We start from the raw sequence: 55638 nt of genomic DNA on the forward strand, positions 1-55638 counted from the left end.
GGGGGTGCGTGCAGGTGGTGCGGGGGCGTCGGGGCCGGTCGCGCAGTTCCCCGCGCCCCTGAGGGGCGGGTCGGCGAACCGTCGGGTGGCAGACGAGGGCGCTGACGCCGTGGCGAGGTACGGCTCGGACGACGAGCAGCCCGCCGGTCCCGGTTCTACGCGCGGCGACTCCCCGGCGCCCCGGCCCGCTCAACTTCCCCCGCCTCCGGCCTACTTCACCGGACGCACCGCCGTCCGTGAAGAACTGGGCGGTGCCCTCACCACCGCGCCCGCCCCGGCCGTCGCCGTCGTCAGCGGTATGGCCGGAGTCGGCAAGAGCGCCCTCGCGCTGCATGTCGCCCATCAGCTGCGGGAACGGTTTCCTGACGGCCAGCTCTACGTCAACCTGCACGGCGCCACCCCCGGCGTACCCCCGCTCGCCCCCGCCCAGGCGCTCGCCGCGCTGTTGCGGGACCTTGGCGCCGACCCCCGGCACATCGCCGAACATCCGGACGCGGCCGCCGCGTTGCTGCGCTCGCTGCTCGCGCCGACCCGCACCCTGCTGCTGTTCGACGACGCGGCGAACGCCGCCCAGGTGCGGCCGCTGCTCCCCGGCGGCCCCGGCTGCGCGGTGATCGTCACCAGCCGTTCGCCGCTCACCGCGCTCGACGGCGTCCGCCGGTTTCCGCTCGGACCGCTGACCGGCGAGGACAGCGCGGCCCTGCTGCGCACGGTCAGCGGGCGGGACGAGATCGACGCCGGTCACCCGCTCGTCGGCCTCACCGGCCGGCTGCCGCTCGCCCTGCGGGTGGTCGCCGCCCGGCTGGCCGCCCGCCGCGCCCTCACCCCCGAGGTGCTGGCCGGACAACTCGCCGCCACCGAGGGCAGGTTGCAGCACCTCGAATACGACGACCTGAGCGTCCGGCGCTCCCTCGCCGTCGCCCATGACGCCCTGGCCGCCTCCGACCGGGCACCCGACCGCGACGCCGCCCTCGTCCTGCGCCACATCGGCGCCCTCGACCTGCCCACCTACGGCGCACTCCTGATCGCCCGCCTCACCGGCACCGACGCACGCCGCGCCGAGGCCGCCCTGGACCGGCTGGTCGACGTGGCCCTCCTGGAGGAGACCGCCTACGGCCGCTACACCCCGCACGACCTGGTACGGGACTTCGCACGGGAGCTGGCCGAGGGGACCGGCCGGACCGACCGCACCGAGGCCGCACTCACCGCCCTGCGCTGGTACGCCGCCGTCGCCGAACTCGCCCTCGTCGCCATCCTCGAACCCGGCCTCGAACAGGGCGACCGGCTCCGGCCCACCGCCGCCCAGCCCGCCGAACACCAGCCGTACACCGCTGCCTTGCCCCCCTTCGAGTGTGCCGAGCATGCCTTCGCCTGGGGCGATCTGGAGCTGGAGAACATCGTCGCCCTGGTGGAGCGGTACGCCGACACCGCCGACCCGCGGATCAGCGCCCACCTCTCCACGCTCGTCCGGCTGTTCTTCCCCTATGTCCTGCGCAGCGGCCGGGTCGACGAGATGGAGGTGCTCGGCACGGCCGGTCTGGCCGCCGCCCGGCGCCTGGGCGACGAGCCCGCCGAGGCCTACGCCCTGGGCGACCTCGCCGGGCTGCACTTCCTGACCGGCCGCCAGCGGGAGGCCCTCGCCCTGACCGACCAGGCCCTCGCCGTCTGGCGGCGGCTGGACGTGGCGTCCTGGATCCGGCGCTGCCTGAACAACCGGGGGCTGCTGCTCGAGGGGCTCGGACGGTACGACGAGTCGGGCGAGGCGCTGCGGCAGAGCCTGGAGTACTCCCGGCAGCTGAACGACCCCTACGGCGAGGCCGTCACCCACAGCCACCTCGGCAACCTCTACGAGCACACCGACCCCCGTGCCGCCATCGAGCAGCACCGGCGTTCACTGGCGATCGGGGACGCCATCGGCGCCGTCATCGTGCAGCACTCCGCGCACTGCAACATCGGCTACGCCCATCTCGCCCTCGGCGAACCGGCGGCCGCCGCCACGCACTTCGAGGAGAGCCTGCGCATCCTCGGCCGCCACGGCGACTGGCACGGCGAGTCCCAGACCCGGCTCGGTCTGGTCCGTGCCCTGCGCGAGCTCGGCCGCACCGACCGCGCCCACCACGAGTGCGCCGAACTCCTGCACCGCGCCGACGCCCGCGCCGACCGCTACACCGGCGGTCTCGCCCGCCACCAGCTCGGTCTGCTCCTGCGCGAGCAGGGGCGCACGAGCGAGGCGTACGACGTCTGGCGCGCTGCCCTGGCCGCCCTGGACGGCACCGACGAGCCCGCCGTCCTGGTGGAGCTGCGCGAGCTGCTGGCGGCCGGTGACTGATCACTTCGCGTCGGCATAACACTCCACCACCGCCGTCGTGAAGAGGAAGCGGACCGGCGTCTCCCCGAACGTCAGCCGTCCCGCCAGGTCGGCCGCCTCCCGGATCGCCGCCACGACCGCCCCGGTCTCCTCCTCGGGACAGTGCACGATCACCTCGTCGTGCTGGAAGAAGACCAGCTCGGCCGCCAGGTCCGCACAGGTCCGGCGCAGCGCCGCGAGCATCAGCAGAGCCCAGTCGGCGGCGCTGCCCTGGACGACGAAGTTGCGGGCGAAGCGGCCTCTGGCACGGGAGTTGGTGGATGCGTAGCCCGGTACCCAGCCGTCGGGCGCAGGTTCCTCCGCTTCCTGCTGGGGCATGCCCGCCTCCTCCGTGCCGTCGCCCGCACCGGCCGCCGGCGGACAGGTCCGGCCCAGCCAGGTCCGCACCAGCCGGCCCTCCTCGCCGGCCCGCGCCGCGTCGTCGACGTAGGCCACCGCCCGGGGGAAACGTCGTCTGAGCGCGGCCAGGTTCTTCAGACCGTCGCCGGAGGTCTGGCCGTAGACCGCGCCCAGGACGGCGAGCTTGGCCTGTCCGCGGTCGCCGGAGAAGGCGCGGTCGGAGACGGACTGGTAGAGGTCGGTCTCCCGCCCCGCGACCTCCATCAGCCCGGGGTCGCGAGAGATCGCCGCGAGCACCCGCGGCTCCATCTGGTCGGCATCGGCGACCACCAGCCGCCAGCCGGAGTCGGCGACCGCGGCCCGCCGGATCACCTTGGGGATCTGCAGCGCGCCCCCGCCGTTGGTCACCCAGCGTCCGGTGACCGTGCCGCCCGCATGGAACTCGGGCCGGAACCGGCCGTCGCGCACCCAGTCCTGGAGCCAGGTCCAGCCGTGCGCCACCCAGATCCGGTACAGCTTCTTGTATTCGAGGAGCGGTTCCACCGCCGGGTGGTCGATGCCGGAGAGCTCCCAGCGGCGGGTGGACTTCACCTTGATCCCGGCCTGGGCGAAGGCCTTGATCACATCGGCGGGCAGATCCGGGCGCACCCGCCTGCCGAACGCGGCCGACACCTCGTCCGCCAGCTCGGCCAGCCGGCGGGGCTCACCGCCGCCCGCGTACCGCTCGCCGAGCAGTTCGCGCAGCACCTCGCGGTGGACCTCGGCGCTCCAGGGCAGGCCCGCGCGGTTCATCTCGGCGGCGATCAGCATCCCCGCCGACTCCGCTGCCGTCAGCAGCCGCATCCGGTCCGGGTGTTCGGCCCGGTCGTGGCGGCGCTGCTGCTCGGCGTAGACCGCGAGGAGTTCGTCGAGCGTCAGGCGGGCGGTGCCCTGCGGCTCGAACAGCGGGGACTGCGCGCCCGGTTCGGCCGAGCGCTGTGGTGGATCGGGCGGTACGGGGCCGCCGCGGAGGCGGGCCAGGGCGGCGGCGGCCGAGTGCGGCTCACCGGACCGTCCCTCGTGGCCCAGCAGGAGGGTTTCGGCGTCCTCGATGTCGTAGCACCGCTCTACTCGCACCCCCGTGGCGAGCAGACGCGGGTAGACCTCGGCGGTCGACCGCCACACCCAGCGCGTGACCTCCGGGCGGCCCCTGACCGCCCCGGCGAGATCGGACTCCCGCCGCACCGGCCCGGCGGGCAGCCCGTCCGGACCGAGGGGGGCGACGTCCACGCCACCGTCCTCGGCCGGAGCGAGAGCCCACCGGTCGGTCATGCTGCGAGTGTGGCACCCGGCACTGACAATGGTCCTGACCTGGGGATTCAGCGTCTCGGCGGACCTTTCAGCGGACCTTTCAGCCCGCCCCGCCCTCCTTCGCCTCGTCCTCCTCCGGCCCGCCCGCCGTCGCCGCCGCTGCGCCCGCGGCCTCCGCCGCCGCGTTCTTCTGTTCCAGCAGCAGTCCCAGCACCTTGGCGATGTACGCCTCGGTGGCCGGCTTGGTGATGCCGAGGCCGCTGAGGACGCCCTCGCCGTTCTCGTGTTCCAGGAGGGCCAGCAGCAGGTGCTCGGTCCCGATGTAGTTGTGGCCGAGGCGCAGGGCCTCGCGGAAGGTGAGTTCGAGGGCCTTCTTGGCCTCCGGGCCGTAGGGGACGAGGTCGGGGACGTTATCGGCGGCCGGCGGGAGCGCGGCCGTCGCCGCCTGGCGCACGGTGTCCAGCAGGACCCCCTGCGCGGTGATCGCCTTCGCCGCGATGCCGTCCGGCTCGGAGAGAAGGCCGAGGACCAGGTGCTCGGGGCGGCCCTCGGGGTTGCGCGCCGCGATCGCCTCGTTGTGGGCCGCCATGACCACGTTCTTCGCGCGCGGGGTGTAGCGGCTGAAGCCCTGGCTGGGGTCGAGGTCGGCCGACTCCTTGGGCACGAAGCGTTTCTGGGCCGCCTGCCGGGTCACGCCCATGCTCTTGCCGATCTCGGTCCAGGAAGCGCCCGAGCGCCGGGCCTGGTCGACGAAGTGGCCGATCAGATGGTCGGCCACGTCGCCCAGGTGATCGGCGGCGATCACCGCGTCCTGGAGCTGGTCGAGGGGTTCGGGGTGAACCGTCTTGATCGCCGCGATGAGGTCGTCGAGGCGTACGGATGCCGTGATGTTCGGGTTGGTCGCCATGTGTCAACCGTAAGTTGACACCCTGAGGTTGTCAACCTTCGGTTGACAGTTCTGATTCATGGTGACGGCCGCGCTGTGCACCGCCACGCGCGCGTGGCGGCGGATTCCGGGGCCCGGGGTGGCGGACTGTCGGACAGTTGTCCACAGGGTGTGGACGACCGCCCGGTGTTGTCGGTGGCGCGTGGCACGATCGACATGTGACCAGCAGCCAGCCCACCACCGTCGACCGAGCCTTCCAGAGCGCCCTGTACGACGGCACCGACTCCGGCCTCGACACGGGCGCGTCCCTCCTCGCGGCCGATACCGGCGCGGACGCGGAACTCACGCGCCGGGGCCGGGAGTTCGTCGCGGCTGCCTGGCGGCGCGGCTGGCAGCCCGCCGACGTCGTACGACTGGTGCGGCGCGAGTTGGACGACCCGCACGTCCGGCTGGCCGCCGGGTTGATCCGGGCGCAGGCGCCGGACGACCGGCGGCGCGGCCCCCGCTGGCAGGCGCAGCTGGACGCGCTGCCGGACGGCCACGCACGCGTGGGCGACCGTTTCTCGCACGCCACCGCCGTCCTGGAGCTGTACCGGCTGCTGCTGCGGCTGCCCGCCCTGGAGCCCCTCGACGAGTCCGGGCCCCGCGCGGACACGCACCGGCCGGAGTCCCGCATGCTCACCCGGATCCGGGCGCTGCTCGCCAAGGCCGAGGCGACCGGCTTCCCGGAGGAGGCGGAGGCGCTCAGCGCCAAGGCGCAGGAGCTGATGGCCCGGCACAGCGTCGACGAGGCGCTGCTCGCGGCGGGGGCGCCCGCGCCGGATGCACCCGGAGCCTGCCGGATCGGGGTCGAGCCGCCGTACGAGCAGGCCAAGGCGGTGCTGCTGGACGCGGTCGCCACGGCCAACCACTGCCGGTCGGTGTGGAACGAGCCGCTGGCCTTCTCCACGGTCGTCGGCTTCGAGGCGGACCTGGAGGCGGTCGAGCTGCTCTACACCTCACTGCTGGTGCAGGCCACGCACGCGATGACGCAGGCGGAGGCGGCGCAGCGGGCGGGCGGCCGGAAGCGGACGAAGACCTTCCGGCAGTCCTTCCTGGCGGCGTACGCCCACCGGGTCGGTGACCGGCTGGCGGCCGCCGCGCGGGCGGCCGTCACCGAGGCCGAGGCACCCCAGGACCTGCTGCCGGTCCTGGCCACCAGGGAGATGGCCGTGACCGACCGCATGGAGCGGATGTTCCCGGAGACCACCACGACCCGCCTGCGCGGGGTGACCGACGAGGCGGGCTGGACGGAGGGCACGAGAGCGGCGGACCGGGCCCAGGTCCACTCACGCTCCCAACTGCCCTAGACCCGACGCGCGGTGCGGCCCGGCCCGACGCACGACCCGGCCCAACGCGCGACCCGGCCCGACCCGGTCCGACCCGCTCCGACCGCCCCGACCCGGTCCGACCGGCCGGCCCGACCCGGCCAGACCGACCCGCTCCGGCCGCCCGGAATCAGTCCCCCGCCTGCTGGAACGCCCCCACCGTCGCGTTCGGCTTGTCCGCGGAGGTCTTGCCCGCCACCGGCCCGTACTTCCAGGGGAAGCTCTCCGTCGCGTCGCTCCCCGGCAGGGACACCGTCACCGACGTGGCCGCGAGGCTCGCCTTGTCGCCGTCCTTGCCGCGCACATAGCTGATCGAGAACGTCGCGGAGTCGCCCTTGGCGAGCTTGAGCTTCTCGGACTTCGCGCCCGACAGGGTGGCCAGCGTCGCCGAGGTGCCGCCTGCCTTGAGCGTGACGCCGGCGAAGCCGTCCAGCGTGCACGGCGCGCTCTGGTTGGTGATGCTCACCGGCACCTCGCCGGTGTCCCCCGCGGCCGGCGCGACGCTCGCGGAGCCGACCTGGACGGAGACCTTGCCCACCTCGCAGGCCGTGCTGTTCTTGCCGCTGGTGCCGGCGTTGCCGTCGTCGCAGGCGGTCAGGGCGAGGGCGGCGGCGAGGGCTGTGACGGTGAGCGGAATGGCGCGCATGAGCAGATCCCCATCGAGGTCGTGGCGGTGTCCCAGCATCATCACGCCCCCGCCGGGGTGCTGCGCGCCCGCCCCCGCCCTCGACCGCTTCGCGCCGTCCTTTCACCGGTCGGCGCGGGCCGGTGAAAGTACGCCTCAGCCGCCGAATACGCCCCGATTGCCCCTATTACCCTACTGTCCGAGGCTTGCCGTCGGCAGCCCGGACGGGAGCTTGCCGCCCTCCGCCTTGGTGTAGGTCTCCTCGCCGGATTTTCCGGACCAGGTGACCTTCATGCCGCTCTTGCTGACCGAGTCGACCATTCCGGTGACGCGGTCCTTGCTGCCGCCCGTGCAGGTGAGGTGGATCATCCGCATCCCGGCCTCCTCGCCGGCGGTTCCGCTGCACACGGACCCGCCGGTCTCGAAGAGCCCGGCCTGCTTGCCGGTGATCACCAGGGCGACGATCTTGCCGCCGCTCGTGGTGATCCAACTGCCCTGCAGTGCGTCGGACGAGGCCGTGGCGTCGTCCGATCCGGATGTGGCGGTCGCGGCCGCGGACGTGCCCGACGAGGTGGCCGAGGAGTCGCCGGAGCCGCCGGAACTGCCCGAGTCGCCGCCGCTGCTGCACGCGGCCAGCGCAAGCGCGCCCACCAGCGCCGCCGCGGTGGCGGCCACGGTCCGCGCGGTCGGCCGCGCGGGAGACCGTACGGCCGGTGCGGCCGCCGCAGCCGATGCGCCACGCGCCGCGGCCGAGGCCCCGGCGGCAGCCGTCTCCGTGTGCGCCGCAGCAGCAGTCGCAGCGGAAGCCGCAGCCGTCTCCGTGTGCGTCGTAGCCGTACTCGCCATAGCCGTGGTCACCGCAACGCTCCCAAGCTCTAGGGGGGTCGGCCGCCCGTTCGCCCGAACGACAGCGGCAAGCTACCAGCAGTCACCAGGAGGACTTGCGGACGCCAGGTAGGTATCCGCTGTGAGCCTGCTCCCGCAGATTCACGCGGGACAGACCGAAAGCACGGAAGTAGCCGCGCGGGCGGCCGTCCACCTGGTCGCGGTTGCGTACACGCGTGGCGCTCGCGTCGCGCGGCTGCCCGCGCAGCTCACGCTGGGCGGCGAGCCGCTCGGCCGCGGTGCCGCCCGGCCGCCGGAGGATCTCCTTCAGCTCGGCCCGGCGGGCGGCGTGGCGGGCGACGATCTCCTGCCGCCGCTCGTTCTTCGCGATCTTGCTCTTCTTCGCCATATCGGTGCCTCGCCCCCGTCAGACCTTCACGCCCCGCGCGCGGATGCGTGCCACGGCCGCCGTCACGCCGATCGTGTCGACCGTCTTCACGGCACGGGCGCTCAGCCGGAGCCGTACGTGCCGGTTCTCGCCCGGCAGCCAGTAGCGCCTGGTCTGGATGTTGGGGTCGAAGCGGCGGGAGGTCCGCCGGTGGGAGTGTGAGATCCGGTTGCCGAAGCCGGGCCGGGCGCCGGTCAGCATGCAGTGCGCGGACATGGTGACGTACCTCTCAGTCCTGTGGATTAGTGTTAATGGGATTCATTTTCAGTAATGTAGCAGCCATGGCACGCAACGAACTCCGTCCGGTCATCAGGCTCCGGTCCACCGCAGGGACCGGCTACACCTACGTGACCCGCAAGAACCGCCGGAACGACCCGGACCGTATGACCCTGCGCAAGTTCGACCCGGCCGCCGGCCGGCACGTCGATTTCCGAGAGGAGCGCTGAACCGCCGTCATGCGCAAGGGAATCCACCCCGCCTACGGCCCGGTCGTGTTCCGTGACCGCGCCGCGAACCACGCCTTCCTCACCAGCTCGACGATGACGAGCGAGAAGACGATCGAGTGGGAGGACGGCCGGACCTACCCGGTGGTCGACGTCGAGATCTCGAACGTCAGCCACCCCTTCTACACCGGCACCGCCCGCGTCCTGGACACCGCCGGGCGCGTGGAGCGCTTCGAGCGGCGGTACGGAAGGCGGCAGGGCTGATGCTCCCCGCCTCCCCGCTCCCCGTCGTGATCGTCGGCGGGCTGCATGCCGACGCCCGCAGGCAGGCGGTCGCCCGGCTGCTCGCCGACGTCCCCGGCGCGGTCGTCGTCCACCACGACCTCTCGACAGCCGCCGAGGGCATGGTCGTACGCACCGTCCGGGACGCCACCGGCCCGCTGTCCATGGGAGAGACGCCCCTGGTCGACGACTGCGCCTGCTGTGCCCTGCGCGAGGACCTGGTGCCCGAGCTGCGCCGGCTCGCCGCCGACGGCGTCAACCGGCTCGCGGTCGTCGAGCTGTGGGACTCCGTCGAGCCCAAGGCGATGGCCGAGGCGATCGTCGCGGGCGGGCTCACGGTCACCGGTGTGATCACCGCCGTCGACCCGGCGCTGCTGCTGCCGTACCTCGGCAACGGCGACGACCTCGCCGACATCGGCCTGGCCGCGGCCGCCACCGACCGGCGCACGGTCGCCGACACCTTCGCCCGGCAGCTGGAGTACGCCCCCGTCCTCGCCGTCGTCGACTCCCCGGAGGCCGACGACGAGGACCGCGAGCTGCTCGCGCAGCTCCACCCCACAGCCCGGCGCGTCCCCCTCCCGGGCGGCCCCCCGACAGCCCGCCGAGTCCTCCTGCCGGGCGGCCACCCGGGGGACTCGGCGGGCCCCGGGCCGGACACCCCGCTGGCCCGGGCCGCTCTCGCCGGCTTCGACGTGGAGGCGGCCGCCGCCGCCCAGCACCCGGCCTGCGCCCTGCTGCCCGCCGAGGCCGACGGCTACGGTGTCACCACCCTGGTCTGGCACCGCAGGCGCCCCTTCCATCCCGAGCGGCTGTACGCGGCCCTGGAGGACCTGACCTGTGCGGCGGCCCGCAGCCGGGGCCGGTTCTGGCTCGCCGAGAAGCCCGACGTGCTGTTGCACTGGGACGCGGCGGGCGGCGCCCTCTGCGTGGAGAGCGCGGGGCCCTGGCTCGCCACCCTCCCGGACGCGGCCTGGGAGCTGGTTCCGCCGGTGCGCCGGGCCGCCGCCGCGCTGGACTGGCACCCGGAGCACGGCGACTGCTGCCAGCACCTCGTCTTCACGTCCCCCGGTCTCGACCGCGACGGGCTCGAACGGCTGCTGGAGTCCTGCCTGCTGACCGACGCCGAGTACGCCGGCGGGCGCGCCGCCTGGAAACGGCTGCCGCCCGCCTTCGACACCCTCCTGGAGGTCTGACCCCGCCACGCCCCGCACGACCGACCGTCAGCCGGCGAAGAACCGGCCCAACCCGCTGAACCGGGCGGGCGTGACCTACTATCCGTGTGGACCGGTTCCTTCCGTATCCGCCCGCGAAGGTCTGGCGCGCCCTCACGGAGCCCGATCCGCTCGTGCAGCGGCAGATGCAGGAGGCCGTGAACGTCCGTCTCGAGGTCGGTCACCGGTACCGGGCGGCCTCGGTCCCGCGCCCCGGCGCCGCCGTCCCGCGCCCCGGCGCCGCCGTCCCGGGCGTCGTCGACGTGCGGGTTCTCGCCCGCGACCCGGAGTGGATGCCGTCCGTCCAGTGGTCCGATCCCGATCCGGCCGGTCTCGCTCACTGGACCATCACATGGACGTTGGAACACCAGGGCCGCGGTACGCGTCTCTTCCTAGTACATGAGGGGTTCGATCCGGACGACCCGGCGCAGATGGTGGCGCGCAAGATCATGGACGGGGCCGGCGGTCGCATGTCCGTGCAGCTCCGGGGCAGACGCTGGAGCAGCTTGGGTAAAGCGGGCGTCAAAGCTGTAACCGGAGGAACACCCCGCGTGCACGTGCATCTGCTCATGCATCTGCACGTGAACGGGGTTATGATCCGGGTCAGTTGACCACAGCATCAATGGCCACATCAGCCAGTTAGTGCACCACCGGGGAGCGACCTGTGAACCTCGACGTTGACGGCGTGTACGGGGGGTTTGACGTGTACAACGGCATGGCTGCGACGCAGCTGGACGGAGTGGCCTGGCAGAAGAGCAGGCACAGCAACTCGCAGGGTTCCTGCGTCGAGTTCGCGCGGTTGCCGGGCGGTGACGTGGCGGTCCGCAACTCGCGGTTCCCGGACGGGCCCGCGCTCGTCTACACCCGCGCGGAGATCGAGGCGATGCTCCTCGGCGTCAAGGACGGCGAGTTCGATCACCTGATAGTGAGCTGAGGCCGGGCGCGCCAGGAGAAACCCGGCGCATTCGCCATAGAACGCACGGTAACGCGCGTAGAAACCCGGCGTCCTAAGACGCCGGGTTTCCTATTCGGCGGGCTGCAGCCGGAACAGGGCCCACACGACCTTGCCGCTGAGGGTGCCCGCCAGCGGGTGCCAGCCCCAGCTGTCGCTGAAGGAGTCGACCAGGAACAGCCCGCGGCCGGACTCCGCCGAGAAGTCGTCGGAGTCTCCGGGGGCAGGAGTGTCGTGGCTCGGGTCGCGCACCGCGCACACCAGCCGCTCGGTCCACCGCATCAGGTGCAGCCGCACGGCAGGCGCCTGATGCGCGACGGGATGCTCGGACTCACCGGGCATCGCGTGCCGCAGGGCGTTGGTGACGAGCTCCGACACGACGAGGCAGACGTCGTCGAAGCGCTCGCCGACGTCCCACTGGTCGAGCGTTCTCCGGGTGAACAGCCGGGCCTCGCGCACCGCTTCGTAGCGGGCCGGCAGGGCGCAGGAGGCGGCGTTGGACACGGCCGCGGGATCAAGCGGCGGAAGGCCCTGCCGTAATGGCTTGAGCATGGTCGATCCATTCGTCCCCATGCGAGGCACTCCCGGGAATTCGCGGTCGTTGCGATGCAGCGGTGGCGCGGGACCATGGTTTCGGATGCGCACAGCAGATGCAAGGGCAGATGCACGTGCACGCGACCGAATTGGACCCTCCCGTACCGCTTGTTGGCCATTTTTTCCGCCAACTTGCAGCCGATGGCTCACTACCTGCTTGCAACTTCCTGTGCTTAAACTTTGGCCGCTTTCCGTTTCCGTAACCGGGCGAGTACTGCTCGGAGTGTTTTAGTGGCAGACTGCGGGCCCTGAAGACGGTTGGGGAGGCTGGCGAACGTGAGCGCGGGAGAGCCCGGATCGGTGGTGCGGCGAATGCTGCTCGGCTCGCAACTCAGGCGGCTGCGTGAGGCCCGGGGCATCACCCGCGAGGCCGCGGGGTACTCGATCCGTGCCTCCGAATCGAAGATCAGCCGTATGGAGCTGGGCCGGGTGAGCTTCAAGACGAGGGACGTGGAAGACCTGCTGACGCTGTACGGCATCACCGACGAGGCCGAGCGCGAACAGCTCGTCTCCCTCGCCCGGGAGGCCAACGTGGCGGGCTGGTGGCACAGTTACTCGGACGTCCTGCCGAGCTGGTTCCCCACCTATGTCGGCCTGGAGGGCGCGGCCCATCTGATCCGCGCGTACGAGGTGCAGTTCGTGCACGGCCTCCTCCAGACCGAGGAGTACGCGCGCGCCGTGGTGCGGCGCGGCATGAAGGGGGCCAGTGAGGAGGATGTCGAGCGCCGGGTCACCCTGCGCATGGAGCGGCAGAAGTACCTGGTGGCCGAAAACGCCCCCGACTTCCATATCGTCCTCGACGAGGCCGCCCTGCGCCGGCCGTACGGCAGCCGCGAGGTGATGCGGGGGCAGCTCCAGCATCTCGTCGAGATCTCCGAGCGGTCCAACGTACGGCTGCAGATCATGCCGTTCAGCTTCGGCGGCCACTCCGGCGAGGGCGGCTCCTTCACGATCCTGGGCTTCCCGGAGTCCGACCTGTCCGACGTGGTCTACCTGGAGCAGCTCACCAGCGCCCTCTACCTCGACAAGCGCGAGGACGTCGCCCAGTACGAGCAGGCGCTCAAGGAACTCCAGCAGGACAGCCCCGGACCGGACGAGAGCCGGGACCTGCTGCGCGGGCTGCTCCAGCTGTCGTAGATATATCGACGCACCGGGGGATTACCCTCGACCCCGCCGGGAGATCGCGAACTGGTGTCCCAACTCCCCTGTCACGCAAGTACGATGACGCGTGATCAGACCGTGATGTGGATGTGGATCGGGTGTCTGCATCGACTGCCGACGCAGCAGGGGATCGAGGGATCACATGTCGTCCTATTTCACCGACCTGGCCCAGCAGTACATTGACGGTGAGTGGCGTCCGGGGACCGGTTCCTGGGACATCATCGACTTCAACCCGTACGACGGGGAGAAGCTCGCGTCGATCACCATAGCCGCGGTCGAGGAGATAGATCAGGCCTACCAGGCCGCCGCGCGCGCCCAGAAGCAGTGGGCCGCCACCAATCCCTACGCCCGCCGTGCCGTCTTCGAGAAGGCGCTGCGCCTCATCGAGGAGCGCGAGGCGGAGATCACCGAGGCGATCATCGCCGAACTGGGCGGCACCCGTCTGAAGGCCGCCTTCGAGCTGCACCTCGCCAAGGAGTTCCTGCGCGAGTCGATCCAGTGGGCGCTGCGCCCCGAGGGCAGGATCTTGCCCTCCCCGGTGGACGGCAAGGAGAACCGCGTCTACCGCGTGCCGGTCGGTGTCGTGGGCGTGATCAGCCCCTTCAACTTCCCCTTCCTGCTGTCGATCAAGTCGGTCGCCCCGGCGCTCGCGCTCGGCAACGCCGTGGTCCTCAAGCCGCACCAGAACACCCCGATCGTCGGCGGCACCCTGGTCGCGAAGCTCTTCGAGGACGCGGGCCTGCCGGGCGGCCTGCTCAACGTCGTCGTCACCGACATCGCGGAGATCGGCGACGCCTTCATCGAGCACCCGATCCCCAAGGTCATCTCCTTCACCGGCTCCGACAAGGTCGGCCGGCACGTGGCCACCGTCTGCGCCTCGCTCTTCAAGCGCTCGGTGCTCGAACTGGGCGGCAACAGCGCGATCGTGGTCCTCGACGACGCCGACGTCGACTACGCGGTCGACGCGGCGGTCTTCAGCCGGTACGTCCACCAGGGCCAGGTCTGCATGGCCGCCAACCGCGTGCTCGTCGACCGCTCGATCGCCGACGAGTTCACCGAGAAGTTCGTCGCCAAGGTGAAGACGCTCAAGGCCGGCGACCCGAGCGACCCGGCGACCGTCATCGGCCCGCTGATCAACTCCCAGCAGGCGGAGTCGATCTCGGCCACGGTCGAGCAGGCCATCGCCGAGGGCGCCACCGCCCTGGTGCACGGCACGACCACCGACAACCTGGTCGAGCCCTCGGTCCTCACCGACGTCCCGGCCGACTCCGACCTGCTCCGGCAGGAGGTCTTCGGCCCGGTCGCCTTCCTCATCCCGTTCGACGGCGAGGAGGAGGCCGTACGCCTCGTCAACGACACCCCGTACGGCCTCAGCGGCGCGGTCCACACCGGTGACATCGAGCGGGGCGTGTCCTTCGCCAAGCGGATCGACACCGGCATGTTCCACGTCAACGACGGCACCGTCCACGACGAGCCGGTCGTCCCCTTCGGCGGCGAGAAGCACTCCGGCCTCGGCCGCCTCAACGGCGAGACCACCGTGGACTCCTTCACCACCCTGAAGTGGATCTCGGTCCAGCACGGCCGGAGCGGCTTCCCGTTCTAGCCCCTTCCGACGAGTTCGGCCGCGACGGGCCCTTTAGGACGCGATCTGTCCTAAAGGGCCCGTAGCTTCGTCGGTGTCAGGGCAACACAATCCGAGGAAAGGCTGCCGGTCATGGTCACTCACGTTTCCGCCGAAGCACAGGGCGACGAGCGCGGAGCACTGCTCTCCTTCATCGAGGAGCAGCGCGGCGGCATCCGCCGGGCGCTGCTCGGTCTGACCGACGAGCAGGCGGCGAGCAGGCCGAGCGCCAGCGAGCTGACCCTGGCGGGCCTGCTCAAGCATGTCGCCGAGGTCGAGCAGAGCTGGATCGCCCGCGCCAAGCAGGAGCCGCCGGCGATCGAGCGTGACCAGTCGAACTGGCACGAGACCTTTCAGCTGGTCGGCGACGAGACGGTGGCCTCGCAGCTCGCCTACTGGGAGGAGGTCGCCGCCGGGACGGAGAAGTTCATCCGCTCCGTCCCCAGCCTCGACGACACCTTCCCGCTCCCGCCGCAGCCCTGGTTCCCGCCGGAGGGCCGGGTCTCCATGCGCTGGGTCTGCCTCCACCTGATCCGCGAACTGGCCCGGCACGCGGGCCACGCCGACATCGTCCGCGAGTCCCTGGACGGGAAGACGGCGTTCGAACTCGTGGCCCTGGAGCAGGCCTCCTAGCCGTTCCTGGCCGCTCCTGGCCGCTTCTAGTGGTGGAAGCTGGTGGCCGCCTCCTTGTCCCTGGTCAACGGATGCGGCTGTCGGCGCAGTTCGGGCAGCAGCCGGGTCAGGTCCTCAAGGAACAGCTCGGCCAGGTCCTTGGAGAAGCCGTTGCGGCACACCACCCGCAGCACGGACAGGTCCTCTCGGTTCGCCGGGAAGGTGTACGCCGGCACCAGCCAGCCGCTCTCGCGCAGCCGCCGGGAGACGTCGAAGACGTCGTACGACGTCACGTGGTCGGCGGTGGTGAAGGCGAACACGGGCAGCTCGTCGCCCCGGGTGAGGAGCCGGAAGTCGCCGAGCGCCTCGACACGTGCGGCGAGCGCCGTCGCCACGTCCCGCGAGGCCTGCTGCACCGCGCGGTAGCCGTCCCGGCCCAGGCGCAGGAACGTGTAGTACTGCGCGACCACCTGGGCGCCGGGGCGGGAGAAGTTGAGGGCGAAGGTGGGCATGTCGCCGCCCAGGTAGTTGACCCGGAAGACCAGCTCCTCGGGCAGCGCCTCCTTGTCCCGCCACAGCGCCCAGCCGACGCCCGGGTAGACCAGGCCGTACTTGTGCCCCGAGGTGTTGATCGACGCCACCCGCGGGAGTCGGAAGTCCCAGACCAGGTCCTCGTCCAGGAAGGGCGCGATCATCGCGCCGGACGCGCCGTCGACATGGACCGGGACGTCCAAGCCGGTGCGCTCCTGGAGGGCGTCCAGGGCGGCACAGAGGTCGGCGACCGGCTCGTAGGACCCGTCGAAGGTGGAGCCGAGGATGGCGACCACCCCGATGGTGTTCTCGTCGCACAGCTCGGCGGCGGCCTGCGGGTCCAGGTGGTAGCGGTCGCCCTCCATGGGCACGAACCGGGGTTCCACCTCCCAGAAGTTGCAGAACTTCTCCCAGCAGACCTGGACGTTGATGCCCATGATCAGGTTCGGCCGGGCGGTGCCCGGATAGCGGTCGGCGTTGCGCTGCGCCCAGCGGCGCTTCATCGCCAGCCCGGCCAGCATGCAGGCCTCGCTGGAGCCCGTCGTCGAACATCCGATGGTGCCGGCCGGATCCGGCGCGTTCCACAGGGCGGCGAGCATCGCCACACAGCGCTGCTCCAGCTCGGCGGTGCGCGGGTACTCGTCCTTGTCGATCATGTTCTTGTCGTCGCACTCCGCCATCAGGATCCCGGCCTGCGGTTCCATCCAGGTGGTGACGAACGTGGCCAGATTCAGCCGGGCGTTGCCGTCCAGCATCAGCTCGTCGTGTACCAGCTGGTAGGCGGTCGAGGGTGGCAGCGGGCCGTCCGGCAGCCGGTGCGTGGGCGGGGCCTCGGCCATGCCGGCGACCGGGTTCGCCTCACCGAAGAACGGGTTGACGGACATGGAGCGCTCGCGGTGCTTCCCGGATCCTTTGTGGAGCGGCATGACAGGTGCCTCCTAGAACAGTTTCACAAGGTTCGGCGTCAGAAAGTTCAGCGCAGGGCCGTGCCGTCCGCCCGCAGTTGCATCTTCGGCCGTCCGGTCACCAGCATCCAGGCGGGCAGCGACGCGATGCACAGCAGGGCGAGGATCGTCGGCGAGGCCACGAGTACGGCGGCCGTGAACAGGCTCACCCAGCCCTGTCTGGTGATCGCCAACAGCATGCCCAGTACACCTGCCGCCACGCCCACCGAGGGCTGGACGGCGGGCACCAGGGCGTGGGCGCACAGCCCGAGGGCCGCGCCGATGAAAACCGACGGAAAGATCCGGCCACCGCGGAAACCGCAGGCGGCGGCCACCAGCAGCGCGGCCAGTTTGACGACCGTCATCACCGCGAACTGCCCGGCCGACCAGCCCCCCGGGTCCTTCGCCAGCTCCGCGACCTCGTCCAGCCCCTTGAAGAGCGTCAGATGGCCGCCCAGCGCGCCCAGGAGGCCCAGAACCACACCGCCGGCCGGCAGGGCCACCATGGGGTGCCCGAGGCGCCGGAAGGCCCCGTGGACGTACGGGAAGGCATAGACGGCGAGCATGCCGAGCAGCGCGGCCACGGGGGCGATCACCAGAGCCGTCAGCAGATCGGTCCAGCGCAGCCGGCCGACCGCGGGCAGCCCGAGGTCCAGGGCCGGACGGGCCACCAGAGCCGTCGTCAGCGCTCCCGCGCCCGCCGCCATCAGCGGCCCGAAGAGGTTGTCCCACAGCGCCCCTTTCAGCGGCTTCCCGGCCAGGGCCTCGGAGATCACCAGGGCCGCCGCCACCGGCGTGCCGAACAGCGCGCCGAGGGTCGCCGCGTCGGCCAGCGCGGGCCACAGCGAGCCCGGCATCCGGGGCATCGCGAGGCGCCCCAGCCACAGCGCCAGCCCCACGTTCACGGCGATGATCGGGTTCTCGGGCCCGAGACTCGGCCCGCCCGCCAGCATCAGCACGGTCGCCAGCAGCAGTCCCGGCAGGACGACGGGCGGCATCGCCACTGCCTCCAGGCCCAGGGTGGCCGGATCGGGCCCGGCGTGCCCGGGCACCTTCCACACCACCAGCCCGACCGCGACACCGGTCGCGGTCAGCATCACCAGCATCCACAGCACCGAGTACCGCCCGATGCCGAGCGCGTCCGGCAGGTTGTTCCAGAGCACGTGCTGCAGCCGCTCCGCCAGCGAGCTCACCACCAGGTACAGCAGGCTGCTGCCGACCCCGACGGCCAGGGCGGGCAGGATCAGCGGCAGCAGGGCACGCGCGGGGGCCGGGGGCGGGGTGGGGAGCGCCTGCCGCGCGGTGTCCTGGGCCACGGGCCCACCATAAGCGGGCAAAACCGACACAACATCCCGAAGGAAACGGACGCCGGGAGGCCCCGAACCGAGCGGACTTGCACCTCACGTGACGTGAGGACCCAAGGTGGAGCACGGAAAGGAGCGGAAGTGAGCTACTCCGTAGGACAGGTCGCCCGATTCGCCGGCGTCACCGTGCGCACCCTGCACCACTACGACGAGATCGGCCTGCTGGTCCCGGGCGAGCGCAGCCCCGCCGGACACCGGCGGTACGGCGACGCCGACCTCGACCGGCTGCAGCGGATCCTGTTCTACCGGGAGCTCGGCTTCCCGCTCGACGAGGTCGCGGCGCTGCTCGACGACCCGGACGCGGACCCGCGCGCGCAGCTGCGCCGCCAGCACGAACTGCTGACCGCCCGGATCGAGAAGCTGCGCAGCATGGCCGCGGCCGTGGAGCACGCCATGGAGGCACGCAGGATGGGCATCAACCTCACGCCCGAGGAACGCTTCGAGGTCTTCGGCGACAAGGACCCCGAGCAGCACGCCGAGGAGGCCGAGCAGCGCTGGGGTGGCACCGACGCCTACGCCGAGTCGCAGCGCCGGGCCGCCCACTACACCAAGGCCGACTGGCAGCGCATGAAGGCCGAGGTAGACGACTGGGGCGAGCGTTACGCCGCCCTGGTGAACGAGGCCGAGCCGCCGGCCGGCGCGCGGGCCATGGACATGGCCGAGGAACACCGGCGGCACATCTCGGCCTGGTTCTACGACTGCCCGTACGAGATGCACCGCTGTCTCGCCGCGATGTACGTGTCCGACGAGCGCTTCAAGGCGTTCTACGACTCGATGGCCCCGGGCCTGGCCGAACACCTGAAGGCGGCGATCGAGGCGAACGCGGCGCGGCACACGCCGTGACCCGGCGTCCGTCCAGGTCTGGGCGAGCCGGGCCCGGCCGGGCTATTCGAGCTTGTCGACGACGACGGCCGTGCCGTACGCGCACACCTCGGTCCCCGCGTCCGCCGCCTCGGTCACGTCGAACCGGAAGGCCAGCACGGCGTTGGCGCCACGCGCGCGTGCCTGTTCCACCAGGCGCTCCATCGCCTGCGTACGGGTCTGGACGAGCGTTTTCGTCAGCCCCTTCAGCTCACCGCCGATCATCGACTTCAGACCCGCGCCGATCTGACTGCCCAGGTGCCGGGAGCGCACCGTCAGCCCGAAGACCTCGCCGATGACCTCCCGCACCCGGTACCCGGGAACGTCGTTCGTGGTGACCACCAGCACATCGGGCTGGGGTCCCTGACCGCCGCCGAATTCTTCGATACCCATGTCCACAGCTATTCCCCAGGGCGGGCACAGTGCATCCTGGATCCACTGGTGGAACCTGGGGTGGACACATTGCGTTGATAGCTTTGTGCGGCCGCACAAGGAAACCGCTGTGCCTTCACCCCCCAGGAGCCCGGAACCGTGACGACCGGAACCACGATGACGCTCGCCCTCGGCCCGAGCTGGCTGGATCCGAACAATCTTCTCGACTCGTTCGGCATCTGGGGCCTGCTCCTGGTGGTCTTCGCCGAGTCCGGCCTTCTGATCGGCTTCTTCCTGCCGGGTGACTCCCTCCTGTTCACCTGCGGCCTGCTGATCACCTCGAACCAGCTGGACTTCCCCCTGTGGGGCGCCATCGGCCTGATCTGCGTCGCCGCGATCCTCGGCGACCAGGCGGGCTACATGTTCGGCAAGAAGGTCGGCCCGTCGCTCTTCAACCGGCCGAACTCCCGCCTCTTCAAGCAGGAGAACATCGCCAAGGCGCACGAGTTCTTCGAGAAGCACGGCCCGAAGTCCCTGATCCTGGCCCGCTTCGTGCCGGTGATCCGCACGTTCACGCCGATCATCGCCGGCGTCAGCGGCATGGCCTACCGCTCGTTCCTGGTGTTCAACGTCATCGGCGGTGTCCTCTGGGGCGCCGGTGTCACCCTGCTCGGCTCCTGGCTCGGCAAGATCGACGTCGTCAAGAACAACATCGAGGCGATCCTGCTCCTGATCGTCCTCGTCTCGGTGGTCCCGATCATCATCGAGTTCCTGCGGGCCCGCTCGAAGAGCAGGAAGGCGACGCCGACGGAGCAGCCGCTCCCGCAGCACCCCGCCCCGCCGATGATGGACGACGCGACGACCCAGCTCCGCAGGATCGACCCGACGTACGGCCAGCAGCAGCCGCCCCAGCAGCAGCCTCCGCAGCAGCAGTACGGCCAGCAGCCGCAGCCGCAGTACGGCCAGCCGCAGCCGCAGCCGCAGCCGCAGCCGCAGCCGCAGTACGGTCAGCCGCAGCAGCCGTACCAGCAGCAGCCGTACTACGGCGAGCAGGGCTACAGCCAGAACGGCTACGGCCAGCAGCAGTACCCGCAGAGCGAGGACCACTACCGAGCGCCGTAAGCGGCAACGCCCTGCTTTTTTGGGGGCGCGGGGAACTGCGCGATCAACCCCCACGACCTGCGGTCGCGCACGGACCGATGTGCCCCCCGAGGCGCTCAGACCGCGGCGCTCGAACTGACGCGCTCAGAACCCCCGCGTCCGCTTCGCGGCCCGCCGCTTCCCCGCCGAACCGACCCGCAGCCCCAACCGCGAGATCTCCGACCCCAGATTGACCCCGATGGCGATGGCCATGGCGAGCGACGCCGCCTTGGCCAGGGACACCAACCCCTTGTCGACCTCGTTCTGGGCCATCGACAGCAGCCCGAAGTAGGTCGCCGACCCCGGCAGCAACGGCCCGATCGCCGCGGTCGTGTACGGCAGCGCGGAAGCGAACCGGTACCGCGACAGCAACTGCCCGAACAGCCCCACCAGCCCGGCCGCCGCGGCCGTGGAGGCGACCGGCGAGATCCCCCCGGCGTAGTGCATCGCGCCGTAGACACACCACGCCACCCCGCCGTTGAGGGTCACGGCCAGCACGGTGGATCGTTCCTGCTGGAGCAGCACCGCGAAGGTCAGCGACAGCACCATCGACGCGGCGATCTGCAGCAGCGGCCGCTCGGAGGCGGTCAGCGCCGTGTCGGGGTTGAGCCGGCCGCCCAGTTTCACGCCGAAGTACAGGATCGTCAGCACCCCGATGACGATGCCGACGAAGAAGTACATGACCTCCAGCAGGCGTGCGGAGGCGGTGATGTAGAAGCCGGTGAGCCCGTCCTGGACGCCCGCGACGAGGGCCCGCCCGGGCAGCAGCGCGAACAGTCCACCGGTGACGACGGCGGACGCCGCGACATCGACGTGGGCGAGCGCGAACGCCACCCCGATCGCGGCCGGCGGCATCGCGGCGATCATGAACTGGTAGAACTCCGGCAGCCCCCGCCCCGCGCACAGCCACGCCAGCCGGTCGCCCAGCATCGCGCCGATCGCGGCCGCCACGAACACCAGGTAGTCACCGCCGACGAGCACCGAGGCGGCCCCGGCGAGCAGCCCGCTCGCGCCGGTCAGCGCCCAGCCGGGGTACGGGTGGCGGTTGCGGCGGATCTCCGCGAGCCGCCGGTAGGCCTCCTCCAGGGAGACATGGGTCTCGGGGTCGGTGAGGTCGTCCACGAGCCGGAAGACGGCGGCCAGACGCGTGTAGTCGGTCCCGCGCCGCCGTACCGTCCGGGACGCCGTCACGGGGTCGTCGACCAGCGAGGGCTGGTAGGAGATCGCCAGCAGCGTGAAGGTGACGCCCGGCTCGCAGCGGTCGAGTCCGTACGACCGGCAGACCGCGAACATCGCGGCCTCCACGTCCTCCGCGCCCTCGCCGCCCGCCAGCAGCAACTCCCCGATACGCAGCGTCAGGTCGAGCACGCGCGGAACGGCCGGCCCGCCCTCCTCGGCCTTCTGCACCGGCTCCGGCGCCGGCCGCTCGGCCACCGGCATGCGCAGCATCGTGCGCATCCGGTCCTGCCAGGGCGCGTCCTTGACGAGACTGACCGTGGGGAAGCCGGAGGCGGGCGTGAAGGCGGCCGGGCCGTCCAAGGCGCTGTACGTGCTCGGCATGCTGAACGCCGAGCCCTCCGGCTCGCCGGTCACCGGCTGCGGCGTCGCCAGCCCCTCCGGCACCACGAACTCGGACGTGGTCTCGGGCTCGACGCCGGCCTCGGGGACCGCGATGCCCGCCGGAACGGCGAACTCGGACGTGATCTCCGGGTCGTACCGCGCCTCGTCCGACCGGGGCTTGCGGTCCTCCTCCTCCGTCACCGTCGTAACGCTCCCTGGAACGACAACTTCACGTACGCCTCAGTATGCGCATGACCACGCAGCGGCCACCAAAAACCCGCCCGTGCGGGCCGGTGGACCCGCTGCGGACACGGAAAACGGGCCTCACGCGTGCGTGCGGCCCGTTTCCCGTGCGCGGACTGGATCAGTGACCGCCCTGCTCCTTGAAGCGCTTGTACGACCGCTCGATCTCCACCTCGGCGTCGGTGCGCCCCACCCAGTTGGCGCCCTCGACGGACTTGCCGGGCTCCAGGTCCTTGTAGACCTCGAAGAAGTGCTGGATCTCCAGGCGGTCGAACTCCGACACGTGGTGGATGTCGCGCAGGTGCTCCACGCGCGGGTCGGTGGCCGGGACGCACAGCAGCTTGTCGTCGCCGCCGGCCTCGTCGGTCATCCGGAACATGCCGATCGCGCGGCACTTGATGAGGCAGCCCGGGAACGTCGGCTCCTCCAGGATGACCAGCGCGTCCAGCGGGTCGCCGTCCTCGCCGAGGGTGTTCTCGACGAATCCGTAGTCGGCCGGGTAGGCGGTCGAGGTGAAGAGACGACGGTCCAGGCGGATCCGACCGGTCTCGTGGTCCACCTCGTACTTGTTCCGCGAACCCTTCGGGATCTCGATCGTGACGTCGAACTCCACCGGTGGCTCCTCCATGATCAACACATAGTTCTGGTGGTTAAGTGTCCCTCACGCAGGTGTGTGATCGCGAAAGGGGCTGGTGGTCGTGCCAGAGCTGAGGCCTTGGCGGTCCGCGAAACCGCGTGTGCGGAAGATCGCGGGTGCCGTGCGTCCGCATCTGGCACGCGTGGTGACCGCCACGAAACCGCAGGTCAAGCGGTTGAAGCGGGCAGTGGGGCCGCAGTTGGCACGCATCAGGCGCGCGACCGGACCCGGGCCGGCCGGCCCGGCCCGCCCGCCTCGTCCTCGGACCATCAAGACCTGGCAGTACACCGCGGGCGCCGCCACGGCCGGGCTCGCGCTGGCCGCCGGTGCGGTGACCGCGGCGGGCCCCTGGGACGCCGACGGTCAGCGTACGGCCGAGCGGGACCGGGCCGCCGCCCTGGAACGGACGGGTGGCGCAGATCACGGTTCCGGCACCGCCGCGAGAGAACCCAGCCCCGCGCCCAGCGCCGGATCCGTCCTGACGGGCCTGGGCGGCGCCACGAACACCGTGAAGTCGGCGCCGAGCGGCGAACCCGCCGGAATCACCGGAACGGCCGTCACGGACCTCCTGGGGCCCCTTCTGGACGCCTCGGCGCTCGGCGGCACCCGTACCGCCGTGGTCGTCGACGTGGCCACCGGCGGGCGCCTCTACGGCGCCGGCGCCGACACCGCCCTCACCCCCGCCTCCACCACCAAGATCGCCACCGCCGTCGCCGCCCTCTCCGCGCTCGGCCCCGACCACCGCATCACCACGCGCGTGGCCCTCGAACCCGGCACCAGGGAGGTCGTCCTGGTCGGCGGCGGAGACCCGACCCTGACCGCCCGCAAGAATGCCGAAGGCTGGGCCAGCCTGCGCACGCTCGCCACCGAGACGGCCAGATCGCTGACCGCGCGGGGCATCAAACAGATCACGCTCTCGTACGACACCACGCTCTACAGCGGCCCCGACCTGCACCCCATCGGCGTCAACGACAACCTCGCGCGCGTGAGCCCCCTCATGGCCGACGAGGCCCGCACCGACGGCTCCGTCGAGGGACCGGTGACCCGGGTGAGCGACCCGGCGGCCGCCGCGGCACAGAAGTTCGCCGGCTTCCTGGCGGAGGCCGGCATCAAGACCTCGGCGCCCGGCACCTCCAAGGCGAGCAGCCGGGCCGACACCCTCGCCACCGTCTCCTCGCCGCCGCTGTCCGCGATCGTCGAGCGCATGCTGACCAACAGCGACAACGACATCGCCGAGGCCCTGGCCCGCCAGACCGCGCTCGCGAGCGGCAAGGTGGCCAGCTTCGACGGGGGAGCCGCCGCGATCGACGCCCAACTCACCGAGCTGGGCCTGCCGATGACCGGCGCCTCCTTCCACGACGGCAGCGGCCTGAACCGTGACGACCGGCTGACGGCGAACCTGCTCACCGCCCTGCTCGTCAAGGCCGCCGACGCGGACCGGCCGGGCCTGCGCCCGGTCCTCACCGGACTCCCGGTGGCCGGCTTCACGGGCACCCTGAGCAGCCGTTACGCGGACGGCGCGGCAGGCGTCGTACGCGCGAAGACCGGCACCCTGACCGGCGTCAACACCCTGGCGGGCACGGTCGTCGACAAGGACGGCCGCCTGCTGGCGTTCGCCTTCCTCGCGGCGGACACGACGAGTCCGGTGGAGGCCCAGGAGGCACTGGACCGGACGGCGACGGCGCTGGCGGGCCTGTGAACCGCCGCGCCCGGCCGGTGCGCACGGACCCGCCGCAGCCGGCGCAAGCACCACCAACCCCGCCCACCGCACAAAACAGCCGCACCTCCACCAACCTCCACGGCCTGCCCCAAGTGGGAGCGCTAACGTACGGTTGACGCATGACGAGCATCGGTGGCGCTGCTTCTTCTGGGATGGTCGACTGGAATCTCGCGGTGGCGACCGCGACCCGGCTCGTGCGGCCGGGCCCCGAGGTGAGCCGCGACGAGGCCCGGGCCATCGTCGCGGAGCTGCGGCGGCACGCGAAAGCCTCGGAGGAACACGTCCGGGGCTTCACTCGTATGGGCAACGACGACATCCACGACACCCCCGTCCTGGTGGTGGACCGCCCGGGCTGGGTGAAGGCGAACGTCGCCGGGTTCCGTGAACTCCTCAAGCCGCTGCTGGACAAGATGCAGGAGCGGCGGGCCGGCAGTCCGGGCGGCGCGGTCCTGGGCGCGGTCGGCGGCAAGGTCACCGGCGTGGAACTCGGCATGCTCCTGTCGTTCCTGTCGTCCCGGGTGCTCGGCCAGTACGAGACCTTCGCCCCCGCCTCCCGGGACCTCCCCGCGGACGAGCACGGCGGCGGACGGCTGCTGCTCGTCGCCCCGAACATCGTCCACGTGGAGCGCGAACTCGACGTGAAGCCGCATGACTTCCGCCTGTGGGTGTGCCTGCACGAGGAGACGCACCGCACCCAGTTCTCGGCGGTGCCCTGGCTGCGCGCCCATCTGGAGGGCGAGATCCAGGCGTTCCTGTCGGAGACCGACGTCGACCCGATGACCGTCCTCGAACGCGTCCGGGACGCCGCCCAGTCGCTCGCCGGGAGCCGCCCCGAGGCCGAGGAGGACGACGGTGGACGGTCGTTCGTCGAACTCGTGCAGACCCCGGCCCAGCGCGAGATCCTCGGCCGGCTCACCGCCGTCATGTCCCTCCTGGAGGGCCACGCCGACTTCGTCATGGACGGGGTCGGACCCGCGGTCGTACCGACCGTCGCCGAGATCCGCGAGAAGTTCCAGCAGCGGCGCGCCAAGGGTGCCTCCCGGCTGGACATGACCCTGCGCAAGCTGCTCGGCCTGGACGCCAAACTCCGGCAGTACCGGGACGGCGAGCGGTTCGTGCGGGCCGTCGTCGAACAGGTCGGCATGGACGGCTTCAACCGGGTGTGGACCTCCCCGAACACCCTGCCGACCAAGGCCGAGATCGCCAAACCGGCGGACTGGGTCGCGCGGGTGCATCGCAAGGCCGAGTCGTGAACCGACGCAGGTGTGGTGAATCGGATCCCGCGCACGGCAGGCGAACGCCCCTCCAATCACCCGTCCGAGGGACCGTGAGCGATGGGTAGGCGTGCGATGCTCGGGGAACGGCCCGTTTCTGTCACCATCTACACACTCTGAGTGACCGATCTCGGGTTCACCCCCCGAAAACTTCATGAAGGGAACCGGACATGGGTCCCCATCCTGCGGTCGCGGCGATACGCCTGGCGGTCCGCCGCGTCCTCCACGACATCCTCACCGACACCAGTCGATGCAGCCGTACCACCGGTGAACGCGCCGGTGGGCGCATCGTCGCGCGCCTCACGCGCCCCGTCGGAGACATCCCGGAACAGTCACCGAACGAGCGGCCCCCCTCCCCGCTCGTCCTCGTGGCCTGCTCCGGCGGCGCCGACTCGATGGCGCTCGCCTCCGCCCTCGCCTTCGAGGCACCCAGGCTCGGCGTCCGCGCGGGCGGCATCACCGTCGACCACGGCCTGCAGCCCGGCTCCGACCTGCGGGCTGACGAGGTCGTCCTTCGGATGCGCGAACTCGGCCTGCATCCGGCCGAGTCGATCACCGTGACCGTCGGCCGTGACGGCGGGCCCGAGGCCGCTGCCCGGGACGCCCGCTACGCCGCCCTGGACGCCGCCGCCGAGCGGCACGGCGCCACCGCGGTCCTGCTCGGCCACACCAGAGACGACCAGGCCGAAACCGTCCTGCTCGGCCTCGCCCGCGGCTCGGGCATCCGCTCCCTGTCCGGAATGGCCGCGGTCTCGGGGGCCGACGGCCGTTACCGCCGCCCGTTCCTCCAGCTGGACCGGCAGACCGCCCGCAAGGCCTGCATGGTCCAGTCCCTGCCGGTCTGGGACGACCCGCACAACGCGGACCCGGCCTACACCCGCTCGCGGCTCCGCCACGAGGGCCTGCCCGCCCTGGAGAAAGCCCTGGGCAAGGGCGTCGTCGAGGCCCTCGCCCGTACCGCCCAGCTCTCCCGGGACGACGCGGACGCCCTGGATACCTGGGCCAGCCAGGCCGAGGCCTCCGTACGGGACGCCGCGGGCCTGCTGGAATGCGCCAAGCTCTACGCCCTGCCACCCGCCGTCCGCCGCCGGATCCTGCGCCGCGCGGCCATCGAGGCGGGCGCACCGGCCGGTTCGCTCTTCGCCCGGCACATCGAGGAAGTCGACCGGCTGATCACCGGCTGGCGCGGCCAGGGAGCCATCAATCTCCCCGGCAAGGTCGTGGCCCAGCGCCAGGGTGGCAGACTGGTGATCCGGCAAGGCTGATTCCGTACCCCCCGGGGTCCGGGCTCCGCCGGTGGGACGACCGAAAGTGATGCGGGTGGACGCGAAAGACATGGGTGCCGATCTCCAGCGGGTACTCATCACCAAGGAAGAGATCGACGCGAAGCTGGCAGAGCTGGCCGCGAAGATCGACGCGGAATACGCGGGCAAGGACCTGCTCATCGTCGGCGTCCTCAAGGGCGCCGTGATGGTCATGGCAGACCTCGCCCGGGCGCTGTCCACCCCCGTCACCATGGACTGGATGGCTGTGTCCTCCTACGGCGCGGGCACCCAGTCCTCCGGTGTGGTGCGGATCCTCAAGGACCTCGACACCGACATCAAGGGCCGGCACGTCCTGATCGTCGAGGACATCATCGACTCCGGACTGACCCTGTCCTGGCTGATCAACAACCTCGGCTCCCGCGAGCCCGAGACCCTGAAGATCTGCACCCTGCTGCGCAAGCCGGACGCGGCCAAGGTGGCCATCGACGTCGAGTGGGTCGGTTTCGACATCCCCAACGAGTTCGTCGTCGGCTACGGCCTCGACTACGCCGAGAAGTACCGCAATCTCCCGTTCGTCGGTACGCTCGCGCCTCACGTCTACGGCGGCTGAACCCCGGCTGATACGCCGGAGGGTCCACTTACGTAAGACGATCGGGAACCCCAGCGGGTTTCGCGCCGTTGGAGCATGCAGAGACGGGCTTTGCCAGTCGTCCGAGCCGCTCCGCGCGGCTTCGGACACTCATGCTGGGGTACCGTCAGAAGAACTGTCTTATCAAACTCACTATGGCAGGAGGGACGGAGCGACACCGCTCCGTATGGATGGACGTGAAGCGATACTTCCGTGGGCCGGTCATGTGGATCGTGCTGGCCGTCCTTGCCGTGGTCGTGTTGATGCAGGTCGTCGGCTCGTCCGGCGGCTACAAGACGGTGGACACCGGCCAGGTCGTGGCGGCGATCAACAACAACAAGGTGGAATCGGCGAAGCTGACCACCGGTGACGAGCAGACCATCAAGGTCACGCTCAAGAACGGCGAGAAGGTCGACGGCAGCTCGAAGATCCAGGCGAGCTACATCGGCGACCAGGGCGTGACCATCGCCAACACGCTGCAGACCAAGTACCAGGACAAGCAGATCCCCGACGGTTACACCGTCTCGCCGACCAAGCAGAACGCCTTCGTCGGTGTCCTGCTCTCCCTGCTCCCCTTCGTCCTCATCGTGGTCGTCTTCCTGTTCCTGATGAATCAGATGCAGGGCGGCGGCTCCCGGGTCATGAACTTCGGCAAGTCCAAGGCGAAGCTCATCACCAAGGACACCCCGAAGACGACGTTCGCGGACGTCGCGGGCTGTGACGAGGCCGTCGAGGAGCTCCACGAGATCAAGGAATTCCTCCAGGAGCCGGCCAAGTTCCAGGCGGTCGGCGCCAAGATCCCCAAGGGCGTGCTCCTCTACGGCCGTCCCGGCACCGGCAAGACGCTGCTCGCGCGTGCCGTCGCCGGCGAGGCGGGGGTGCCCTTCTACTCGATCTCCGGTTCCGACTTCGTCGAGATGTTCGTCGGTGTCGGTGCCTCCCGGGTCCGCGACCTCTTCGAGCAGGCCAAGGCGAACGCCCCGGCGATCGTCTTCGTCGACGAGATCGACGCGGTCGGCCGTCATCGCGGCGCCGGCCTCGGCGGCGGTCACGACGAGCGCGAGCAGACCCTGAACCAGCTGCTCGTCGAGATGGACGGCTTCGACGTCAAGGGCGGTGTGATTCTCATCGCCGCGACGAACCGGCCCGACATCCTCGACCCGGCGCTGCTGCGCCCGGGCCGTTTCGACCGCCAGATCGCGGTCGACCCGCCGGACCTGCTGGGCCGTCTGGAGATCCTCAAGGTTCACCAGAAGGGCAAGCCGGTCGCGCCCGACGTCGACCTCGCGGCGGTCGCCCGCCGTACGCCGGGCTTCACCGGCGCGGACCTGTCGAACGTGCTGAACGAGGCGGCGCTGCTCACGGCCCGCAGCGACCGCAAGCTCATCGACAACCAGATGCTCGACGAGGCGATCGACCGTGTGGTCGCGGGCCCGCAGAAGCGGACCCGGATCATGTCGGACAAGGAGAAGAAGATCACCGCGTACCACGAGGGCGGCCACGCCCTGGTCGCGGCGGCTTCCCCGAACTCCGACCCGGTCCACAAGATCACGATCTTGTCCCGTGGCCGTGCCCTCGGCTACACGATGGTGCTGCCGGACGAGGACAAGTACTCGACCACGCGCAACGAGATGCTCGACCAGCTCGCCTACATGATGGGCGGCCGCGCGGCCGAGGAACTGGTCTTCCACGACCCGACCACCGGCGCCGCCAACGACATCGAGAAGGCCACTGCCACCGCCCGCGCGATGGTCACGCAGTACGGCATGACCGAGCGTCTCGGCGCGATCAAGTTCGGCGGCGACAACACCGAGCCCTTCCTCGGCCGTGAGATGTCCCACCAGCGCGACTACTCGGAAGAGGTCGCCGCCCTGGTGGACGAGGAAGTCAAGAAGCTCATCGAGAACGCTCACAACGAGGCCTGGGAGATCCTGGTCGAGAACCGAGACGTCCTCGACCACCTGGTGCTCCAGCTCCTGGAGAAGGAGACCCTGGGCAAGGAGGAGATCGCCGAGATCTTCGCGGCGCTCCACAAGCGGCCCGCGCGGCCCGCGTGGACCGGCTCCTCCCGCCGTACGCCGTCCACCCGCCCGCCGGTGCTCTCCCCGAGGGAGCTCGCACTGACGAACGGGGCGAACGGCGCGACGCCGGCGATCAGCACGGCTAAGTCCACGGCGGCCGAGTCCGCCCCGGCGGTCGAGAAGGCCCCGGAGGACCGACCCGAGAGCTGATTCACACCGGTCTCGCCCGGCTCGGAATGGATGCCGCGCCCCCCAGGATCTAGCCTGGGGGGCGCGGCTTTTCGGTATGCCCGCAGATCAGGCGCGTGACCCACAGGCGTCCCCCTATGGAACGAGGCACCCCAGATGACCGACCCCGTAACCCTGGACGGCGAGGGCACCATCGGCGAATTCGACGAGAAGCGCGCCGAGAACGCCGTACGCGAACTCCTGATCGCGGTAGGCGAGGACCCCGACCGTGAAGGGCTCAGGGAGACTCCGGCGCGGGTGGCACGGGCGTATCGCGAGCTGCTGGCCGGGAACTACCAGGAGCCCGAAGAGGTCCTGACGACGACCTTCGATCTCGGGCACGACGAGATGGTCCTGGTCAAGGACATCGAGATTGTTTCCTTGTGTGAGCACCACATGCTGCCGTTCCACGGCGTCGCACACGTCGGCTACATCCCGGCGGAGACCGGCAAGATCACGGGCTTGTCCAAGCTCGCGCGCCTGGTCGAGGTGTTCGCCCGTCGTCTGCAGGTGCAGGAACGTCTCACCACACAGGTCGCAGACTCCCTGATGCGGATCCTGGAGGCCCGGGGTGTGATCGTCGTGGTGGAGGCGGAGCACATGTGCATGTCGGTCCGTGGGATCCGCAAGCCGGGGGCCAAGACGACGACCTCGGCGGTCCGCGGCCAGCTCCGGGACGCCACGACCCGCGCCGAGGCGATGAGCCTGATACTGGCGCGCTGACCTTCCCCGGGAGGGGCTCAGGCGACGGGCTCGGCCCCGCTGTGGTGGTTGTCGTCGTCCTCCGGGAGCTTGCACACCCGCTCCAGGAAGACCGCCGCCGCTATGACACCGATGCCGGCGACCACCGAGAAGGCCGCGTAGAGGGCCTGGTCGCGGCGGGCGGGGAGATCGAGGAGCTCCAGCAGGAAGACGCCCGTGCCGCCGTACATACCGGCGACCAGGGCCGCGACCAGGGCGCTGGCCTGGCCGAAGACGACCGCGCGGGCGGCCATCAGGGGGTCGACGCCCTTGGCGCCCGGGCGGCGCTCGCGCTGGGCCCGGAGGCGGGCGCGCAGCGAGAGCGCCGTGGCGAGCAGGACCACGGCGATCAGGGCGAGGACGATCGGGGCGGCCACCGGCACGCTGGGCAGGGTCCCCACCGAGTTCCACAGGCGGGCCCCCGCCCAGGACAGCACTCCGGCCACGACGAAGACGCCGGCCAGCACCCTGATCCGCAGCTCTTTCACTGTGTTCCTTCAGCTCCCCCGCAGAGATGTGGTCGTGTCGACCTTAACGACTACTCGGGCAGTCGGAGTTCCAGGTCCGCACGTGCTTCCACACCGTGCCGGGTGACGGCTGCCAGCAAGTCGGCGATGGTGCCGCGGCCGGGCAGCTGTGCCTCGGGGTCGACGTCGTGCCAGGGCGCCAGCACGAAGGCGCGCTCGTGGGCCCGCGGGTGCGGAAGGGTGAGCTGCGGATCGTCGGAGACGACGTCCGCGTACGCGACGATGTCGACGTCCAGGGTGCGCGGGCCCCAGTGCTCGTCCCGCACCCGGTTGAACGCCTCCTCCACCGCGTGCGCCCGCTCCAGCAGCGAGGACGGCGGGAGGGTGGTCTTCAGCACCACGACCGCGTTGTAGTACGTCGGCTGGCTGCCGGGTGCGACGCCCCACGGCTCCGTCTCGTACACCGGCGACACGGCCTTGATGCGGACGCCCGGGGTGTCCTCCAGGGCGTCGATGGCGCCCTGGAGGGTCTCCAGGCGGTTGCCGAGATTGGAGCCGAGGGCGACCACGGCGCGTTTGGGGTTGGAGAGGGTGGTGTCGGCGGCGTCGACCTGTTCGACGACGGAGGCGGGCACCGGCTGGACGGTCGGGTCGCTGGGACCCCGCAGAGAGGATGCGGTCATACTCGGCTCCGGGTGATGGTGACGGTGACGTCGTCGAAGGGGACGGTGATGGGCGCGTCCGGCTTGTGGACCTGGACCTCGACCTCTCTTACCCCCTCGTGCTTCAGGCAGACCTGGGCGATCCGCTCGGCGAGCGTCTCGATCAGGTTCACCGGCTCCCCCTCGACCACGGCGACGACCTCTTCGGCCACCACGCCGTAGTGCACGGTCTTCGTCAGGTCGTCGTCGGCCGCCGCCGGCCGGGTGTCCAGGCCAAGGACGACGTCCACGAGGAAGGTCTGGCCCTCCTCACGCTCCTTGGGGAAGACACCGTGGTGCCCGCGGGCCTTCAGGCCGCGCAGCGCGACACGATCCACGCGAATCACTCCTGCAATCGTCGGTAACGGCGAGGTCGCATCGTGTGCGGGCGATCGACCGGCCTCAGACGAATCTACCTGCGGGCACTGACAGAGCCGGGGCACGGGGCGGCGGCCCGCGCCGGGGTCGCCAGGGTTCATCGCGCGTTTTCCCTGGAGAACCCGGCGGCTCACGGGCCGGTAGCCGTACCTACCGGCGAGTTCGTGATTCCAGCCACTTCTTGCGCCACGTGGACCGTGTGGGTCGCGTGGTGGCTCAGGAGGGCGTGTCGTCGTCCTCGTCCTCGTCGGTCTCGGACAGCACCGGGGAGGCGTGGTGGGACCAGAGCTTCCAGCCGTCCGGGGTGCGCCGGAACACGTTCGTGGCGACGACCAGCTGACCCACCAGCGGGCCGAGCTCCTGGCCGCCCGTGGGGGCCGGGCCGCCGCTGAGGATGTTCTCCGTGCAGGTCACCAGGGCGGTGTCGCCGGTGACGGAGACATGCACATCGGTGAGGAAGAACTGGATGTAGTCGGTGTTCGCCATGATCAGCGCGTACGACCGCAGGACCTCGCCGCGGCCGGTCAGCACCGGCCAGCCCGGGTGCACGCAGGAGACCACGCCGGTGTCCGCCGGATCGTGGTACTCCTCGTCGACGCCCAGGTCGGCGGGGGTGAGCCAGAGGCCGGACACCGCCTCGAAATCGGCGCGCTCCAACGCCTCGTAGAAGGCGGTGTTGGCGGCCTCGACCTGCTCGACGTCGGTGTGGGGGGCGCTCACCGGGCTCCCTCTGCGCGGTGGGGCGGGTTCTGCGAGGCGTGCGCGGGCTGCGCGGCCGGTGAGGCGTGCGCGGGTTGTGAGGCCTGCGCGGGTTGTGAGGCGTGCGCGCTCGGCGTGTCCGGTCCCGTGCGCGCCCCCTCTATGGCGCGTGCGACCCGTACCGCGTCCGCCGTGGCGCGCACCTCGTGCACGCGCACCGCCCACGCGCCGGCGTGCGCCGCGAGCGCGGAGACGGCGGCCGTCGCCGCGTCGCGCTCCCTGGCCGGCGGGGGCGCCCCTTCGGGCCCGGCCAGGACCCGGCCGAGGAACCGTTTGCGGGAGGCGGCGACGAGTACCGGGTGCCCGAGGGCGTGCAGCCGGTCGAGGTGGGCCAGAAGGGTCAGGTCGTGCTCGGAGTCCTTGGAGAAGCCGAGGCCGGGGTCGACGACGATGCGGTCGGGGGAGATGCCGCCGGCCAGGACGGCGTCCACGCGCGCGTGCAGTTCGTCGAGGACTTCGGCGACGACGTCGTCGTACACGCCCCGGACGTTGCCGCCCTCCAGGAAGCCGCGCCAGTGCATGACGACGAAGGGGGCGCCCGACTCGGCGACCACGGGGATCATGTCGGGGTCGGCGAGGCCGCCGCTGACGTCGTTGACGAGGGCCGCACCGGCGGCGAGGGCCTGCTGGGCGACACGGGCGCGCATGGTGTCGACGGAGACGACGACGCCCTCGGCGGCGAGGCCGCGGACGACGGGGATGACACGGCGCAGTTCCTCGTCCTCGTCGACGCGGGTGGCGCCGGGGCGGGTGGACTCACCGCCGACGTCGACGAGGTCGGCGCCCTCGGTGACGAGGTCGAGGCCGTGCTTGACGGCGATCGTCGTGTCGAACCAGCGGCCGCCGTCGGAGAAGGAGTCGGGGGTGACGTTCACGACCCCCATGACCGCGCACCGGTCCCATGCCGGAAGCCCTGCCACCTGGCCACGTCCGCTGTGGTTGCTCATACGTTCAGCGTAGGCCCAGGAAACGGCGGCCCCGCCGTGCGGCCTTCGGGTGGGCCCGAGCGGAGCCCGCGGGCTGGAGGGGGAGGGGCGTCCGCTCGGGCCGGTCATGCGGTCACGCCGCTCGTATGCCCTGTTCGGCGACGCCGTGGGCGCAGGGGCGGGCGGCCGGGGTGTTGCGGCGCAGGAAGCGCGGCAGCGGGAGGGCGAGGTTGACGAAGCCCTCCGCCTGCATGGCGGCCAGGCCGATCCGCGGGAGGTCGCCGGAGGCCCGGTAGACCACGAAGCGCGGCTCCCAGCGCGGCTGGAACTTGGCGTTGAACTTGTACAGCGACTCGATCTGGAACCAGCGCGACAGGAAGACCAGCAGCCCGCGCCAGGCACGCAGCACCGGGCCCGCGCCGATCTTCTCGCCCCGCGCGAGCGCCGAGCGGAACATCGCGAAGTTGAGCGAGACCCGGGTGATACCGAGCTTCGGGGCGGCCTGGAGGGCGGCCACGATGAGCAGTTCGTTCATCCCGGGGTCGGCCGCCCGGTCGCGGCGCATCAGGTCCAGGGAGACGCCGTCGGTGCCCCAGGGCACGAAGTGCAGGATCGCCTTGAGGTCGCCGTAGGGACCGGGTGTCTCGTCGGGCTTGTGCGCGGTGGCGATCAGGCAGTCGCCGTCGGCGGGGTCGCCGATGCGGCCCAGGGCCATCGAGAAGCCGCGCTCGGTGTCGGTGCCGCGCCAGTCCTCCGCCGCCCGGCGGATACGGTCCAGCTCGGCCTCGCCGAGGTCACGGATGCGCCGCACCCGGGTTTCGTAGCCGGCTCGCTCGATGCGCTTGACCATCTGGCGCACGTTGCGCATCGCGCGTCCGGCGAGCGAGAAATCCGCTACGTCCACCACCGCCTCGTCGCCCAGTTCGAGGGCGTCCAGGCCGGTCTCCCGGGTCCACACCTCGCCGCCCGTCTCCGAGCAGCCCATCACGGCGGGGGTCCAGGAGTGGGCCTTGGCCTCGTCCATGAAGCGTTCGATGGCGCCGGGCCAGGCCTCGACGTCGCCGATCGGGTCACCGCTGGCGAGCATCACGCCGGAGACCACGCGGTAGGTGACCGCCGCCTTGCCGCTGGGCGAGAAGACGACCGCCTTGTCGCGGCGGAGCGCGAAGTGGCCGAGGGAGTCGCGGGCGCCGTGTTTCTCCAGGAGGGCGCGCAGGCCGGCCTCGTCCTCCTCGGTGAGGTGCGCGGCGGGGTGTTCGGGGCGGAAGGCGAGGTAGATGGTGGTGACCGCGGTGATCAGGCCGAGGGCGCCGAGCGAGAAGGCGACCGTCCAGGAGGTCGATCCCTCGTAGTCGACGGGGCCTTCGAAGCCGAACAGGCCGTACAGGACGTGCGTGATGCGGTCGGCCAGGCTCGGGTCGCCGATCGTGCGCCTCGGGTGGGCGCTGACGATGACCAGCCCGAGGGCGAGCGAACCGGCGCTCATGAGCACGAAGTTGGCGAGCGCGCGCCACCGGCTGCGCGGGTCCGGCAGTGCCTTGAACTCGTCGCGGTGGAGCACCAGGGGCACGAACAGCGCCAGCGAGATCAGGGCCCCGATGACCGAGTGCCGGTACACGAACTGCGACATCGCGCCGGCCGGCAGGAGCGCGACCGCGGCCCGCCACGCCCGGCGCTTGCGCCGCTTGAGCCCGTGCGCGAGCAGCAGCAACAGCACGCCGACGCTGAGCGAGAGCGCGGCGGCGAACGGCCCCATCGACCCGGGCAGCACCTCGGCCATGGCGTGCATACGGCTGTGCCGGAAGCGCGGGAACACACCCGCGGCGATGTCCAGGACGCCTACGACCGCGCACGCCCTGCCGACCACAGCGGGGACCGCCTCAGGGCGCGGACCACGGACTATGCGCCGCGCCCGGCTTGATCGGCTCGGAACCCCGCCCGACATTTCCCCATCTATCCTGACAGACATCGCATCCCGTAGTTCTGCGAGAGACCTTGGATCCGGGCCCGATTCGGGCATCCGGCGACATTGCGCCCTCTAGGACGGTGTCTCGGGGGGAGAGGTTCACTCCCCACCGGAAAGCCGGGTCAAAGGCCAAGGAAAGACCGGGGCAAGCCTCGCTGAAAGCGGCGGTCGCCACGGGGGAAAGCGCAGGCAGGAAGTACCTCATGGGTCTCACGAGCGATAAAACACTGGCATTGGCGGTCTTGTCCGCCGTACTCCTTTTCGTCGGCACGGTGTGGCTGTGGCCCCGGCTGGCCCGCCGCAACTGGCGGGCCGTCAGCGGTCGCGTCGGCCTATTGCTGGCCACCCAGACGGCGCTCTTCGCGTGTCTCGGGATAGCTGCCAACCAGGCTTTCGGTTTCTACGCCAGCTGGGCCGACCTGTTCGGCAGGGAGACGGACCAGGGTGTCGTCGTCGACCATGCGGCGGGCGGCGGTCCGCTCCAGGTGGTCGCCACCTCCCGCGTGCACGGCGCGGGCGGTGCGCGGCCGGGGACGGCCGGTCAGGTGCAGCAGGTCGACATCGTCGGCCGTACGACCCGGATCGCCACGCCCGCCTACGTGTACCTGCCGCCGGAGTACTTCCAGCCGCAGTACCGCACCCGTACGTTCCCGGCGGCGGTCGTCCTCACCGGCTACCCGGGCACCGCGCGGGCGCTCGTCGACAAGCTGCACTACCCGCGCACGGCACAGCAACTGGCCAAGGACGGGCGGATGCAGCCGATGATCCTGGTGATGCTGCGGCCCACGGTCGCACCGCCCCGGGACACCGAGTGCGTGGACGTCCCGCGGGGCCCGCAGACGGAGACCTTCTTCGCCAAGGACCTGCCCGACGCCGTGACCGCGCACTACAGGGTCGGCAGAGAACCGGGAAGCTGGGGGATCATCGGCGACTCGACCGGCGGCTACTGCGCGCTCAAGCTCGCGATGCACCACCCCGGCGTGTACGCGGCCGGCGCGGGCCTCTCCGCGTACTACAAGGCGCCCGTCGACCCCACGACCGGTGACCTCTTCCAGGGCGACGGAAGACTCCGCGACCGCGCGAACCTCTGGTGGCTCCTCGGGCACGAACCCGCTCCGGACACGTCCCTGCTGGTCACCAGCAGCAAAATCGGAGAAACCAACTACAAGGACACGCTGAAATTCATCGCGCGCGTGCAGGCCACGAACCTGACCCGGATCTCGTCGATCATCCTCGACAGCGGCGGCCACAACTTCAATACCTGGCGCCGCGAGATCCCCGCGACGCTCCAGTGGATCAGCGGCCGATTGAGCGACCGCTGACCCCGGTCTCCTGCGACGCCGTACGAAGACTTCGTTGTCGCTGTGTTTTTACGGCCCGGGGCACCACGATTCGCCTACGCGCGGTAAGTTTCTGGCCATGCCACGTGGACGTCACCGTCATTCCCCGCCTTTGCACAGGCTGTTGCCTCCCTCGGCGATCGCCGGTGTCTCCCTCGTCTGCGCCCTGGGCCCCTGGTTGTTCTCCCAACCGACGGCGCTGCGCACGCTGGCCGCGATAGCCGCGGCGACCGCGGCGGTCGGTGCCGCCGTCATGCGGCGCTGGGACACCGACGCGGGCAAGCAGGTGGCCGACCTGTCACGCGCGCGTGCGAGCGACGAGTGGCGCCACGAGGAGCGGATCGCCGAGCTGGAGACCGACCTCGAGGAGTCGCGGGAGCTGCGCGCCAAGCTGGAGCAGCGGCTGCGCGCGAAGCGGGCGGAACTGGCGGGACTGCGCAACGAGCACGCGTCCCTGCTGCGCCGCTACGCCACGGCCGAGACCGAGCGCGCGAGCGCCCTGGAGGGCCGCCGCCTGCTGGAGATCGAGGCCACCGCGCCGTCGAACGCGCTGCCGGCCGCCGGGACCGCCGAAGAGGCGGAAGGGCCCGTGGCGGGTGTCGAGGACGGCGAGGGCCTGGAGGTCGAGGAGACGACTCCCGCGGTCTTCTCGCCGGAGGGTTCCAAGCTGTTCCTGCGGGCCAAGGTGGCATTGGCCCGCTTCGACGAGGGCGACGCCCCGGAGGCCGAGGCCGACACCGGCACCGAGGACGCGACGGAGACGGCCGCCGCACCCGAGGCGCCCAAGAGCGAGTCCGCACCGGAGGACGAGGAACAGGGGAAGCCCGAGGCGGTCGACGGGCACACGCGCGCGGCCGCCGTCACCACCGCCGAGCCGGCGGACAGCACCCCGGCGCCGGCGAAGCAGGACGTCCCCACCACGACGGCACCGTCCGTCAACTCCGTCAAGCCCACCGGGCACTTCACGGTGCCGACGGCGGTGGCCGTGCTGCCGGCCGCACCCATCCCGCGTCCGCTGGTCACCGGCGGGTTCGACTTCTTCGGCACCCAGAAGGGCTCGTCGGCCGGCGGGCTGGAGTCCATGCACAACGAGGACCTCGCGGACGTCGTCGGCCAGGAGGCGCTCGCGCTCCACAAGGCGGAGTCCGAGGCCGAGTTCAAGCCCGCCGACCCGGAGACCCGGGGCGTCGGCCAGGTCATCGACCTGACCGCGCACGACGAGACCGAGCAGATCAACATCGGGGGCCTGCGCAGCGCCGCCTCCTGAACGCCACCGGCAACCCGCGCCGGTCCTGAGCCGGGGCACCCGCCGGGTGCCCCGGCTCAGGCGTTCCCTGGTCCGTGCTCGGCCCGTGCTCGGCCCGTGCTCGGGCCTCCGTGCCGCCCTCGGGCGCGTGCTCAGGCCATCCAGCGGTCCGGGCGCGCCGACCGGCGCCCCGTCCGGGACCGCTCGGCCTGCTCCCGCAGCAGCGACGCGGCCGCCTCCGCGTCCCGCAGACGCGCCGTCACGGTCTTGTCGGCCCCCGTGTCCACATGAACGTCCGCGAGCCGCCACAGCCGCTCCCAGGGCCCCTGCGTCAGCCGCACGCTCTGGACCTTGGCGTGCGGAACGAGCGCCAGGCGCCGGCGCAGCAGCCCGTGCCGCGCGGCGAACACCGTGTCCGTGACCGCGAGCCCGTACCCGCGCCACCACAACGGCACGCACCAGCGGGCCTGCCCGGGCGGCCGCGGCAGCTCACCGGGCACCGTCACACCGGGCAGCACGCGCGCGACGACCGACTCCGCGACCGCGCGCGGGGCGACCGGCACCAGCACCGAGTTCGCCGACCCTGCCACGTCCAGCTCCACCCGCACCCAGCGCAGCGGCCGCCACAGCAGCGGCTCCACGATCCGCACGGTCTGCACCCGCCCCGGCGGCACCGTCTCGTGCGTCCGGTCGAGCAGCCCGTGATCGATACGCAGCCCGTCCGGGGACTCCCCGACCGTCCAGTCGTACTCCCCGACGAACCTCCCCACACTGGTCGTGGCCGCCGCGCCGAGCAGCGGCAGGGCGGTGGCGAGCACCGTCCACACACTGTGCGTGGCCAGCCACAGCACCGGCGGTACGACGAGGGCGGCGGCCAGGGAGCCCCAGGTGGCGCCCGTCAGCACGAGGGAGAGTGCGAGCTTGCCCGGGGGCACGCGCATCAGCTCGTGCGCCGGCGCCTCACCGACTTCGTGCGCCGTCTCGGGCGCGAATCCGGCGGCGCGCGCCAGCAGTTCCGCGCGGAGCGCACGCGCCTCGCCCTGCCCCAGGAAGGCCAGCTCGTCCTTCTTGTCGGTGCCGACGACATCGATGCGCAGCTTGGCGACGCCCGCCACGCGCGCGAGGAGCGGCTGGGTCACGTCGACGGCCTGGATCCGCTCCAGCCGGATGTGCGCGGTGCGCCGGAACAACAGGCCGGTGCGTATGCGCAGTTCGCTGTCGGTCACCGCGAAATAGGTGAACCACCAGGTCAGGAAGCCGTACAACGCGCCCGCCGTGACCAGGACGGCGAGTCCGGCCAGGAGCATGGTCGTGGTCAGCTTCGTCAGCTGCTCCTGGGCCTGGTTGGGGTCGTGCACCGCCCAGCCGGTGAGCACCGCGACCGGCGCCCACGCCCGCCGGAACGGCGTCACGGGATGCAGCCGCCGCTCGCCCACGGCCTTGCGGGGGCGTATGGCGCCGTCCACGCCGGGCGCGGTCACAGGCCCGCCGATCGGGCCTCGCCCAGCTCGGTGAGCCGGTCGCGCAGCCGTTCCGCCTCGGCCGGGTCGAGGCCGGGGATGGCCGCGTCGGTGGCCGCGGCCGCGGTGTGCAGCTGCACGCTCGCCAGACCGAAGTACCGCTCGACGGGCCCCGAGGTCACCTCGACCAGCTGCATCCGCCCGTACGGCACCACGGTCTCCTCGCGCCACAGCACACCACGGCTGATCAGCAGGTCGTCGGCGCGCTCGGCGTACCGCCAGGAATGCCAGTTGCGGCCGAGCAGCACCCAGCCCCAGACCGCCACGGCCAGCGGCAGCAGCGCGAAGGCCGCCCACACCGGACCCGCGAGCAGACCCGTCAGCAGGCCCACGGCGAGCGTGAGCAGCCCCAGCCACACCACCAGCAGCAGCCGGCGCATCCGCAGCAGGCCGGGCGGCAACCCTGCCCACACCGGTTCGGTCTCCGTCGCCCCGGCGCCGGCCGGGCTCCCCGTCTCCATAAGGTCAGCGTACGTACGAGAGACTGGGTCCATGACTCCTACGACGGAGACCACGGTCGGCATCGGCGGCGCCGCGGAGAGTACCGACATGGTGCTCAACATCGGCCCCCAGCATCCCTCCACGCACGGTGTGCTGCGGCTGAAGCTCGTGCTGGACGGGGAGCGCATCGTCTCCGTCGAGCCGGTGATCGGCTATATGCACCGCGGCGCGGAGAAGCTCTTCGAGGCGCGCGACTACCGGCAGATCATCATGCTCGCCAACCGCCACGACTGGCTGTCGGCCTTCTCCAACGAGCTGGGCGTGGTCCTCGCCGTCGAGCGCATGCTCGGCATGGAGGTGCCCGTCCGCGCGGTGTGGACACGCACCCTGCTCGCCGAGCTGAACCGGGTGCTCAACCACCTGATGTTCCTCGGTTCCTACCCGCTGGAGCTGGGCGGGATCACCCCGGTCTTCCACGCGTTCCGCGAGCGCGAGGAGCTCCAGAACGTCATGGAGGAGGTCTCCGGCGGGCGCATGCACTACATGTTCAACCGCGTCGGCGGCCTCAAGGAGGACCTCCCGGCCGACTGGACCGCACGCGCGCGTGCCGCCGTCTCCGCCGTCCGCTCCCGCATGGACGTCTTCGACGGCCTGGTCCTCGGCAACGAGATCTTCCGCGGGCGCACCCGGGGCGTGGGCATCCTCGCGCCGGAGGCCGTGCACGCGTACGGCGTGAGCGGCCCCATCGCGCGCGCCTCGGGCGTCGACTTCGACCTCCGCCGCGACGAGCCCTACCTGGCCTACGGCGAGCTCCAGGACACCCTCCGGGTGGTCACCCGGACCGAGGGCGACTGCCTGGCCCGCTTCGAGTGCCTCCTGGAACAGACCCACAACGCCCTGGACCTGGCCGACGCCTGCCTGGACCGGGTCACCGAGCTGCCGCCGGGACCGATCAACCAGCGGCTCCCCAAGGTCCTCAAGGCGCCCGAGGGCCACACCTACGCCTGGACCGAGAACCCCCTCGGCATCAACGGCTACTACCTCGTCAGCAAGGGCGAGAAGACCCCGTACCGGCTGAAGCTGCGCTCGGCGTCGTTCAACAACATCCAGGTGCTGATGGAACTGCTGCCGGGGACGCTGGTGGCGGACATGGTCGCGATTCTGGGGTCGATGTTCTTCGTGGTGGGGGACATCGACAAGTAGGACGCGGGGCGCGGGGCGTGCGGCGCGGGGTTGCGCGGCGCGGGGTTGCGCGGCGCGCGGCGTGGGGTTGTGCGCGCCGGGCGTGCGGTGCGAGGCGCGGGGGCGTGCGCGCCTGGCGTGTGTCAGAGCAGTGGGTTCTCGATGCCCACCGGCTGCAGCAGCCAGCCGAAGTCGCCGAGGCCGCCGGGGGCGGTGAGTTCGGCGGCCTCGCCGGCGCTCGCGAGGGCGCGTACGTAGGTGGCGGGGTGCGTGGAGGCGAGCGTGAGCGGGGGGCGTGCGCCTATGAGGCCCAGGGCGCGCAAGGCGACGCGTTGTGTGCAGAAGAGCGCTTCGGGGAGGCCGTACGCCGTGTCGAGCGCGGTGCACGCGTCCAGCGCGACGTGCGCCGTGATGTCGCACGACCCGTCCGGGACGGGCGCCGTCGCGCGCCCCTCGCGGAAGCCGGTGAGGGTGCCGAACGGAGGGCGCGTGTCCACGGTGTGCGCGTAGTCCACGGCCACCGCGAGCCCCTGCCGCACACAGGTGACGGCGTCCGCCCACGCCCGGTCCCGGGGCAGCCCGATCTCCGCGCGCAGCCCCGGCTCGGCGCCCAGCGGCCACCACCGCGCGAGCCACTCCGCGTCCGCGCCCGACACCCGCTCGCCGAGCAGCTCGATGCCGTCGCGCCGGACGTGCACCAGCCGGGGCACACCGGCCGAGTCCACCTCGGCGACGTCGACCGGGACGTTGTCGAGCCATTCGTTGGCGAAGAGCAGGCCGGTGACCGTGCGCGGCAGCTCGGTCAGCCAGGTGATGCGGTCGGGCAGGCCGGGCGGGCGGCCGGCGATCTCGACGGCGCAGGCACGCGTGCGTGCCGCCACGTCGGCGGGCAGCGCGGCGAGCACGCCGGTGACCAGCTCGCCCCGGCCGGCGCCCATGTCGACGAAGTCCAGCGTCTCGGGGCGCCCCAGGGCGTCGTCGACCCGGCACAGCAGCCCGGCCACCGCCTCGGCGAACAGCTGCGACGCGTGGACCGACGTACGGAAGTGCCCGGCCGGTCCCTCCGGGCGGCGGTAGAAGCCGCCAGGGCCGTACAGGGCCGCCTCGGTGGCCGCACGCCAGCCACGGGCGTCGTCTGCCGTCTCTCGCGTCGCCTCATCCGTCACCGGGCCAGACTAGGCGCACAGGTGATCACCTTCTCCACCTTGCGGAGTACGTGTGCGGAACAGGGATCGGCCCTCCGGTTGACCCCTGCACCTATCACGCTTCCCTACTCTGGGTTACGTGCAGCGCCTCTATGACTTCCTCCGCAGGAACCCGACATGGGTCGACAGCTTCTGGGCCGTCGTCCTGCTCGGGGTTTCCTGCGTGAGCGTCGTGAATCTCAGCGAGGCGCGCGACCACCACGGTTCGACCGCCGCCATGCTGGCCGTGTCCGTCGTCATGGCTGTGGTGGTCGCACTGCGCCGCCGTCTTCCGGAGCCGATGCTGGTGCTGGCCGCCGCGACCGGCCTGGCCCAGCTGATCCTGAACGTCGAGACGACCGTCGCCAACTTCGCCATGCTGGTGATCGTCTGCACGGTCGCCGCGGTCGGCGAGCGCTGGGCGTCCCGGTTCGCCCTCTACGCGGGGCTGTGCGCGGCGCCGCTGGCGCAGATCCGCTGGCCGCAGGACAGGACGAGTCTCCTGGGGCACCTGGCGATCGTGGTGTTCCAGACGGTGCCGTTCGTGCTCGCCTGGGTGCTCGGCGACTCCATGCGCACCCGCCGCGCCTACTTCGCGCAGCTGGAGGAGCGCGCCGCCCGGCTGGAGAAGGAGCGCGAGGCGCAGGCCAAGGTCGCGGTCGCGGCCGAGCGCGCCCGGATCGCGCGCGAGCTGCACGACGTGGTCGCGCACAACGTGTCGGTGATGGTGGTCCAGGCCGACGGCGCCGCCTACGTCCTGGACGCCGCCCCCGACCAGGCCAAGAAGGCCCTGGAGACGATCTCCTCCACCGGCCGCCAGGCCCTCGCCGAGATGCGCCGCCTGCTGGGCGTGCTGCGCACCGGCGAGCACAAGGAGGTCGGCGAGTACGTTCCGCAGCCCGACGTCGAGCAGATCGACGAGCTCATCGAGCAGTGCCGCAGCTCCGGCCTGCCCGTCGACTTCAAGGTCGAGGGCACCCCGCGCCCGCTGCCCAGCGGTGTCGAGCTGACGGCGTACCGGATCGTGCAGGAGGCGCTCACCAACACCCGCAAGCACGGCGGGCCCAACACGGGCGCCAGCGTGCGGCTGGTCTACTTCGACGACGGACTCGGCCTGCTGGTCGAGGACGACGGCAAGGGTGCCCCGCACGAGATGTACGAGGAGGGCGGCGTGGACGGGCAGGGGCACGGCCTGATCGGCATGCGCGAGCGGGTCGGCATGGTCGGCGGCACCCTCGACGCCGGCCCTCGTCCTGGCGGAGGATTCCGCATCAGTGCTCTGCTGCCGCTCAAACCGGCGCATTGACACGGACGCACGCCCCCGGTTGACACCTGTCACGCTCCCGGGGAAACCCGCAACAAGCTGATGAACGGAAACGGAAGAGGACCCGATGACGATCCGCGTGATGCTCGTCGACGACCAGGTGCTGCTGCGCACCGGGTTCCGGATGGTGCTTGCGGCACAGCCGGACATGGAGGTCGTCGCGGAGGCGGGCGACGGCGTCGAGGCCCTCCAGGTGCTGAAGTCCACCGACGTGGACGTCGTCCTGATGGACGTGCGCATGCCCAAGCTGGACGGGGTGGAGACCACCCGCCGAATCTGCTCGGAGCCCGACCCGCCCAAGGTGCTCATCCTGACCACCTTCGACCTCGACGAGTACGCCTTCTCGGGTCTGAAGGCGGGCGCCTCCGGTTTCATGCTCAAGGACGTACCGCCGGGGGAGCTGCTGGCCGCCATCCGCTCCGTGCACAGCGGCGACGCCGTCGTCGCGCCCTCCACCACCCGGCGGCTGCTCGACCGCTTCGCGCCGATGCTGCCCTCCGCCAACAAGGAGTCCCAGCACCAGGAGCTGAACCGGCTCACCGACCGCGAGCGCGAGGTCATGGTGCTGGTCGCGCAGGGACTGTCGAACGGCGAGATCGCGAGCCGGCTGGTGCTCTCCGAGGCGACCGTGAAGACCCACGTGGGCCGCATCCTGACCAAGCTCGGGCTGCGCGACCGGGTGCAGGTGGTCGTCCTGGCCTACGAGACCGGGCTGGTCCGCGCGGGCGGCGGGCACGGCTGACCCGCGCGCGTGGCCGGCGTACGGCCCGCGCGGCTAGCGGAGTATGCCTTCCAGGAAGTCGCTGCCGAGGCGGGCGACGACCGTGACGTCCAGCTGATGCAGCACGTAGCGGCCGCGGCGGCGCGTCGTGACCAGGCCTGCCTTCTTGAGCACGCCCAGGTGCCGGGACACCTCGGGTGCCGACAGGCCGTGCACCTGCGCCAGCTCGCTGGTGGTGTACGCGCTGCGCGCCAGGTACCGGCACAGCCGCATCCGGACGGGATGGGACAGCGCCGCCATCCGTAGCGTGAGCGCTTCCACCGACGCCGGTGCGGCGAGCTCCGGCGAGCCGACCGGATAGTGCAGCACCGGTTGCCAGCCGTAGCGGTGCAGGACCATCAGATGCGGCCAGCCCAGGCTCGTGGGCACCAGCAGGAGGCCGTCGGCCTCGGCCACGGCGTGGCCGTCGGTGAGCTTGTCCACGGTGATCCGCGCGCCCGACTCGTCGAGCGTCACGACCGGCGAGACCGCCGCGAGGGCCTCGGCCAGCCCCTTGCGGCGCAGCAGCTCCGTCTTGTACCGGGCGTCGGCCGCCAGCTGGTGGCGCAGCCGCGACCAGGCCTCGTCGAAGAACGCCTCGGCGCAGTCCTCCAGGAACCGGCGCAGCCACGCGCGCACACTCGGCGGATCGTCGAGCAGCCGCTGCGCGAACCGGACCTGCTGCGGACCGCGCGAGGCGGCCACCTCCAGCGCTCTGCGACGCCCGACCGGATCCGACAGGAGGGCCGGTGCCAGCGTGTCGTAGGAGAGCACGCACGTGAACTCCAGCGCCGCGTCCACGAACTGTTCGTCCGTCAGCTTGTCCAGCTGGCCGAGCTCCTCGGCCAGCGTGCCGCCCGGGACGGCGCCGGGAACGGCCGCGTACGGCAGGAACAGGTCCGAGAACGTCGACCGCCACAGAAAGTCCGCCTCGCACATCCGGTCGGCCAGATGCGGCTCCATCCGGGCGGTCACGCCGGTCACCCAGCCCTGGAGGCCGGGATGGTGCCCCGGTTCGGACAGCGCGTGCAGCGCCATGCCGAGCTCGGCCAGGGGTGAGGGCACGACGGTGACCCTCTCCGGCCGCAGTCCCGCGATGTCGATACGCACGCTCATGTCCCCATCGTGCACCCCGCCACCGACAACGCCTCCCTCGATTGACGGGCGCCGTCAATCGACGCGACGGCCGCCCGGCGGGGGCGCAGGCTGGGGAGCCATGAGCATCGTCCAGCAGTACTTCCTCGACACGCACCGCGCTCAGCAGCACGGGGAGCCCGCGCCGCCCGCGCCCGGCGCGCACGACGTGCGCGTGGCGCGCGAGGCGCGCGAGTACCGACGATTCCGCGCCGTCGTCGCGGGGCGGCCGGCTCGGGGGCGGATTCGGGGCGCTCTGGTGCGGTGGGTGCGCCTGCGCACGTGGTGAGGGGCGTGCGCCGGTCGCCCACGGGGGCGCCAGGTGCTGCATGAGAGCGGGTGCCAGGTGCTGCGCGACGGCGGGTGCGGGTCGTGTGCGGTTGGTTGCGCGCGCAGTTCCCCGCGCCCCTGAAGGGGCGTTTCCGGAACGGACGGAGCGTCTCCGGAGCCTCTAAGGCAACCGTTCGACGAAGTCCGCGACCGCCGCCCGCACATCCGCCGCCGTCCACTCCAGGCCCGCCGCCGTCACCGTCACCTCGGTCGTGGCCAGCCCCGGCCCCGTGGACTCCCAGGGGCCGCTGAACAGGTAGGTGCCGGTCTCCTCCGCCTGGCGCACCGCCGCCTCCAGCAGCACGTCGCCGTCGTACGGCAGCCAGACCTGGAACTGGTGGGTGTGCGGCTCCTCGGGGAAGACCCGCGCCCAGGGAAGGCCCGCCTCGGCGAAGCCCTCGCGCAGCGCCGAGGCGACCACGCGCGCGTGCCGTACGAAGTCCGGCAGGCGGGGCAGCTCGCGCTCCAGGCCGGCCAGGGCCGCGAGCGCGGTCGGGAACTGCTGGAAGACCATCCCGCCGTACCGGTGCCGCCAGGTCTTCGCCTCTTCGACCAGGGACTTCGGGCCGGCCAGTGCGGCGCCGCCGAATCCTTCGAGGGACTTGTAGAACGACACGTAGACGCTGTCCGCCAGGTCCGCGATCTCGTGCAGGGGGCGCCCGAAGTGGACGGTCGACTCCCACAGGCGCGCGCCGTCGAAGTGCACCACCGCGTCGCGCTCCCGCGCCGCCTCCACGACCTCCGTGAGTTCCTCCCAGGAAGGCAGCACGTAACCGGCGTCCCTGAGGGGCAGTTCCAGCATCAGCGCCCCGAAGGGCTCCTCGAAGTCGCGTATCTCCTGGGCGGTGGGCAGCCGGGGCTCAGCGGTGACGCGCACCGGGCGCAGGCCGGCGACCTCGCGGAAGGCGTTGCGTTCGTGGACCTCGGGGTGGGCGAGGGCGTGCAGGGCGACCGTGGGGTTGCCGGTGCGGGCCGCCCAGCAGCGCAGGGCCACCTGCTGGGCCATCGTGCCGGTCGGGAAGAACGCGGCGGCCTCGGTGCCCAGCAGGGCCGCGACACGCTTCTCCAGGGCCTCGACGACTCCGTTGCCGTAGAGGTCCCCGGGTTCGTCCAGGTCGTACACCTCGGGTGCGGCTTCCTGGAGCCGCGCGAGCCGTTCGCGGAGCGAAGCACGCGCGCCCACGCGCGCAAGGACGCGTTCGGCCTTCCGGTAGGCGGCCGTGCGCCGCTCCCGCATCCGCTGCTCCGCCGAAGCGGGTTCGTCCGGCTGGTCGTCCTGGAGGGTCGGCGTATCGCTCATGCTCTGGATGATGCCGTCACGCGGCACCGGCGGGCCCCACATTTTCCGCCCGGGAGGAAGTCCGCAGGACCGCCCGGGGCGATGTGACCGGTCACCCACAGCCTGTGGACAGCCAACTTGGGCCGAACCCGATAGCGTTAACATGACGAGAAATCGTCCGGTACCCAGAGCGGACTGGAACGGGAAGGCCACCGTCGCGTGAGTACAGTCCAACAGCCAGACCCCAGTGACCGCCCCGCGCGGCTCACCGTCGGCGTCGTCGGCGCCGGTCGGGTGGGCCCCGCGCTCGCCGCGTCCCTGCAGCTCGCCGGGCACCGTCCGGTGGCCGTCTCCGGGGTCTCCGACGCCTCCCGGCGGCGCGCCGAGACGATGCTGCCCGACATCCCGCTGGTACCCCCCGCCGAGGTCCTCCAGCGTGCCGACCTGGTGCTCCTGACGGTCCCCGACGACGCCCTGCATGCCCTGGTCGCCGGCCTCGCCGAGACCGGCGCGGTACGGCCGGGCCAGCTGCTCGTGCACACCTCCGGGCGATACGGCGCCAAGGTCCTGGACCCGGCCCTGCGCGCGGGCGCGCTGCCGCTGGCCCTGCACCCGGCCATGACGTTCACCGGGACACCGGTGGACGTGCAGCGGCTCGCGGGCTGCTCGTTCGGGGTGACCGCGCCCGAGGAGCTGCGGCTGGCCGCCGAGGCACTCGTCATCGAGATGGGCGGCGAGCCGGAGTGGATCTCCGAGGAGAACCGCCCGCTCTACCACGCGGCCCTCGCCCTCGGCGCCAACCACCTGGTCACCCTGGTCGCCCAGTCCATGGAGCTGCTCCGCACGGCCGGTGTCGAGGCCCCCGACCGGATGCTCGGCCCACTGCTCGGCGCCGCCCTGGACAACGCCCTGCGCTCCGGCGACGCGGCGCTGACCGGGCCGGTCGCGCGCGGGGACGCGGGCACCGTCGCCGCGCACGTCACGGAGCTGCGCCGGCACGCCCCGCAGGCCGTCGACGGCTATCTGGCGATGGCCCGTGCCACGGCCGACCGGGCGCTCGCCCAGGGGCTGCTGAAGCCGGAACTCGCCGAGGACCTCCTCGGCGTCCTCGCCGGCGGCACGGACGGCACCCACGGCACCGAGGGGAACACCCGATGAGCACCGCCCTGCTGAGCACTGCCGACGAACTGCACGCGCGTGTGCGGCACGGCCGCCGCGCCGTCGTGATGACCATGGGCGCCCTGCACGAGGGCCACGCCACGCTGATCCGGAGCGCGCGCGAGATCGCCGGCCCGGACGGCGAGGTCGTCGTCACGGTCTTCGTCAACCCGTTGCAGTTCGGGGCCGGTGAGGACCTCGACCGCTACCCGCGCACCCTGGACGCCGACCTGAAGATCGCCGAACAGGCGGGCGCGGACGCCGTGTTCGCCCCGTCGGCCGAGGAGGTCTACCCGGGCGGGCAGCCCCAGGTGCGGGTCACCGCGGGGCCGATGGGCACGCTCCTGGAGGGCGCGTCGCGGCCCGGGCACTTCGACGGCGTCCTCACCATCGTCGCCAAGCTGCTGCACCTCACCCGCCCCGACGCGGCCCTGTTCGGGCAGAAGGACGCCCAGCAGCTGGCCGTGATCCGGCGCATGGTGCAGGACCTGAACTTCGGCGTCGAGATCGTCGGCGTGCCGACGGTGCGCGAGCCCGACGGGCTCGCACTCTCCAGTCGCAACCGCTTTCTGTCGGCCGATGAGCGGCGCACGGCGCTCACGCTGTCGCGCGCGCTGTTCGCCGGAGGCGACCGGCACGCGGCACAGGAGGCATTGCGTGCGCGGGCGCGCGAGGTGCCGTCCACGCGGGCACGTGCCGAGGCGCTCAGCGCCATAGGGGAGTCCCGCGCGGCCGCCGACGCGCACGCCGTCGCCAAGGCCGTGCCGAACGCCGCCGCGGCCGTCCGCGCGGCCGCCCGGACGGTCCTGGACGAGGCCGTCCACTACGACCCGCCGCTGGCACTGGACTACCTCGCCCTGGTCGACCCCTCCGACTTCACCGAGATCGACGACGACTTCACCGGAGAGGCCGTCCTCGCCGTCGCCGCCCGGGTCGGGACGACCCGGCTGATCGACAACATCCCGCTCACCTTCGCCGCTCCCGGAGCCGCCTCGTGACCAGCACAGGCATACGACTGCACGCGCCCGCCCCCGGGTGGTCCATCGACGCGGACGTGGTGGTCGTCGGATCCGGCGTCGCCGGCCTGACCGCCGCCCTGCGCTGCGAGGCCGCCGGACTGACCACGGTCGTCGTCACCAAGGCGCTCCTCGACGACGGCTCCACCCGCTGGGCCCAGGGCGGCATCGCGGCGGCGCTGGGCGAGGGCGACACCCCCGAACAGCACCTGGACGACACCCTGGTCGCGGGCGCGGGCATGTGCGACGAGGGCGCCGTACGGATCCTCGTCACCGAGGGCCCCGACGCGGTACGGCGGCTGATCTCGACCGGGGCCCACTTCGACACCGACGCGGACGGCGACATCGAGCTCACCCGCGAGGGCGGCCACCACCGGCGCCGGATCGTGCACGCGGGCGGGGACGCGACCGGCGCGGAGGTCTCGCGCGCGCTGGTGGAAGCGGCTCGCGTGCGGGGCGTGCGGATGATCGAGAACGCGCTGGTGCTCGACCTGCTGACCGACGCCGAGGGGCGCACGGCGGGCGTCACCCTGCACGTGATGGGCGAGGGCCAGCACGACGGTGTGGGCGCCGTGCACGCCCCCGCGGTCGTCCTCGCCACCGGCGGCATGGGCCAGGTCTTCTCCGCCACCACCAACCCGTCGGTGTCCACCGGCGACGGCGTGGCGCTCGCGCTGCGCGCCGGCGCGGAGGTCTCCGACCTCGAATTCGTCCAGTTCCACCCGACCGTACTGTTCCTCGGCGCCGACGCGGAGGGCCAGCAGCCACTGGTCTCCGAGGCGGTGCGCGGGGAGGGCGCGCACCTGGTCGACGCGGACGGTGTGCGCTTCATGGTCGGGCAGCACGAGCTGGCCGAGCTCGCGCCCCGGGACATCGTCGCCAAGGGCATCATGCGGCGCATGCAGGAGCAGGACGTCGAGCACATGTTCCTTGACGCCCGGCACTTCGGCGCCGACATGTGGGAGCACCGCTTCCCGACGATCCTGGCCGCCTGCCGGGCGCACGGCATCGACCCGGTCACCTCGCCCATCCCGATAGCGCCGGCCGCGCACTACGCCTCCGGGGGCGTGCGCACCGACGCGCGCGGGCGCACGACCGTGCGCGGGCTCTACGCGTGCGGCGAGGTCGCGTGCACCGGCGTGCACGGCGCGAACCGGCTCGCCTCCAACTCCCTCCTGGAGGGACTGGTCTACGCCGAGCGCATCGCCGCCGACATCGCCGCGCGGCACGCGGAGAACCGCCTCCACGCGCGCGTGCCCGTCCCGGTCCCGCACCCCGACAAGCCCGCGCACCCGCTGCAGGCCCCCGAGGCCCGGTTCGCGATCCAGCGGATCATGACCGAGGGCGCCGGCGTGCTGCGCTCCGAGGAATCCCTGGCCAGGGCCGCCGAGCAGCTCCAGCGCCTGCACACCGAGGCGCGCGACGCCCTCGCCGAGAACGGCAAGACCGCCGAGCCCGGCGTCGACACCTGGGAGGCCACCAACCTCCTGTGCGTCGCGCGCGTGCTCGTCGAGGCGGCCCGGCGCCGCCAGGAGACCCGCGGCTGCCACTGGCGCGAGGACCACGCCGACCGCGACGACACCACGTGGCGCCGCCACATCGTCGTACGGCTGAATCCGGACCGCACGCTGGCCGTGGGCACCACCGACACCGCAGACTTCCCCCCGACCCGGCCGCACCAGCCATCCCAGGAGCAGTGACAGACGTGAGCACCAACGACCTTCCCCTCGCCGACGGCGGCGGCTGCGGCGACGGCTGTGCCTGTGGCGCCGAGGGCGACGAGGAGTACCTGGAGTGCGGGCTCGACCCCGCGCTCGCCGAACTCCTCGCCGCCGCCGGACTCGACCCCGTGGAGGTCGAGGACATCGCCAACGTGGCCATCCAGGAGGACCTGGACAACGGCGTGGACGTGACGACCGTCGCGACGATCCCCGAGGAGGCCGTGGCGACCGCCGACTTCGTCGCGCGCGAGGCGGGCGTCGTCGCGGGACTGCGGGTCGCCGAGGCCGTGGTCTCCGTGGTCTGCACGGACGAGTTCGAGGTCGAGCGGCACGTCGAGGACGGCGACCGGGTCGAGGCCGGACAGCCCCTGCTGTCGATCACCACCCGCACCCGCGACCTGCTCACCGCCGAGCGCAGCGCGCTCAACATCCTGAACCGCCTCTCCGGCATCGCGACCGCCACGCGCGCGTGGGCGGACGAGCTGGAGGGCACGACCACGCGCGTGCGGGACACCCGCAAGACCACCCCGGGGCTGCGCTCCCTGGAGAAGTTCGCGGTGCGCTGCGGCGGCGGCGTCAACCACCGGATGTCGCTCTCCGACGCGGCCCTGGTCAAGGACAACCACGTGGTCGCCGCCGGCGGCGTCGAGCAGGCCTTCAAGGCCGTCCGCGAGGCCTTCCCGGACCTGGCGATCGAGGTCGAGGTCGACACCCTGCACCAGCTGCGCGAGGCCGTCGACGCGGGCGCCGACCTGATCCTGCTGGACAACTTCACGCCGGGGGAGTGCGAGGAGGCCGTGGCGATCGTGCACGGACGCGCGCTCCTGGAGGCCTCCGGGCGGCTCACCCTGGAGAACGCGCGGGCGTACGCCGACACCGGCGTGGACTTCCTGGCCGTCGGTGCCCTCACCCACTCCTCGCCGATCCTGGACATCGGCCTGGATCTGCGCGAGTCGGAGTGATCCCATGCTCCTCACGATCGACGTCGGCAACACGCACACCGTCCTCGGGCTCTTCGACGGCGAGGACATCGTCGAGCACTGGCGCATCTCCACGGACGCGCGCCGTACCGCCGACGAGCTGGCGGTACTCCTCCAGGGACTGATGGGTATGCACCCGCTGCTCGGCGAGGAGCTCGGCGACGGCATCGACGGGATCGCGATCTGCGCGACGGTGCCGTCCGTGCTGCACGAGCTGCGCGAGGTCACCCGGCGGTACTACGGCGACGTGCCGGCGGTGCTGGTGGAGCCCGGGGTGAAGACCGGGGTGCCGATCCTCACCGACAACCCCAAGGAGGTCGGCGCGGACCGGATCATCAACGCGGTCGCCGCCGTCGAACTGTTCGGCGGGCCGGCGATCGTCGTCGACTTCGGTACGGCCACGACCTTCGACGCGGTGTCCGCGCGCGGGGAGTACGTCGGCGGTGTGATCGCCCCCGGTATCGAGATCTCCGTGGAGGCGCTGGGCGTCAAGGGCGCGCAGCTGCGGAAGATCGAGGTGGCCCGGCCCCGGAGCGTGATCGGCAAGAACACGGTGGAGGCCATGCAAGCGGGCATCGTGTACGGGTTCGCCGGGCAGGTCGACGGAGTGGTCGGCCGCATGGCGCGGGAGCTGGCGGATGATCCGGACGACGTGACGGTGATCGCGACGGGCGGACTGGCGCCGATGGTGCTGGGCGAGTCCTCGGTGATCGACGAGCACGAGCCGTGGCTGACGCTGGTGGGGCTGCGGCTGGTGTACGAGCGGAACGTCTCGCGGATGTGAGGTGGCGGGGTGGGAGCATCCCCCGGCGGCCCGGCGGCCCGGCGGCCCGGCGGCCCGGCGACCCGGCGGCCCGGCGACCCGGCGGCCAGGTGGGTGGCCCTGATGCGCCACACCCCGCCCCCTATGTCGAGTTTGTCTGATTTACGCGTATCTTCGGTCCATGCCCACGCCATACGGATCCCGCGGCGGCATGGCGTTCGGTGCGGAGGAGCTGCGTGTGCTCCGCCGTGCTCTCGCCCTCGCCCTTCACCCAGGTCCCGCCTCCGCCGAGGACATCAAGGACTGTCATCGGCTCGCCGAGTCGTTCGACGAGGCGATGCGTGAGGGGGCCCGGCTGCGTGCCTTCCTGGTGGCCGATCTCGTCCGGTACCGGGCGGCCCTGCCGGGAACCGTCGCCGGATATCTCGCCCTCTTGGAGGAGGCGCTGGGGGCCGGACACCGGCCCACCCCGGACGACCTCGCCGCACTGCGGGCGCTGCGCGGGAACCCCGGAGCCGCCGCGCTGCTCCACCGTTGCCAGGAGCTCGCGGAGCGTGATGTGCGGGCCCGGCTCGCGCAGGGAGCCCGCAAGGTGCCCGCACCGGCTGTTCCGGCGTCCAGGGTCCGTCTGACGGCCCTGCCGGGCGGTGCCGCCAAGGAGCCGGAGAAGAAGCCGAAGGAGAAGCCCGTCGAGCGGCCCGCCCCGCAGCCCGCGGCTCCCGAGCCCGTGGTGCCGAAGCGGCCCATTCCGACCCCGGGCGAGGTCTTCCCCCGGCGCCGGCCCACCCCGCCGTCCGCCGGTTCGCAGCAGCGGCTCGCCGCCGGCTGAGCGGCCCGCCGAGCGTCCGGCTGAGCGACCCGCCGAGCGTCCGGCCGGGCGACCCGCCGAGCGTCCGGCCGGGCGTCCGGCCGGGCGGCTGATGTTCCGACCGGGCGGCCGATGGTCCGAGCCGCCGGAAGAGCATCCGACCGGGCGGCGGCACGCCAAGAGACAGCCCCGACCAGCCGGTCGACCCGCAGACCGGCAGACCGAGAGCAGACCGACCGGCGGACCGGCCGTCAGACCGAGCAGTAGACCGCCCGGCCCGCCCAGCGGGCCCGCCGGGCGGCACCCGGCCGAGCCTGCCGGGAAAACGGCAGCTCGCGCGCGTTGCGCGACGCTTCGCCCACCCCGCCCCTTTCGCCCGGTCCTCCGTGGCTACTCTGGACGCATGGACTATGTCTCCGCGCTCCTGCCCCCGGTCGTCATGGCCGTCTTCTTCATCGGTCTGGTCCGGGTGATCGTGAAGACCCAGGGCGGCGCCGCCAAGGCCAAGGAGGACGCCGCCGTGGACGCCGCCTTCGCGCGCGCGGCGCGCGGAGAGAGCACCGCGAAGGCCCCCGCCCCGCGCGGCGACGTCTGATCGCGGACCGCACCAGCCCGGGCGTACGACTCGACGCGCGGCCACAGCCGTGCCTTCCGAGTCGTACGCCCTTTTTGTTCGCCTTTGTTGGCGAAAGTGCACGTCCGGCACGCCATTGGCGGGATCTCCCACTATTGTTCTGAACTGTGCCTCGCCCATTGGGAGAACTCGAAGACGCGGTCATGACGCGGGTGTGGAAGTGGAACCGCCCGGTGACCGTTCGGGAAGTCCTGGAAGACCTCCAGCAGGAACGGTCCATCGCGTACACCACGGTGATGACCGTTTTGGACAATCTCCATCAGAAGGGCTGGGTGAGGCGGGAGGCCGAAGGGCGCGCCTATCGATATGAGGCCGTCTCCACACGGGCCGCCTACGCCGCCGCCCTCATGAACGACGCGTGGTCCCAGAGCGACAACCCGGCCGCGGCTCTCGTCGCCTTCTTCGGGATGATGAGCGACGAACAGCGCCAGGCTCTGCGGGACGCCGTACGGATCGTCCAGGGCCCGGATAGGCCGGAACAGCAGGAAGAACGCGAAGACGGGGAAGCCCCGCAAGAGGAGAACCCCGGCTCCATGGCGGACCGCGGCGGGCGATAGCGTCCGCTCATGTCAGCGATGCGCCCCGAAGTCACCGCAAAAGCCATCACCGTCCGGCGGGCCAGGACCGGCGATGTCCCGGCGGTGCGCCGACTCCTTGACGCGTACGTCCGTGACCGCATCCTCCTCGACAAAGCCACGGTGATGCTTTACGAGGACATCCAGGAGTTCTGGGTCGCCGAACGCGACGACAACGCCGAGGTGGTCGGCTGCGGCGCACTGCACGTGATGTGGGAAGACCTCGCCGAAGTGCGCACTCTCGCGGTGAAGCCGGGCCTCAAGGGCGCCGGCGTCGGTCATCAGTTGCTGGAGAAGTTGCTGGAGACCGCACGTTGGCTTGGTGTTCGCCGAGTTTTCTGCCTGACCTTCGAAGTCGAGTTCTTCGGGAAGCACGGCTTCGTGGAGATCGGCGAGACGCCCGTGGACACCGATGTCTACGCGGAGCTGTTGCGTTCCTATGACGAGGGCGTCGCGGAGTTCCTCGGACTCGAACGAGTGAAACCGAACACCT

At 71.7% G+C, this 55638-nt stretch carries 56 protein-coding genes (2 of these 56 running past the window's edge); 33 read left to right on the plus strand and 23 right to left on the minus strand.

From position 1 onward, the window contains the following. Positions 1 to 2329 carry the 3' portion of a BTAD domain-containing putative transcriptional regulator gene (locus tag ACFWXC_RS29510; RefSeq protein ID WP_384483324.1) on the plus strand. Its footprint begins 869 nt before the window's first position, so the window shows 2329 of its 3198 coding nt (coding positions 870-3198); its start codon lies beyond the left edge, outside the window; it ends in the stop codon at positions 2327 to 2329. On the opposite strand, the gene ACFWXC_RS29515 is transcribed toward ACFWXC_RS29510, so the two are convergent. Beyond that, positions 2330 to 4018, minus strand: coding sequence for a bifunctional 3'-5' exonuclease/DNA polymerase (locus tag ACFWXC_RS29515; protein ID WP_384483325.1), 1689 nt, complete (start codon positions 4016 to 4018; stop codon positions 2330 to 2332). Positions 4019 to 4097: 79 nt separating this feature from the next. Beyond that, positions 4098 to 4904 carry a Clp protease N-terminal domain-containing protein gene (locus tag ACFWXC_RS29520; RefSeq protein ID WP_384483326.1) on the minus strand — a complete coding sequence of 269 codons (807 nt, stop codon included), beginning with the start codon at positions 4902 to 4904 and terminating at the stop codon, positions 4098 to 4100. 197 nt (positions 4905 to 5101) lie between these two features. Here ACFWXC_RS29520 and ACFWXC_RS29525 point away from each other — a divergent pair, with 197 nt between their 5' ends. Continuing rightward, complete coding sequence (locus ACFWXC_RS29525) at positions 5102 to 6232, plus strand: DUF2786 domain-containing protein (RefSeq protein ID WP_384483327.1); 1131 nt, start codon at positions 5102 to 5104, stop codon at positions 6230 to 6232. Between the two features lie 148 nt (positions 6233 to 6380). Here ACFWXC_RS29525 and ACFWXC_RS29530 read toward each other — a convergent pair whose 3' ends face one another. The 4 genes from ACFWXC_RS29530 to rpmB all read right to left on the minus strand — a co-directional run bounded on the left by ACFWXC_RS29530 (position 6381) and on the right by rpmB (position 8364). Beyond that, positions 6381 to 6896 carry a DUF4232 domain-containing protein gene (locus tag ACFWXC_RS29530; RefSeq protein WP_384483328.1) on the minus strand — a complete coding sequence of 172 codons (516 nt, stop codon included), beginning with the start codon at positions 6894 to 6896 and terminating at the stop codon, positions 6381 to 6383. A gap of 171 nt (positions 6897 to 7067) precedes the next feature. Continuing rightward, positions 7068 to 7550 (minus strand): hypothetical protein, encoded by a 483-nt coding sequence (locus ACFWXC_RS29535; RefSeq protein WP_384483329.1) that lies wholly within the window; start codon positions 7548 to 7550, stop codon positions 7068 to 7070. Positions 7551 to 7803: 253 nt separating this feature from the next. Then, positions 7804 to 8109 (minus strand): 30S ribosomal protein S14, encoded by a 306-nt coding sequence (gene rpsN / locus ACFWXC_RS29540; protein WP_384483330.1) that lies wholly within the window; start codon positions 8107 to 8109, stop codon positions 7804 to 7806. Between the two features lie 18 nt (positions 8110 to 8127). Then, entirely contained in the window at positions 8128 to 8364 is a 237-nt protein-coding gene (rpmB, locus tag ACFWXC_RS29545) for a 50S ribosomal protein L28 (RefSeq protein WP_384483331.1), read from the minus strand. 65 nt (positions 8365 to 8429) lie between these two features. Between rpmB and rpmG the strand changes: the two genes are divergently transcribed. From rpmG to ACFWXC_RS29570, 5 genes are all read left to right on the plus strand, one after another. After that, positions 8430 to 8594, plus strand: a complete 165-nt coding sequence (gene rpmG, locus ACFWXC_RS29550) for a 50S ribosomal protein L33 (RefSeq protein WP_351712082.1) — start codon at positions 8430 to 8432, stop codon at positions 8592 to 8594. A gap of 9 nt (positions 8595 to 8603) precedes the next feature. Continuing rightward, positions 8604 to 8855, plus strand: a complete 252-nt coding sequence (locus ACFWXC_RS29555; protein ID WP_351747185.1) for a type B 50S ribosomal protein L31 — start codon at positions 8604 to 8606, stop codon at positions 8853 to 8855. Continuing rightward, the gene (locus ACFWXC_RS29560; RefSeq protein WP_384483332.1) at positions 8855 to 10066 is read left to right on the plus strand and encodes a CobW family GTP-binding protein; all 1212 of its coding nucleotides are present in this window, start codon (positions 8855 to 8857) and stop codon (positions 10064 to 10066) included. Before ACFWXC_RS29555 ends, ACFWXC_RS29560 begins: the two co-directional genes overlap by 1 nt. Before the next feature lie 86 nt (positions 10067 to 10152). Further along, positions 10153 to 10695: an SRPBCC domain-containing protein gene (locus tag ACFWXC_RS29565; RefSeq protein ID WP_384483333.1), complete on the plus strand. Its 543-nt coding sequence runs from the start codon at positions 10153 to 10155 to the stop codon at positions 10693 to 10695. Positions 10696 to 10799: 104 nt separating this feature from the next. Then, the gene (locus ACFWXC_RS29570; protein WP_052270045.1) at positions 10800 to 11018 is read left to right on the plus strand and encodes a DUF397 domain-containing protein; all 219 of its coding nucleotides are present in this window, start codon (positions 10800 to 10802) and stop codon (positions 11016 to 11018) included. A gap of 90 nt (positions 11019 to 11108) precedes the next feature. Here the strand turns inward: ACFWXC_RS29570 and ACFWXC_RS29575 are convergent, their stop codons facing one another. Then, positions 11109 to 11609 carry an ATP-binding protein gene (locus tag ACFWXC_RS29575; protein ID WP_384483334.1) on the minus strand — a complete coding sequence of 167 codons (501 nt, stop codon included), beginning with the start codon at positions 11607 to 11609 and terminating at the stop codon, positions 11109 to 11111. 333 nt (positions 11610 to 11942) lie between these two features. Between ACFWXC_RS29575 and ACFWXC_RS29580 the strand changes: the two genes are divergently transcribed. The 3 genes from ACFWXC_RS29580 (at position 11943) to ACFWXC_RS29590 (ending at position 15045) form a co-directional block, all read left to right on the plus strand. Further along, entirely contained in the window at positions 11943 to 12767 is an 825-nt protein-coding gene (locus ACFWXC_RS29580) for a helix-turn-helix domain-containing protein (RefSeq protein ID WP_384483397.1), read from the plus strand. 166 nt (positions 12768 to 12933) lie between these two features. Then, positions 12934 to 14394: an aldehyde dehydrogenase family protein gene (locus ACFWXC_RS29585; RefSeq protein ID WP_384483335.1), complete on the plus strand. Its 1461-nt coding sequence runs from the start codon at positions 12934 to 12936 to the stop codon at positions 14392 to 14394. 111 nt (positions 14395 to 14505) lie between these two features. Next, the gene (locus ACFWXC_RS29590) at positions 14506 to 15045 is read left to right on the plus strand and encodes a DinB family protein (RefSeq protein ID WP_384483336.1); all 540 of its coding nucleotides are present in this window, start codon (positions 14506 to 14508) and stop codon (positions 15043 to 15045) included. Positions 15046 to 15071: 26 nt separating this feature from the next. Here the strand turns inward: ACFWXC_RS29590 and ACFWXC_RS29595 are convergent, their stop codons facing one another. After that, the gene (locus ACFWXC_RS29595; protein WP_384483337.1) at positions 15072 to 16481 is read right to left on the minus strand and encodes a glutamate decarboxylase; all 1410 of its coding nucleotides are present in this window, start codon (positions 16479 to 16481) and stop codon (positions 15072 to 15074) included. A 47-nt stretch (positions 16482 to 16528) separates the two neighbouring features. Further along, positions 16529 to 17815, minus strand: a complete 1287-nt coding sequence (locus ACFWXC_RS29600) for an ion channel protein (RefSeq protein WP_384483338.1) — start codon at positions 17813 to 17815, stop codon at positions 16529 to 16531. A 129-nt stretch (positions 17816 to 17944) separates the two neighbouring features. Between ACFWXC_RS29600 and ACFWXC_RS29605 the strand changes: the two genes are divergently transcribed. Next, positions 17945 to 18706, plus strand: coding sequence for a MerR family transcriptional regulator (locus ACFWXC_RS29605; RefSeq protein WP_384483339.1), 762 nt, complete (start codon positions 17945 to 17947; stop codon positions 18704 to 18706). A gap of 42 nt (positions 18707 to 18748) precedes the next feature. On the opposite strand, the gene ACFWXC_RS29610 is transcribed toward ACFWXC_RS29605, so the two are convergent. Continuing rightward, complete coding sequence (locus ACFWXC_RS29610) at positions 18749 to 19117, minus strand: YbjQ family protein (protein WP_384483340.1); 369 nt, start codon at positions 19115 to 19117, stop codon at positions 18749 to 18751. A 156-nt stretch (positions 19118 to 19273) separates the two neighbouring features. Between ACFWXC_RS29610 and ACFWXC_RS29615 the strand changes: the two genes are divergently transcribed. After that, on the plus strand, positions 19274 to 20218 hold the full coding sequence (locus tag ACFWXC_RS29615; RefSeq protein ID WP_384483398.1) for a DedA family protein: 945 nt from the start codon (positions 19274 to 19276) through the stop codon (positions 20216 to 20218). A 123-nt stretch (positions 20219 to 20341) separates the two neighbouring features. Here ACFWXC_RS29615 and ACFWXC_RS29620 read toward each other — a convergent pair whose 3' ends face one another. Both ACFWXC_RS29620 and ACFWXC_RS29625 read right to left on the minus strand, forming a co-directional pair. After that, positions 20342 to 21997, minus strand: a complete 1656-nt coding sequence (locus ACFWXC_RS29620; protein WP_384483341.1) for a threonine/serine exporter ThrE family protein — start codon at positions 21995 to 21997, stop codon at positions 20342 to 20344. A gap of 163 nt (positions 21998 to 22160) precedes the next feature. Further along, complete coding sequence (locus ACFWXC_RS29625) at positions 22161 to 22652, minus strand: inorganic diphosphatase (protein WP_351712108.1); 492 nt, start codon at positions 22650 to 22652, stop codon at positions 22161 to 22163. 124 nt (positions 22653 to 22776) lie between these two features. On the opposite strand from ACFWXC_RS29625, the gene dacB reads away from it, so the two are divergent. The 6 genes from dacB (at position 22777) to folE (ending at position 30535) form a co-directional block, all read left to right on the plus strand. Further along, positions 22777 to 24375, plus strand: coding sequence for a D-alanyl-D-alanine carboxypeptidase/D-alanyl-D-alanine-endopeptidase (gene dacB / locus ACFWXC_RS29630; protein WP_384483342.1), 1599 nt, complete (start codon positions 22777 to 22779; stop codon positions 24373 to 24375). A gap of 140 nt (positions 24376 to 24515) precedes the next feature. Next, positions 24516 to 25649, plus strand: a complete 1134-nt coding sequence (locus ACFWXC_RS29635) for a zinc-dependent metalloprotease (RefSeq protein ID WP_384483343.1) — start codon at positions 24516 to 24518, stop codon at positions 25647 to 25649. Positions 25650 to 25840: 191 nt separating this feature from the next. After that, positions 25841 to 26935 (plus strand): tRNA lysidine(34) synthetase TilS, encoded by a 1095-nt coding sequence (gene tilS / locus ACFWXC_RS29640; protein WP_384483344.1) that lies wholly within the window; start codon positions 25841 to 25843, stop codon positions 26933 to 26935. 49 nt (positions 26936 to 26984) lie between these two features. Continuing rightward, on the plus strand, positions 26985 to 27545 hold the full coding sequence (gene hpt / locus ACFWXC_RS29645) for a hypoxanthine phosphoribosyltransferase (RefSeq protein ID WP_351747268.1): 561 nt from the start codon (positions 26985 to 26987) through the stop codon (positions 27543 to 27545). A 209-nt stretch (positions 27546 to 27754) separates the two neighbouring features. Further along, a complete protein-coding gene (gene ftsH, locus ACFWXC_RS29650) occupies positions 27755 to 29794 on the plus strand; it encodes an ATP-dependent zinc metalloprotease FtsH (RefSeq protein WP_384483345.1) in 2040 nt (679 codons plus the stop codon). Positions 29795 to 29929: 135 nt separating this feature from the next. Next, positions 29930 to 30535 carry a GTP cyclohydrolase I FolE gene (gene folE, locus ACFWXC_RS29655; RefSeq protein ID WP_384483346.1) on the plus strand — a complete coding sequence of 202 codons (606 nt, stop codon included), beginning with the start codon at positions 29930 to 29932 and terminating at the stop codon, positions 30533 to 30535. A gap of 17 nt (positions 30536 to 30552) precedes the next feature. Here the strand turns inward: folE and ACFWXC_RS29660 are convergent, their stop codons facing one another. From ACFWXC_RS29660 to ACFWXC_RS29685, 6 genes are all read right to left on the minus strand, one after another. Next, positions 30553 to 31041, minus strand: a complete 489-nt coding sequence (locus ACFWXC_RS29660; protein ID WP_384483347.1) for a DUF3180 domain-containing protein — start codon at positions 31039 to 31041, stop codon at positions 30553 to 30555. 50 nt (positions 31042 to 31091) lie between these two features. Continuing rightward, the gene (gene folK / locus ACFWXC_RS29665; protein WP_384483348.1) at positions 31092 to 31703 is read right to left on the minus strand and encodes a 2-amino-4-hydroxy-6-hydroxymethyldihydropteridine diphosphokinase; all 612 of its coding nucleotides are present in this window, start codon (positions 31701 to 31703) and stop codon (positions 31092 to 31094) included. Next, positions 31700 to 32059, minus strand: coding sequence for a dihydroneopterin aldolase (gene folB / locus ACFWXC_RS29670; RefSeq protein WP_351748877.1), 360 nt, complete (start codon positions 32057 to 32059; stop codon positions 31700 to 31702). The genes folK and folB overlap by 4 nt, the downstream gene beginning before the upstream one ends. A gap of 256 nt (positions 32060 to 32315) precedes the next feature. Beyond that, positions 32316 to 32819 (minus strand): nuclear transport factor 2 family protein, encoded by a 504-nt coding sequence (locus ACFWXC_RS29675; RefSeq protein WP_382533895.1) that lies wholly within the window; start codon positions 32817 to 32819, stop codon positions 32316 to 32318. After that, positions 32816 to 33805, minus strand: coding sequence for a dihydropteroate synthase (gene folP / locus ACFWXC_RS29680; RefSeq protein ID WP_384483349.1), 990 nt, complete (start codon positions 33803 to 33805; stop codon positions 32816 to 32818). The genes ACFWXC_RS29675 and folP overlap by 4 nt, the downstream gene beginning before the upstream one ends. A 112-nt stretch (positions 33806 to 33917) precedes the next feature. Next, complete coding sequence (locus tag ACFWXC_RS29685; RefSeq protein WP_384483350.1) at positions 33918 to 35729, minus strand: phosphatidylglycerol lysyltransferase domain-containing protein; 1812 nt, start codon at positions 35727 to 35729, stop codon at positions 33918 to 33920. Positions 35730 to 35953: 224 nt separating this feature from the next. Between ACFWXC_RS29685 and ACFWXC_RS29690 the strand changes: the two genes are divergently transcribed. Further along, complete coding sequence (locus ACFWXC_RS29690) at positions 35954 to 37072, plus strand: alpha/beta hydrolase (protein ID WP_384483351.1); 1119 nt, start codon at positions 35954 to 35956, stop codon at positions 37070 to 37072. Between the two features lie 97 nt (positions 37073 to 37169). Further along, positions 37170 to 38357, plus strand: coding sequence for a hypothetical protein (locus ACFWXC_RS29695; RefSeq protein ID WP_384483352.1), 1188 nt, complete (start codon positions 37170 to 37172; stop codon positions 38355 to 38357). 131 nt (positions 38358 to 38488) lie between these two features. Here ACFWXC_RS29695 and ACFWXC_RS29700 read toward each other — a convergent pair whose 3' ends face one another. Continuing rightward, positions 38489 to 39817 carry a PH domain-containing protein gene (locus tag ACFWXC_RS29700; protein ID WP_384483353.1) on the minus strand — a complete coding sequence of 443 codons (1329 nt, stop codon included), beginning with the start codon at positions 39815 to 39817 and terminating at the stop codon, positions 38489 to 38491. Next, the gene (locus tag ACFWXC_RS29705; protein ID WP_384483354.1) at positions 39814 to 40317 is read right to left on the minus strand and encodes a PH domain-containing protein; all 504 of its coding nucleotides are present in this window, start codon (positions 40315 to 40317) and stop codon (positions 39814 to 39816) included. Before ACFWXC_RS29705 ends, ACFWXC_RS29700 begins: the two co-directional genes overlap by 4 nt. Before the next feature lie 31 nt (positions 40318 to 40348). Between ACFWXC_RS29705 and ACFWXC_RS29710 the strand changes: the two genes are divergently transcribed. Beyond that, complete coding sequence (locus ACFWXC_RS29710) at positions 40349 to 41500, plus strand: NADH-quinone oxidoreductase subunit D (RefSeq protein WP_384483355.1); 1152 nt, start codon at positions 40349 to 40351, stop codon at positions 41498 to 41500. Between the two features lie 122 nt (positions 41501 to 41622). Here the strand turns inward: ACFWXC_RS29710 and ACFWXC_RS29715 are convergent, their stop codons facing one another. Continuing rightward, positions 41623 to 42645 (minus strand): SAM-dependent methyltransferase, encoded by a 1023-nt coding sequence (locus ACFWXC_RS29715; RefSeq protein WP_384483356.1) that lies wholly within the window; start codon positions 42643 to 42645, stop codon positions 41623 to 41625. A 118-nt stretch (positions 42646 to 42763) separates the two neighbouring features. Between ACFWXC_RS29715 and ACFWXC_RS29720 the strand changes: the two genes are divergently transcribed. Further along, positions 42764 to 43969 carry a sensor histidine kinase gene (locus tag ACFWXC_RS29720; RefSeq protein WP_384483357.1) on the plus strand — a complete coding sequence of 402 codons (1206 nt, stop codon included), beginning with the start codon at positions 42764 to 42766 and terminating at the stop codon, positions 43967 to 43969. A gap of 85 nt (positions 43970 to 44054) precedes the next feature. Beyond that, positions 44055 to 44729 carry a response regulator gene (locus tag ACFWXC_RS29725; RefSeq protein WP_384483358.1) on the plus strand — a complete coding sequence of 225 codons (675 nt, stop codon included), beginning with the start codon at positions 44055 to 44057 and terminating at the stop codon, positions 44727 to 44729. Between the two features lie 33 nt (positions 44730 to 44762). On the opposite strand, the gene ACFWXC_RS29730 is transcribed toward ACFWXC_RS29725, so the two are convergent. Next, positions 44763 to 45863 carry a DUF5937 family protein gene (locus ACFWXC_RS29730; protein ID WP_384483359.1) on the minus strand — a complete coding sequence of 367 codons (1101 nt, stop codon included), beginning with the start codon at positions 45861 to 45863 and terminating at the stop codon, positions 44763 to 44765. Positions 45864 to 45963: 100 nt separating this feature from the next. On the opposite strand from ACFWXC_RS29730, the gene ACFWXC_RS29735 reads away from it, so the two are divergent. Further along, entirely contained in the window at positions 45964 to 46170 is a 207-nt protein-coding gene (locus ACFWXC_RS29735) for a hypothetical protein (RefSeq protein WP_384483360.1), read from the plus strand. A 162-nt stretch (positions 46171 to 46332) separates the two neighbouring features. Here the strand turns inward: ACFWXC_RS29735 and ACFWXC_RS29740 are convergent, their stop codons facing one another. Further along, positions 46333 to 47511: a threonine aldolase family protein gene (locus ACFWXC_RS29740; protein ID WP_384483361.1), complete on the minus strand. Its 1179-nt coding sequence runs from the start codon at positions 47509 to 47511 to the stop codon at positions 46333 to 46335. 198 nt (positions 47512 to 47709) lie between these two features. On the opposite strand from ACFWXC_RS29740, the gene ACFWXC_RS29745 reads away from it, so the two are divergent. The 9 genes from ACFWXC_RS29745 to ACFWXC_RS29785 all read left to right on the plus strand — a co-directional run. Then, on the plus strand, positions 47710 to 48648 hold the full coding sequence (locus ACFWXC_RS29745) for a Rossmann-like and DUF2520 domain-containing protein (protein WP_384483362.1): 939 nt from the start codon (positions 47710 to 47712) through the stop codon (positions 48646 to 48648). After that, positions 48645 to 49646 (plus strand): pantoate--beta-alanine ligase, encoded by a 1002-nt coding sequence (gene panC / locus ACFWXC_RS29750; protein ID WP_384483363.1) that lies wholly within the window; start codon positions 48645 to 48647, stop codon positions 49644 to 49646. The genes ACFWXC_RS29745 and panC overlap by 4 nt, the downstream gene beginning before the upstream one ends. Beyond that, positions 49643 to 51364: an L-aspartate oxidase gene (locus ACFWXC_RS29755; protein ID WP_384483364.1), complete on the plus strand. Its 1722-nt coding sequence runs from the start codon at positions 49643 to 49645 to the stop codon at positions 51362 to 51364. The genes panC and ACFWXC_RS29755 overlap by 4 nt, the downstream gene beginning before the upstream one ends. Before the next feature lie 5 nt (positions 51365 to 51369). Next, complete coding sequence (gene nadC / locus ACFWXC_RS29760; RefSeq protein ID WP_384483365.1) at positions 51370 to 52347, plus strand: carboxylating nicotinate-nucleotide diphosphorylase; 978 nt, start codon at positions 51370 to 51372, stop codon at positions 52345 to 52347. 4 nt (positions 52348 to 52351) lie between these two features. Beyond that, positions 52352 to 53149 carry a type III pantothenate kinase gene (locus tag ACFWXC_RS29765; protein WP_384483366.1) on the plus strand — a complete coding sequence of 266 codons (798 nt, stop codon included), beginning with the start codon at positions 52352 to 52354 and terminating at the stop codon, positions 53147 to 53149. A 190-nt stretch (positions 53150 to 53339) separates the two neighbouring features. Continuing rightward, positions 53340 to 53957 carry a hypothetical protein gene (locus ACFWXC_RS29770; protein WP_384483399.1) on the plus strand — a complete coding sequence of 206 codons (618 nt, stop codon included), beginning with the start codon at positions 53340 to 53342 and terminating at the stop codon, positions 53955 to 53957. Between the two features lie 382 nt (positions 53958 to 54339). After that, positions 54340 to 54531: a hypothetical protein gene (locus tag ACFWXC_RS29775; RefSeq protein WP_384483367.1), complete on the plus strand. Its 192-nt coding sequence runs from the start codon at positions 54340 to 54342 to the stop codon at positions 54529 to 54531. Between the two features lie 158 nt (positions 54532 to 54689). Next, on the plus strand, positions 54690 to 55127 hold the full coding sequence (locus tag ACFWXC_RS29780) for a BlaI/MecI/CopY family transcriptional regulator (RefSeq protein WP_384483368.1): 438 nt from the start codon (positions 54690 to 54692) through the stop codon (positions 55125 to 55127). A gap of 9 nt (positions 55128 to 55136) precedes the next feature. Then, a protein-coding gene (locus ACFWXC_RS29785) for an amino-acid N-acetyltransferase (RefSeq protein WP_351712168.1) crosses the window boundary here: on the plus strand, positions 55137 to 55638 show its 5' portion. It continues 32 nt past the right edge of the window; the window shows 502 of its 534 coding nt (coding positions 1-502); the start codon lies at positions 55137 to 55139; its stop codon lies off the right edge, out of view.

Source organism: Streptomyces sp. NPDC058683 (genome assembly GCF_042716195.1).
Taxonomy (GTDB): Bacteria; Actinomycetota; Actinomycetes; order Streptomycetales; family Streptomycetaceae; genus Streptomyces.

Coding starts and splice junctions, on each gene's coding strand:
- ACFWXC_RS29610 (WP_384483340.1), bottom strand. CDS start 19,117: ATGGGTATCGAAGAATTCGGCGGCGGTCAGGGACCCCAGCCCGATGTG.
- ACFWXC_RS29685 (WP_384483350.1), bottom strand. CDS start 35,729: ATGTCGGGCGGGGTTCCGAGCCGATCAAGCCGGGCGCGGCGCATAGTC.
- ACFWXC_RS29725 (WP_384483358.1), top strand. CDS start 44,055: ATGACGATCCGCGTGATGCTCGTCGACGACCAGGTGCTGCTGCGCACC.
- ACFWXC_RS29580 (WP_384483397.1), top strand. CDS start 11,943: ATGCTGCTCGGCTCGCAACTCAGGCGGCTGCGTGAGGCCCGGGGCATC.
- ACFWXC_RS29710 (WP_384483355.1), top strand. CDS start 40,349: ATGACTCCTACGACGGAGACCACGGTCGGCATCGGCGGCGCCGCGGAG.
- ACFWXC_RS29775 (WP_384483367.1), top strand. CDS start 54,340: ATGGACTATGTCTCCGCGCTCCTGCCCCCGGTCGTCATGGCCGTCTTC.
- ACFWXC_RS29575 (WP_384483334.1), bottom strand. CDS start 11,609: ATGGGGACGAATGGATCGACCATGCTCAAGCCATTACGGCAGGGCCTT.
- ACFWXC_RS29730 (WP_384483359.1), bottom strand. CDS start 45,863: ATGAGCGTGCGTATCGACATCGCGGGACTGCGGCCGGAGAGGGTCACC.
- ACFWXC_RS29590 (WP_384483336.1), top strand. CDS start 14,506: ATGGTCACTCACGTTTCCGCCGAAGCACAGGGCGACGAGCGCGGAGCA.
- folP (WP_384483349.1), bottom strand. CDS start 33,805: ATGAGCAACCACAGCGGACGTGGCCAGGTGGCAGGGCTTCCGGCATGG.
- rpsN (WP_384483330.1), bottom strand. CDS start 8,109: ATGGCGAAGAAGAGCAAGATCGCGAAGAACGAGCGGCGGCAGGAGATC.
- ftsH (WP_384483345.1), top strand. CDS start 27,755: ATGGACGTGAAGCGATACTTCCGTGGGCCGGTCATGTGGATCGTGCTG.
- ACFWXC_RS29740 (WP_384483361.1), bottom strand. CDS start 47,511: ATGAGCGATACGCCGACCCTCCAGGACGACCAGCCGGACGAACCCGCT.
- folK (WP_384483348.1), bottom strand. CDS start 31,703: ATGACCGCATCCTCTCTGCGGGGTCCCAGCGACCCGACCGTCCAGCCG.
- rpmG (WP_351712082.1), top strand. CDS start 8,430: ATGGCACGCAACGAACTCCGTCCGGTCATCAGGCTCCGGTCCACCGCA.
- ACFWXC_RS29690 (WP_384483351.1), top strand. CDS start 35,954: ATGGGTCTCACGAGCGATAAAACACTGGCATTGGCGGTCTTGTCCGCC.
- ACFWXC_RS29520 (WP_384483326.1), bottom strand. CDS start 4,904: ATGGCGACCAACCCGAACATCACGGCATCCGTACGCCTCGACGACCTC.
- folE (WP_384483346.1), top strand. CDS start 29,930: ATGACCGACCCCGTAACCCTGGACGGCGAGGGCACCATCGGCGAATTC.
- ACFWXC_RS29515 (WP_384483325.1), bottom strand. CDS start 4,018: ATGACCGACCGGTGGGCTCTCGCTCCGGCCGAGGACGGTGGCGTGGAC.
- ACFWXC_RS29695 (WP_384483352.1), top strand. CDS start 37,170: ATGCCACGTGGACGTCACCGTCATTCCCCGCCTTTGCACAGGCTGTTG.
- panC (WP_384483363.1), top strand. CDS start 48,645: ATGAGCACCGCCCTGCTGAGCACTGCCGACGAACTGCACGCGCGTGTG.
- ACFWXC_RS29555 (WP_351747185.1), top strand. CDS start 8,604: ATGCGCAAGGGAATCCACCCCGCCTACGGCCCGGTCGTGTTCCGTGAC.
- ACFWXC_RS29585 (WP_384483335.1), top strand. CDS start 12,934: ATGTCGTCCTATTTCACCGACCTGGCCCAGCAGTACATTGACGGTGAG.
- ACFWXC_RS29595 (WP_384483337.1), bottom strand. CDS start 16,481: ATGCCGCTCCACAAAGGATCCGGGAAGCACCGCGAGCGCTCCATGTCC.
- ACFWXC_RS29560 (WP_384483332.1), top strand. CDS start 8,855: ATGCTCCCCGCCTCCCCGCTCCCCGTCGTGATCGTCGGCGGGCTGCAT.
- ACFWXC_RS29765 (WP_384483366.1), top strand. CDS start 52,352: ATGCTCCTCACGATCGACGTCGGCAACACGCACACCGTCCTCGGGCTC.
- tilS (WP_384483344.1), top strand. CDS start 25,841: ATGGGTCCCCATCCTGCGGTCGCGGCGATACGCCTGGCGGTCCGCCGC.
- ACFWXC_RS29735 (WP_384483360.1), top strand. CDS start 45,964: ATGAGCATCGTCCAGCAGTACTTCCTCGACACGCACCGCGCTCAGCAG.
- hpt (WP_351747268.1), top strand. CDS start 26,985: ATGCGGGTGGACGCGAAAGACATGGGTGCCGATCTCCAGCGGGTACTC.
- ACFWXC_RS29530 (WP_384483328.1), bottom strand. CDS start 6,896: ATGCGCGCCATTCCGCTCACCGTCACAGCCCTCGCCGCCGCCCTCGCC.
- ACFWXC_RS29635 (WP_384483343.1), top strand. CDS start 24,516: ATGACGAGCATCGGTGGCGCTGCTTCTTCTGGGATGGTCGACTGGAAT.
- ACFWXC_RS29570 (WP_052270045.1), top strand. CDS start 10,800: ATGGCTGCGACGCAGCTGGACGGAGTGGCCTGGCAGAAGAGCAGGCAC.
- ACFWXC_RS29770 (WP_384483399.1), top strand. CDS start 53,340: ATGGCGTTCGGTGCGGAGGAGCTGCGTGTGCTCCGCCGTGCTCTCGCC.
- ACFWXC_RS29615 (WP_384483398.1), top strand. CDS start 19,274: ATGACGCTCGCCCTCGGCCCGAGCTGGCTGGATCCGAACAATCTTCTC.
- rpmB (WP_384483331.1), bottom strand. CDS start 8,364: ATGTCCGCGCACTGCATGCTGACCGGCGCCCGGCCCGGCTTCGGCAAC.
- ACFWXC_RS29705 (WP_384483354.1), bottom strand. CDS start 40,317: ATGGAGACGGGGAGCCCGGCCGGCGCCGGGGCGACGGAGACCGAACCG.